This window comes from Meridianimarinicoccus roseus, from assembly GCF_003172915.1.
In the GTDB taxonomy this organism is placed as follows: Bacteria; Pseudomonadota; Alphaproteobacteria; order Rhodobacterales; family Rhodobacteraceae; genus Meridianimarinicoccus; species Meridianimarinicoccus roseus.
Genome location: NZ_QGKU01000038.1, coordinates 167754 through 210359 on the forward strand (window position 1 = coordinate 167754; position 42606 = coordinate 210359).

Annotated in this window: 38 protein-coding genes (1 of these 38 cut by a window edge); 22 read left to right on the forward strand and 16 right to left on the reverse strand. The window is 61.8% G+C overall.

The annotated features are described in order from the left end of the window. The 3 genes from DKT77_RS12590 to DKT77_RS12600 form a co-directional block, all read left to right on the forward strand. A protein-coding gene (locus DKT77_RS12590) for a DNA adenine methylase (RefSeq protein ID WP_109812037.1) crosses the window boundary here: on the forward strand, nt 1-279 show its 3' portion. Its footprint begins 765 nt before the window's first position; 279 of the gene's 1044 nt are visible here — the last part of the coding sequence; its start codon lies off the left edge, out of view; the stop codon is at nt 277-279. Then, nucleotides 279-2504 (forward strand): Eco57I restriction-modification methylase domain-containing protein, encoded by a 2226-nt coding sequence (locus tag DKT77_RS12595; RefSeq protein ID WP_109812038.1) that lies wholly within the window; start codon nt 279-281, stop codon nt 2502-2504. Before DKT77_RS12590 ends, DKT77_RS12595 begins: the two co-directional genes overlap by 1 nt. Nucleotides 2505-3026: 522 nt before the next feature. After that, entirely contained in the window at nt 3027-4145 is a 1119-nt protein-coding gene (locus DKT77_RS12600) for an AAA family ATPase (protein ID WP_109812039.1), read from the forward strand. Nucleotides 4146-4444: 299 nt separating this feature from the next. On the opposite strand, the gene tnpC is transcribed toward DKT77_RS12600, so the two are convergent. Genes tnpC through tnpA form a run of 3 tightly spaced genes read right to left on the reverse strand, consistent with a single transcriptional unit; the run spans nt 4445 to nt 6824 of the window. Continuing rightward, nucleotides 4445-6013: an IS66 family transposase gene (tnpC, locus tag DKT77_RS12605; RefSeq protein WP_420798314.1), complete on the reverse strand. Its 1569-nt coding sequence runs from the start codon at nt 6011-6013 to the stop codon at nt 4445-4447. 56 nt (nt 6014-6069) lie between these two features. After that, nucleotides 6070-6423 (reverse strand): IS66 family insertion sequence element accessory protein TnpB, encoded by a 354-nt coding sequence (gene tnpB, locus DKT77_RS12610; protein WP_109812040.1) that lies wholly within the window; start codon nt 6421-6423, stop codon nt 6070-6072. Next, nucleotides 6420-6824: an IS66-like element accessory protein TnpA gene (tnpA, locus tag DKT77_RS12615; protein ID WP_109812041.1), complete on the reverse strand. Its 405-nt coding sequence runs from the start codon at nt 6822-6824 to the stop codon at nt 6420-6422. The genes tnpB and tnpA overlap by 4 nt, the downstream gene beginning before the upstream one ends. Before the next feature lie 92 nt (nt 6825-6916). On the opposite strand from tnpA, the gene DKT77_RS12620 reads away from it, so the two are divergent. Beyond that, the gene (locus DKT77_RS12620; protein WP_146204996.1) at nt 6917-7942 is read left to right on the forward strand and encodes a 5-methylcytosine restriction system specificity protein McrC; all 1026 of its coding nucleotides are present in this window, start codon (nt 6917-6919) and stop codon (nt 7940-7942) included. A gap of 136 nt (nt 7943-8078) precedes the next feature. On the opposite strand, the gene DKT77_RS12625 is transcribed toward DKT77_RS12620, so the two are convergent. The 3 genes from DKT77_RS12625 to DKT77_RS12635 are packed head-to-tail and all read right to left on the reverse strand — an operon-like array spanning nt 8079 to nt 10221. Further along, nucleotides 8079-8462 (reverse strand): hypothetical protein, encoded by a 384-nt coding sequence (locus DKT77_RS12625; RefSeq protein ID WP_109812043.1) that lies wholly within the window; start codon nt 8460-8462, stop codon nt 8079-8081. Then, entirely contained in the window at nt 8459-9769 is a 1311-nt protein-coding gene (locus DKT77_RS12630; RefSeq protein ID WP_109812044.1) for a recombinase family protein, read from the reverse strand. Before DKT77_RS12630 ends, DKT77_RS12625 begins: the two co-directional genes overlap by 4 nt. Further along, nucleotides 9766-10221, reverse strand: coding sequence for a DUF2924 domain-containing protein (locus DKT77_RS12635; protein WP_109812045.1), 456 nt, complete (start codon nt 10219-10221; stop codon nt 9766-9768). Before DKT77_RS12635 ends, DKT77_RS12630 begins: the two co-directional genes overlap by 4 nt. Before the next feature lie 482 nt (nt 10222-10703). Between DKT77_RS12635 and DKT77_RS12645 the strand changes: the two genes are divergently transcribed. The 4 genes from DKT77_RS12645 (at nt 10704) to DKT77_RS12660 (ending at nt 15928) form a co-directional block, all read left to right on the forward strand. Continuing rightward, nucleotides 10704-11216 carry a hypothetical protein gene (locus tag DKT77_RS12645; protein ID WP_146204997.1) on the forward strand — a complete coding sequence of 171 codons (513 nt, stop codon included), beginning with the start codon at nt 10704-10706 and terminating at the stop codon, nt 11214-11216. 464 nt (nt 11217-11680) lie between these two features. Continuing rightward, nucleotides 11681-12484: a hypothetical protein gene (locus DKT77_RS20700; protein WP_146204998.1), complete on the forward strand. Its 804-nt coding sequence runs from the start codon at nt 11681-11683 to the stop codon at nt 12482-12484. Between the two features lie 179 nt (nt 12485-12663). Continuing rightward, the gene (locus DKT77_RS12655; protein ID WP_109812049.1) at nt 12664-12879 is read left to right on the forward strand and encodes a helix-turn-helix domain-containing protein; all 216 of its coding nucleotides are present in this window, start codon (nt 12664-12666) and stop codon (nt 12877-12879) included. Between the two features lie 13 nt (nt 12880-12892). Next, nucleotides 12893-15928 (forward strand): bifunctional DNA primase/polymerase, encoded by a 3036-nt coding sequence (locus DKT77_RS12660; RefSeq protein ID WP_238547862.1) that lies wholly within the window; start codon nt 12893-12895, stop codon nt 15926-15928. A gap of 84 nt (nt 15929-16012) precedes the next feature. Here the strand turns inward: DKT77_RS12660 and DKT77_RS12665 are convergent, their stop codons facing one another. Beyond that, the gene (locus DKT77_RS12665) at nt 16013-16630 is read right to left on the reverse strand and encodes an SH2 domain-containing protein (RefSeq protein ID WP_146204999.1); all 618 of its coding nucleotides are present in this window, start codon (nt 16628-16630) and stop codon (nt 16013-16015) included. 258 nt (nt 16631-16888) lie between these two features. Between DKT77_RS12665 and DKT77_RS12670 the strand changes: the two genes are divergently transcribed. From DKT77_RS12670 to DKT77_RS12695, 6 genes are all read left to right on the forward strand, one after another. After that, complete coding sequence (locus tag DKT77_RS12670) at nt 16889-17494, forward strand: thermonuclease family protein (RefSeq protein WP_238547863.1); 606 nt, start codon at nt 16889-16891, stop codon at nt 17492-17494. A gap of 427 nt (nt 17495-17921) precedes the next feature. Then, nucleotides 17922-19196, forward strand: a complete 1275-nt coding sequence (locus DKT77_RS12675; protein ID WP_109812052.1) for a site-specific DNA-methyltransferase — start codon at nt 17922-17924, stop codon at nt 19194-19196. After that, nucleotides 19193-19456, forward strand: coding sequence for a DUF7220 family protein (locus DKT77_RS12680; protein ID WP_109812053.1), 264 nt, complete (start codon nt 19193-19195; stop codon nt 19454-19456). The genes DKT77_RS12675 and DKT77_RS12680 overlap by 4 nt, the downstream gene beginning before the upstream one ends. Further along, nucleotides 19432-19893 carry a hypothetical protein gene (locus tag DKT77_RS12685; RefSeq protein WP_238547864.1) on the forward strand — a complete coding sequence of 154 codons (462 nt, stop codon included), beginning with the start codon at nt 19432-19434 and terminating at the stop codon, nt 19891-19893. Before DKT77_RS12680 ends, DKT77_RS12685 begins: the two co-directional genes overlap by 25 nt. A gap of 1 nt (nt 19894) precedes the next feature. Further along, complete coding sequence (locus tag DKT77_RS12690) at nt 19895-20440, forward strand: phage terminase small subunit P27 family (protein ID WP_109812092.1); 546 nt, start codon at nt 19895-19897, stop codon at nt 20438-20440. Between the two features lie 86 nt (nt 20441-20526). Beyond that, the gene (locus DKT77_RS12695; RefSeq protein WP_109812054.1) at nt 20527-21240 is read left to right on the forward strand and encodes a recombinase family protein; all 714 of its coding nucleotides are present in this window, start codon (nt 20527-20529) and stop codon (nt 21238-21240) included. An 81-nt stretch (nt 21241-21321) separates the two neighbouring features. Here the strand turns inward: DKT77_RS12695 and DKT77_RS12700 are convergent, their stop codons facing one another. Both DKT77_RS12700 and DKT77_RS12705 read right to left on the reverse strand, forming a co-directional pair. Beyond that, nucleotides 21322-21885 carry a DUF3489 domain-containing protein gene (locus DKT77_RS12700; protein WP_109812055.1) on the reverse strand — a complete coding sequence of 188 codons (564 nt, stop codon included), beginning with the start codon at nt 21883-21885 and terminating at the stop codon, nt 21322-21324. Nucleotides 21886-21979: 94 nt separating this feature from the next. After that, entirely contained in the window at nt 21980-22198 is a 219-nt protein-coding gene (locus DKT77_RS12705) for a hypothetical protein (protein ID WP_146205000.1), read from the reverse strand. A 642-nt stretch (nt 22199-22840) separates the two neighbouring features. Here DKT77_RS12705 and DKT77_RS12710 point away from each other — a divergent pair. From DKT77_RS12710 to DKT77_RS12730, 5 genes are all read left to right on the forward strand, one after another. After that, entirely contained in the window at nt 22841-23110 is a 270-nt protein-coding gene (locus DKT77_RS12710) for a hypothetical protein (RefSeq protein ID WP_109812057.1), read from the forward strand. A 148-nt stretch (nt 23111-23258) separates the two neighbouring features. Continuing rightward, nucleotides 23259-26573, forward strand: a complete 3315-nt coding sequence (locus tag DKT77_RS12715; RefSeq protein ID WP_109812058.1) for a TM0106 family RecB-like putative nuclease — start codon at nt 23259-23261, stop codon at nt 26571-26573. Continuing rightward, nucleotides 26570-26896, forward strand: coding sequence for a DUF4357 domain-containing protein (locus DKT77_RS21020; RefSeq protein WP_238547865.1), 327 nt, complete (start codon nt 26570-26572; stop codon nt 26894-26896). The genes DKT77_RS12715 and DKT77_RS21020 overlap by 4 nt, the downstream gene beginning before the upstream one ends. 22 nt (nt 26897-26918) lie before the next feature. Further along, a complete protein-coding gene (locus DKT77_RS12725; RefSeq protein WP_109812059.1) occupies nt 26919-32270 on the forward strand; it encodes a sacsin N-terminal ATP-binding-like domain-containing protein in 5352 nt (1783 codons plus the stop codon). A 515-nt stretch (nt 32271-32785) separates the two neighbouring features. Then, the gene (locus DKT77_RS12730) at nt 32786-33604 is read left to right on the forward strand and encodes a hypothetical protein (RefSeq protein WP_238547866.1); all 819 of its coding nucleotides are present in this window, start codon (nt 32786-32788) and stop codon (nt 33602-33604) included. Here DKT77_RS12730 and DKT77_RS12735 read toward each other — a convergent pair. The 6 genes from DKT77_RS12735 to DKT77_RS12760 form a co-directional block, all read right to left on the reverse strand. Further along, nucleotides 33554-34897: a DNA cytosine methyltransferase gene (locus DKT77_RS12735; RefSeq protein WP_109812060.1), complete on the reverse strand. Its 1344-nt coding sequence runs from the start codon at nt 34895-34897 to the stop codon at nt 33554-33556. The two genes, DKT77_RS12730 and DKT77_RS12735, sit on opposite strands and share 51 nt — an antisense overlap. A gap of 31 nt (nt 34898-34928) precedes the next feature. Next, complete coding sequence (locus tag DKT77_RS12740; RefSeq protein ID WP_109812061.1) at nt 34929-35336, reverse strand: very short patch repair endonuclease; 408 nt, start codon at nt 35334-35336, stop codon at nt 34929-34931. After that, entirely contained in the window at nt 35336-37432 is a 2097-nt protein-coding gene (locus tag DKT77_RS12745; protein ID WP_109812062.1) for a J domain-containing protein, read from the reverse strand. Before DKT77_RS12745 ends, DKT77_RS12740 begins: the two co-directional genes overlap by 1 nt. Nucleotides 37433-37525: 93 nt before the next feature. Continuing rightward, the gene (locus DKT77_RS12750) at nt 37526-37909 is read right to left on the reverse strand and encodes a hypothetical protein (RefSeq protein WP_109812063.1); all 384 of its coding nucleotides are present in this window, start codon (nt 37907-37909) and stop codon (nt 37526-37528) included. Next, the gene (locus tag DKT77_RS12755) at nt 37906-39231 is read right to left on the reverse strand and encodes a recombinase family protein (RefSeq protein ID WP_109812064.1); all 1326 of its coding nucleotides are present in this window, start codon (nt 39229-39231) and stop codon (nt 37906-37908) included. The genes DKT77_RS12750 and DKT77_RS12755 overlap by 4 nt, the downstream gene beginning before the upstream one ends. Then, the gene (locus tag DKT77_RS12760) at nt 39228-39662 is read right to left on the reverse strand and encodes a DUF2924 domain-containing protein (protein WP_238547872.1); all 435 of its coding nucleotides are present in this window, start codon (nt 39660-39662) and stop codon (nt 39228-39230) included. Before DKT77_RS12760 ends, DKT77_RS12755 begins: the two co-directional genes overlap by 4 nt. A gap of 459 nt (nt 39663-40121) precedes the next feature. Between DKT77_RS12760 and DKT77_RS12770 the strand changes: the two genes are divergently transcribed. Both DKT77_RS12770 and DKT77_RS12775 read left to right on the forward strand, forming a co-directional pair. Next, nucleotides 40122-40712, forward strand: a complete 591-nt coding sequence (locus DKT77_RS12770) for a hypothetical protein (RefSeq protein ID WP_109812066.1) — start codon at nt 40122-40124, stop codon at nt 40710-40712. Beyond that, on the forward strand, nt 40712-41782 hold the full coding sequence (locus DKT77_RS12775) for a helix-turn-helix domain-containing protein (protein WP_109812067.1): 1071 nt from the start codon (nt 40712-40714) through the stop codon (nt 41780-41782). The genes DKT77_RS12770 and DKT77_RS12775 overlap by 1 nt, the downstream gene beginning before the upstream one ends. A 41-nt stretch (nt 41783-41823) precedes the next feature. On the opposite strand, the gene DKT77_RS12780 is transcribed toward DKT77_RS12775, so the two are convergent. Next, nucleotides 41824-42180: a S24 family peptidase gene (locus DKT77_RS12780; protein WP_238547868.1), complete on the reverse strand. Its 357-nt coding sequence runs from the start codon at nt 42178-42180 to the stop codon at nt 41824-41826. Between the two features lie 38 nt (nt 42181-42218). On the opposite strand from DKT77_RS12780, the gene DKT77_RS12785 reads away from it, so the two are divergent. Continuing rightward, nucleotides 42219-42606, forward strand: a 388-nt coding sequence (locus DKT77_RS12785) for an IS5 family transposase (protein ID WP_109812095.1), incomplete at its 3' end; no start/stop codon positions are given.

The window sequence follows — 42606 nt, forward strand, 5'->3', positions numbered from 1 at the left end:
TCGGATTTTTGCTACAAGACTCGCGCAGCGACAGCTATCGAAAGCCTCATAGACGCACTCCCGGCTCGGCGCATCTTTCTGTCCTACAGCACCGAGGGACATGTTCCGATTTCGGTTCTCAGTGAAGCCTTGTCCAATTTAGGTGTGGTCGAGCTTCATCGTCTGCGGAATATCGGACGCTACCGCCCCAACCGGGCAGCCAGCGAAGCCGCATCGGATGTTGGAGAAATCTTGTTCTCAATCGAGAAGACCATTCAAAGAAGCGAAGTGGCCGCGTGATGCCTACTACCACTCTCGAAATCCAGCGTCTGAAAAAGGCTGAAGCCTACATCTCCGAGTGTCTAGCAGGCTTCGATACAGACACACACGAAATGAGATTTCAGCTACTGGAAGCGGCTTCATCTAGAATCGGCGGATTCGATTTTTGTGCTTTCCGTACGCATTGGAAAATCGAGGACATTTTACCTCCGGAGCATCTGCTCGACGCTGCCAAGACACTAGTGCAATTACTTGATGCGAGCGGCATCCATCCGGCTCTGTGCCTGAGCGCCCTTGCACGCGAAGCTCTTGATGATGCTTCGCAGCGACATAGCGGTGCTTACCATACCGATTTTCGGCTCGCCCTCCACCTTGCCCGCAGCTTGGAGCCGCATCTGTGCGAGGGTATCAAGGTTATCGATCCGGCCTGCGGTGCCGGAATGCTCCTGACAGCGGTTTCGATTGTTGCCTGCGGACCTGATCGAATTTTATCCAGCGAATGGCTCCGTCACTCGGTATTTGCGGCCGACCTGTCACCGCAGGCTTTGCGCGGTACGCGCATCGCCCTTGCGGCGCTAACGGATAACCTTGAGGCCATCATTGCCATGGATGCGCATTGGCGTGTTCATGACAGTCTTCTCGCACCCGATACGCGCTGGCAGGAGCTGTCCAAAGATGGCTTCGACGTCGTTGTCGCCAATCCTCCGTGGGAAAAGGTAAAGCTTACGCGGCATGAATACGCCAAGGCCAATGGCCAGGCCCGCGACTACGGTACCAGCTACCAGCTCGCCTCACTCGCAGGTTACGAAGCTGCCAAGAACCGGAGGTCTGCCCTCGCAGAATCGCTTGTCGAGCGATATCCCCTCTTGGCCAAAGGTGAGCCAGACCTCTACGTGGCTTTCACGGAATTGCTCTACAAGATTACGAGGCCCGGCGGGCATGGAGCGTTGCTAGTTCCGGCAGGATTGATCCGCTCTCTGAGTACTGAAGCACTGCGCCGAGCCCTCGTAGGCGGCACCGATGAACTTACCTTCACCGTCATGGAAAACCGGGCGCGCCACTTTGCCATAGATACGCGTTTCAAATTCCTCCATGTCAACTACACGCGAAAAGCCGAAGATTCGCATTCGCTTCGCACGATTAAGATAGCTCACGCGTGTGCGGACAATGCAGGCGTCATGGTTTCAGACCCGGTTCCCCTTGCGCTCAAGGACCTTTATCGGCTCCGACCCGATCTGACGCTGCCTGAAGTCCGTTCGGACAAGGAATGGCAGCTCTTCAAGAAGATGCAGGCCAAAGGAGTCGCACCCGATAAGGACGACTCACCGTGGCGTGCCGTGTTCTGCCGCGAAGTAGATATGACGCATGGTCGCCGCCACTTTGTGAAGAAGGCCGAAGAAGGCTGCCTGCCAGTCATTGAAGGAAGGATGGTCCAGCCTCACCGTCTTGGGTGTAAAGCCTACGTCTCTGGTGAGGGCCGCAGCGCGCAGTGGCGAACTCTTGCGCCAGGCCTGAGCCGCATCACACCGCAGTTTTGGCTCCCCACAAAAGCCGCTTCTTCGGAGGCTCGGCGGCGTTCCGGCATGGTGCGCGCCGGGTTTTGCGACATAACCGGCCAGACAAACGAACGCTCCATGATGGCGACCATCGTTCCTTCCGGTGTGATCTGCGGCAACAAGGTTCCGACAATCACCTTCCCGAATGATCCATCAGAAGATCGGCTATACCTCTGGCTTGCCATCGTTAATTCTCTACCCTTTGACTGGCTGATGAGACGGGTCGTTACAACGACTGTGAACTATTTTGTATTGCTGTCCTTGCGCTTGCCCGATCTCGATAAGGACTCGCTCCCGGGGCGTAGACTGATTGCGTTAGCCCGCAAGCTTCGTGATCTAGATACGGCCGGAAACACGGGGATCGATCAGGCATGGCGAATCGCGAGCCTTAGGGCTGAGGCGGATTTTCTCGTGGCAAGGGCCTATGGTTGCTCAAAAGACGACGTGAAGCTGATGCTACAGGATTTCCCGCTTCTTGATCGCGGACAACCGGCTCTTGCCAGGGATGAAGCTTCTACCATCACCGCTGATCTTCTCCTGTCCATGTGGGCGAGAGCAAATGACAGCGACGTTTCGGCCTTTAAGCGTGTTGAGCAAGCACGCGCGAGCGGAGCGGTTGCATATGTCAGCTCCGAGTTCTCACAGTGCATCACGACTGATCGACAGGAGGTCAGAAGTGAGTGGAAGTGAGAATAGGATTGTTCGTATAGTTATGCAGCGGGTTGACGCGGGAGATCTGAGAAAAGCGAAAGCCGAATCGAATGATGCAACGACGGGCGGTGGCGCAAGGGATCTTCGCTTCAATCCGCAAGAGAAATTCTTTCCGTTTTTTCAACGTATGTTCAAAGGCAGAAGCATTCAGCGGCACAAGACAGTTTGCACCGGTATCGTGAATTGGAGCGACGGAAATTCCGACAGGAGTGCGGAGTTGGCAGTCTGGCCGCCATATCCATCTCGTCCCTTCGAGTGCAAAATAGGCCGTGTAGCGAGTCTCAATATTGACGGACTCATAAGAAGCGATCCCAAGGGGGGACGATCCGTTATCCTGATATTCGAGCAAGCTGATGGGACAATAAGGATGTATTTCACAACGGAAACAAGCCTACGAGAGGATGGTTGGGATCCCAGAGTCGAATCATTTGCAAGGCACTGGCTCGACAGTGGGCGCAAGTCCGCATTTCTTGATCTCGAAATCGGAGAGCAGTATCCATAATGGGCGATCCAAAGGATATCCTGAGGCTCTTGGAGGCGAGACGCAATGTGTTGTTGGCCGGACCTCCTGGAACAGGGAAGTCAGTGTTGTTAAGCAGAGTTGCCAAGCTGTTCGAAGAGCGCGGACATGCAAGTGTGCCAGCCTATAATCCTAAAGCACCCGTACCCATACCACCGTCGCCAATTTCCAGCCTTCCTGGTGACATGGGTAAAGCCTCAAAGCGCAAGGTCTTCCGGTGCGTCCTTCACCAGTCAAGCAAGCATCGTGATTTCCTCACCGGGATGATGCCCGATGTTCGCTCGGGTAAGCTGCCAGGATCATTCAGGATTACAGAGGGTATTCTGTATCGCGCGAGCGAATTCGCGCGGAAGGATGATCATGCTGCGCTTCTTATCATCGATGAAATCAACCGGGGTCCAACCGTCCAGGTATTTGGTGGTGCCATTGTCGCCATGGAAGCCGACAAACGCCTTGGCGCTGATGGGAAGCCAACCGATGAGACACAGTACTTCGATCTTATCGATCCTGCCAATGGCGAGCTAATCGAGTATGCGTTCCCATCGCGTCTCTACATCCTGGCCGCCATGAATCAGGCAGACGTCTCAGTTGAGCCTCTCGACGTGGCCTTTCTTCGTCGTTGGGCGCCCTACAATCTGGAACCCGATACTTCTATCTTGCGTGATTACTTTGGCCTTGCGACCACGCCTGCTACCGCGCTTCCGGCTTCTCCAAGCACGGCAGATGACGTCAGCGAGGCGGCTATCCAGGCCTTCGAAGCCATTAATGCGCGTATCGCGCTTGGGCGGGGGCCAGAATTCAGGATTGGACACGGTGTGCTCATGGCAGGTGAGACAAAGCCAAAGGACGTGCCTGAAGCGCTCGATCACTTCGCTACAGCGTGGCGCACGATCAAGAACCACATTGACGAAGCGTTTTTTGGTGACGTTCGCGGCACCGCCATTATCCTGAATGCGGATCGCGGTATTGCCGAAAATCCCTACAGCCTTGAAGAAACCTCTTTCGGTGAGGCTCCCCGCGCCATGATCAAAGGGCCCGTGACCATCGACGCTTCGCAAATCTACGATCTCTTTCTGGCGCTTGCCAAGCAAGCGGACTAGGCAAGGATGCGTCCATGGCAGCGGTTCACGGCTATTGAATACGGCAAGCCAGCGTCCCTGCACGAAGAGATTGCGCGCAGCACCGATCTGTCTCCCACAAGAGCACAAGACCTTTTGCTCAGAGCAGGAGATCGTGTCCGGGCCATACTCGGCCTCGAGAGCGTACCTCTCGCGCTGAACGGCGAAAAGGTCCAGTTTCAGAACGTTGCCGGTCTCCTGGTCCTCGCATCAGGACTTGAGCTTGAAATCGCACCGAAATTTCTGGGTAACGGTAAGCGGCGGCTGAGGCCCACGGGAATTCAGCTTGACGGCTTGACGTTCCAGGGGAGCAGCTCGTCGATCCGGTTCTGGGGGTGGGCGTTCGCGATCGCCTCGAGGGTTGCCTTGAGATAGGCGAAAGGCTCGACGCCGTTGATCTTCGCGGTCTCGATCAGCGACGCGATGCGGCCCCATGCCTTGCCGCCTTCGTCATGCCCGGCGAACAATGCGTTTTTCCTGTTCAGGGCAATCGGGCGCACGAGATTTTCGACCGGGTTGGAGTCGATCTCGACGCGGCCATCATGAAGGAAGGTCTGCAGCCCGTCCCAGTGGCGATGGATGTAAGCGAGCTTTTCGCCGAGGCGCGACTTTGCCGAGACGCGCTTACGTTGCGCTTGCAGCCAGTCGCCGAAGGCCGCGACGAGGGGCGCAGTGCGCGCCTTTCGTGCTGACAGGCGCTGGCCCGGCGCGATGCCCCGAATGTCGGCCTCCACGGCGTAGAACTCGGCGATGCGCAGCAGGCCCTCTGCCGCGATCTCGGAGCCATCGCGGTCGAACACTTCCTTCAGCTTGCGCCGGGCATGCGCCCAGCAATGCGCGACGAGGATCGGATCGCCGCCCTTGCGGTCCGGGCGCGTCAGCCGGTTGTAGCCCTGGTAGCCGTCGAGTTGCAGGATGCCGTTGAACCCCTTGAGGAACTTCTCGGCGTTTTCGCCGCGGCGATCGGGAGCGTAGAAATAGACGACCCCGGGTGGGTCATCGCCGCCCCATGCCCTGTCGTCCCGCGCCAAGGCCCAAAGGTAGCCAGTTTTTGTTTGGCCGCGGCCGGGATCGAGGACCGGGGCCGTAGTCTCGTCCATGAAGAGCTTGGTGGACGTCTTGAGGTGCTCGGCCAGCCGATCGACCACCGGCCCCAAGTGGAAGGCCGCCACACCGACCCAGTCGGCTAGCGTGGAACGGTGGATGTCGATGCCGGAGCGGGCCAGGATCTGGCTTTGGCGATATACCGGAAGGTGGTCTGCATACTTGCTGACCAGCACATGCGCGATGGCGCCTTCGGTGGGCAGCCCACCCTCGATCAGCCAGGGCGGCGTCGGCGCCTGGGTGACCCCATCCGTGCAGGTGCGGCAGGCGTATTTGGGGCGGACCGTCACGATCACGCGGCACTGGGCCGGCACGATATCGAGCCGCTCGCTGCGGTCCTCGCCGATCTTGTGCATCTGCCCGCAACCGCATGGGCAGTCCAGGCTGTCAGGCTCGATCACACGCTCGATGCGCGGCAGCCCCTCTGGCAGGTTGCCACGATTGCGCCTGGCGATCCTTTTGCGCTTGGGCGTGTCATCGCCGGGAGCCTCAGTCTGCTTTTGCTCGCGGGCCTCGGCGACGGCGGTCTCGAGATCCTCGAAGGCCAGCTGACGATCGTCTTCACTGAGCTTCTCGGACTTCTTGCCGTGGACCACCTGGTTCAGCTCGGCCACCAGATGCTCGAGGCGCTTGACGATCTCCTCCAGCTCCGCGGCTCGCGCGGCCGTCGCCTGCAAGGCCTCGAAGGCCGCGCGATAATCCGGTGGCAGGACGGACAGATCGAGGTCTTCGGCCGCGGCGGTCATGGCCGAAATCATACCCCCGGATCAAACCCATGACCGCTGCATTCCACCGCCTTGAGTCACTCCGCCGCAGCCGGCGGCCGCGCTTCCAGAGCCTTGACCTTGCGCCAGTCCAGCCCGGAAAACAGCGCCTCGAACTGCGCGTGGTTCAGCGCCATCATCCCGTCCGTGATCGCGGGCCAGGTGAAGGTCGTGTCCTCGAGGCGCTTGTAGGCCATCACGAGACCTGACCCGTCCCAGTAAAGCAGCTTCAGGCGATCCATGCGCTTGGCACGAAACACGAACACCGTCCCGGTGAACGGATCCTTGCGCAGCACGGTCTGTACCATGGCGGTCAGCCCGTCGTGACCCTTGCGAAAATCCACGGGCTGCGTCGCCACCAGAATGCGCACCCGGTTCGATGGAAAGATCATGTGCCGCCGCCGAGCGCGCGCACGATCTCGGCAATCCGGCCCGCAGGCGTGGCACCGTCCAGCCGGACAGCCACCGACCCGGCCATGATCTCGATCGCCGAGGGCGCCGGCTCCGCATCTTCCGCCGTCGGCCGGTTCTCGGCATCGAACACCACCAGCGGCGCGAACTCCGCCTCACCCTTCGGCGCCGGCAGAACGAGATCCCCGTCCTTGGCCATCCGCCGCCATGCCGAAAGCTGGTTCGGGCGCAGGTCATACTTGCGCGCCACGTCATTCACCGTCGTTCCAGGCACCAGCGTTTCCGCCACGACGCGCGCCTTCACACGATCCGGCCATCGACGGCTCCCGGTCTGCGAGACCTCGACGCCCAGACGCGTGAGAAACTCGTTCGTAGTCTCCATTGAGAAACTCACCTCCTGCTATCCAACAGGACGTGAGTCCCAGATCGCGGCCCTCAGCAGAAGGTGCCTGCCAGACGCCGCTTACGGGTAACGTGCCTGGGTGGCGCGAAGATTTTTTCCTGCTGGCCACCCTGTCTCATCACGGCCGGCTACTTGATAGCGAAAATCTGAAGTCTTCAGCGCATACGAGCTCTGATCTGGCAACTCTGATTGGCCGGTCTTTGATCGAAATGTATTGGAGAAACCAGCGCAGGCCGCTAAGAACCTATCGCCGCCTGAAAATGCGAGAATTTGCAATTGAAGGCGATTTCGATCCGGAGGACCTATCCCATCCCGCAGAGGAGGGGTTTCCGCAAGAAGTTACATCTTTCACGCGCCTCAACCCCTACAACGCCGTCATCCGTTCCGCAGCATTGCAACTTGCGCCCATCGTGCCGGACGTCGAAACGCGCGTTCGACTGGAGCGCCTTGCCCAGCATCTGCCTTACCAGCCAAGACCTCCACGTTTACATGATCGGCGATTGCCGAGTAGATCCCGATCCTGGCAACCCACATTTGACCTTTCGCTCGATATTCTCCGTGGTCTGGGAGGGGCCTATGACCCGAAAAATGCACTCGCCCCGGGCTACATCATGCAGACTTGGCAGGTCTGGGAACAGCTTATCTCTCTTTCCCTGCGGAGTGTTTTTTCACCAAAGAGCGTCGTGCTCCAGGCTCAGCACAAGCTAGGGACTCGCCGCGTTGGTCGTGCAGTTAAGGATCTTCATGTTTATCCCGATGCAATCGTCTCCGTAGGCACGGAAGGAGACCTACGCAAGATCATTGTCGATGCGAAATACAAGGGTCATGTTGAGCGGGGAACCACTGGAATTTCCAATGCGGACATATATGAAGCCCTTGCCTTTTCTCGGGCGACTGGAATTTCTGATGCCGTTCTGGTCTATCCAAGGCCGGTTGATGGTGTGCCATCCGCGCTGGATGAAGTTGGTCACGCAAAGGAATTCGCAAGAGTAGTGGCAGATGGGGTCACCCTTCGTGCCGTCGAACTGGGTGTCTGTGGTATTTCTCGGCGTGGCGGCCTTAAACGATTTTCGGAAGCTTTTGCCGGTGCTCTTTAAGCGAGTCGATTCGCATACAGTCTCCGTTTCAATTGCTCCGGCCGTCGTCGGAACAGGAAGTACGAATGATTGTGGTTGGCTCGCTTCAGGCAGTTGCGCTGAGTAACCTGTAGTTGGGCGGTGTCTGCCCTGCACGTCAATTAAAGTGTAAAAACTGCGTTTCCCACTGCACAGGAAACGGCTCAAGTACCCTTGCCAGCGTCACCTCCGTGCCCTGCTCCCCGTCCAGGATCGCGTTGACGATGCCGGGGGCGAGAAGGGTGAGGCGCAAGACCCGGGTCATGTACGATGGCGCGATCCCTTCACGCTCGGCCAGTTCGGCGATGGTAGCGGACTCACCTGCCTCCAGCATCCGCTTCCAGCGGAACGCGCGGGCCAGCGCCTTGACCAGTGTGTTGTCCGTCCGCCGCGGCTGCGCGACGCCTTCCGGGAGCCGCATCTCCTTCCGCCCGCCGCGCTTCACGATACGGAACGGAACGTGGAGCGTCACCGTGTCGGGGGCCGGGGTCCCGCGGGTCATGCCGCTGCTCCGAAGCTGCCAGACAGCATCTCGCGCGCGAGGCCGTCGAGCCCGTCCACCCTGAGCCGGACGTTCAATCCGCCTGTGCCGACGTCGACGCGCTCGACCAGCAGCGCCACGATGCGGGCCTGCTCTGCGGGGAAGAGTTCGTCCCACAGCCGGTCGAGCTCTTGCAGGGACGCCCGCGCGTCGGCCTCGGAGATGTCGTCGGAATTGGCGCGTGCCGCCTTCCAGGTCCCCGCAACAATCTCCGGCTGGCGGAACACGGCGCGGAGTTGGTCTATGACGGCGCCCTCGATCTCGCCCGCGGGCACGCGGCCGACCGAGCAAGATCCGGCGCCATGCTTCAGCACGGTCTGGCTGACATAGTAGCGGTACAGCCGCCCGCCCTTGCGGGTGTGGGTCGGCGAGAACGCCGCGCCGTCGGGCCCGAACAGCAATCCCTTCAGCAGTGCGGGCGTCTCGGCCCGGGTGCGCGCGGCGCGCTTTCGCGGGCTCTCCTGCAGGATGGCGTGCACGCGATCCCACGTTTCGCGGTCGATGATCGCGTCGTGCTCGCCGGGATAGCTCTCGCCCTTGTGGACCGCCTCGCCGATGTAGGCGCGATTGTTCAGCACGCGGTAGAGGTACTTCTTGTCGATCCGGTTGCCGCGGGGCGTGCGGATGCCGCGCTTCGCGACCTCGCGCGCCAGTTCCGTGCCCGAGCCGATTTCGAGGAAGCGGGCGAAGATCCAGCGGACATGCGCGGCGGATTCTTCATCCACCACCAGCTTGCGGTTCTCGACGCGGTAGCCGTAGGGCGGCACACCGCCCATCCAAATGCCCTTTCTGCGGCTGGCGGCGACCTTGTCGCGAATCCTCTCCGCCGTCACCTCGCGCTCGAACTGGGCAAACGAGAGCAGGATGTTCAGCGTTAGCCGCCCCATGGAGGTGGTGGTATTGAACGACTGCGTGACTGAGACGAACGTCACACCGTTGCGGTCGAACACCTCGACCAGCTTGGCGAAATCGGCGAGCGAACGGCTCAACCGGTCGATCTTGTAGACCACCACCACGTCGACCAGCCCGTCCTCGATGTCCTCCAGCAGCCGCTGCAGGCCGGGCCGTTCCAGCGTGCCACCGGAGATGCCACCGTCGTCGTATTGGTCGCGGACCAGTACCCAGCCCTCGGAGCGCTGGCTGGCGATGAACGCCTCGCAAGCCTCCCGCTGGGCGTGGAGGCTATTGAACTCCTGCTCCAGCCCTTCCTCGGAGGACTTCCGGGTGTAGATGGCGCAGCGCTGCTTGCGCACGATGGGCTTGGTCATGTCCGCGCCCTCCGGTTCTTCAGCCCGAAGAATACCCACCCATTCCACCGGGTGCCGGTGATGGCGCGGGCGATGGCGGACAGCGACTTGTAGGGCCTTCCCTGCCACTCGAAACCGTCTGCGGTGACGGTGACGGCGTACTCGACGCCCTGCCATTCGCGCAGGAGGCGCGTGCCGGTGATCGGGCGGTCGCGATCGGCGCGGAGGCCGCGCTTCCTCTTGTCGCCGCCATCCAGTTCCTCGCCCAGCCGTTCGAGGCGCCGGACGGTCTCGGGCTTCAGCCCGCCATAGGCGAGTTCTTGAATTCGGTATGCGAGGCGGCTTTCAAGATAACGGCGGTTGAACGGCGGCGGTTCGTTGTCGAACAGATCGCGCCATTGCTGCTTCAGGTCTGGCGTCGATGTCGTCTTGAGCGCGGCTAGGCGCGCGGGGATCGGATCGTGGGTCGTCATGCGGTTCTCCTGTGTGTCGGAGTTGTATGACGGCATTGGCCGGGCGGAGAGTGTAGGGAACTTTCTCCAGTTTCGTCAGATACTTCGCTTGCATCATCCCGCAGCCTGAGCCGCACGAGGCCGAGCGCCAGCAGGCCGCACATCTCGGCCCGCCGTTCTGCGGGCGTCATTCGATCCGGGTGCAGGGCGTTCGGGCGTTTCATCAGAGACCACAATATTGCTGCATCTGGCTGTAAAATGCCGATGACGTCGTTCGGTTGGGACGTCCCGCTGCAACTTTTCCCCTTTGCACTCCGAGGCGCCCAAATCCACGATGCACAACGGAGTGATGTGGCCTTTGCCGAGCATTTGCATGTGTGACAAAATCGGCGATCCTCGCTTGCACCGCCAGTTCTGCAAGCGTATCTTGTGAGTGTGTCGCTGGAGATTCTCCTCAAACGAGCGGCACCTCACACTTTTTTTGCAAATGGAGGGCGGGTAGCGTGAAGGAAATCATTGATGATCTCATGGCCGAGCGCGAGGCTTTGCAAGCGAGACTGCAAAAGATCGATACAGCTATCGCAGATTACCAGCGTTGGGTTAGCTCGGTTGCTGACCTGGTCGGGGCCGACAAGGTGCCAGCGAGCGGCGAGCGCTTCAATGTAACTGCGACAGAGCAGCAAGCCACAATCTCGGAGTTCGAAGATGCCGTTATCGCGCTTTTCGATACAGCGCAAAAACCGCTCAAGAGAACAGAGGTTTTCGAGGAGCTCACGAAAGCCGGTTTGGTGGTTGGGGGCAAGGACCCGCTAAATACCGTCGCTTCGCGGCTCAGTCGCATGCAGGGGATCACGAATGTCAGGGGGCACGGCTACTGGGCAGCACACCGACCGTATCTGCCTGCGGGCCATGAGGGTGAGAGAGGTGATCCATCGGGAGGCACCGAGACCGCAGACCAAGGTCAAGCTAGCGGGCTGTTTCCTGTTTCAGTCGACACCACAGGTGTCAACTCGTGAATGATTGCCAGAAAAATCTGACGAGCAGTGCGGTGACGCCTGATGGAAGCAAGCAAGGGACCGAGTGGAACTGCTCTCAATGCGGCAAGCCCATCGGCGAACTGTACAGAAAGAAGGTGCACCTGCGTCCGCCTCGGAGCCACACGTACTACGCTGCGTATCCTGTTTCCGCGACCTGTTGCAGATGCGGCCAGCGCAACACGGTTGCGCGCTGCCAATCCTTTTAATGTGCCGGAGACGATACCTCTCCGACCACATTTTCAAGGCGTCTGACGCCAGCTAGGCCCATTTGGAGGCGCGCGACGCCCGGGCGAATAGAAACAAGGTCTCTGCGCTTGTCCGGATCATGGAACGCACTTCGAAAGCAACTTATTCATCAAGTCAGATCATCGGGGTTCCAACAGTGGTACTGGGAAATGCGCAGGTTGAATGGCGTGTTGGAGCCCTTCCCCGACCCCATGTGCATGTTTGATTACCTGCGTGGGCCAAACGGAACACCCGCGGCAAAGAACCGTATCCTTCGATCCGTCATGGCTTGCCGGAAAAGCTACCCGGAGACGGCGGGTGTCTTGCTGACGCTCGCGCTTTGGCCTGCACTTGAGAATGGCTACCGAAAATTGTGCAGAGGCTTCCCAGGTGACCCCGATGGCGTGGCAGCCGAGTTGTTGGGGGCTTTTTGCAAGACTGCGATGGAAGCGGATCTGCAGAAAGTCCACGTCGTCGCAGCTACGTTGACACGCAATGCGAAACGCGATGCGACGGTGGCGCTGTTAGCTCAAAAACATTCTGTTGCGAGCCTTGATCCGAAAATCGAGGGGCACGCCGATAGTTTTGATGGACCCTCCGCCGTCAAGCCGGGTTCCTCGGAAATGACAGATGCTGGCGAGCTAAGGGATCTCCTTTTGCGGGACTTCGGCTCCGACGGTGCGCTGGCGTTTGACGTGATTGTCAACAATGTCTCACAGCGTGACGCGGCAAGACGTAGAGCTGAGTCGTACGACGTGACGCGCAAACGCTATCAGCGGACTGTCAAACGCATTCGGGAGCAGCGCCCGGATTATCTTGTGCCTCGTGTCCCAATGCGAGCGCCCGATTGGCATTTATCTCAAGACGGCACCGGACAGGCCGGTGCCAAAGGAGATACTGCTATCGATGGCACGCAAGGATCAACACGAACGTCTGCCGGGGTATTACCTGGCGTGGGAACTTCCCGACATATTGCAGATCGGCGGCGAGTACCGGATCGAACCCGGGGCCGAAACAAGTGACGGCTCGACGCTTGTTGCAGTTTTTCGGCGGGTCGCTGATCACGATAATCGGTCAAGCGAATGATGTTCGTTGCGCACAGCGCCAATGGCATGATGCCTTGGCTGACGTTTCGGCGTTTACACCGACACACTAGTGTGCGGCCGACAGCCAAGCGGTCTCAATACAGCAGGGCCGGTTCATGACCGGAGAAGCTCCGGCCGGAAACTGTTCGCGGCGAGGTGATTGCGTTCTCACGCAGCGCGAGCTGGCGGCGCGTTGGCGGGTGAGCCCGCGGACGCTGGAGCGCTGGCGTGCGGAGGGGTACGGGCCTGCGTGGCTGACCATCGGCGGCTCGATCCGCTACCGGCTTGCGGACGTTCTGACGTTCGAGCGCGCCCAGCGGCGCGACCCCTGAGTAAGGGGCGGTGGTGCCGAAGGATCAGGCGCCGCCGGACAATCAGACAAACGCGCGGGGGGCTTCAGGCCGCCCCGTCGGTGCTGGGCATCCCATATTTGCGGATATCGCCGAGCAGCTGCACGACAATGGCTACGCCCCGCTTCCGATCCGGCCGGGCACGAAGGCCCCCGCGCCAAGCCGGTGGAGCAGCGTGACCATCGACCCGGCACAGGTCGCGCGCTGGTGCGAGGCGTATCCGCGGCTCGGTGTCGGCATGCGCACGGGCGAACTGGTCGGGCTGGACATCGACATTCTTGACCCGGACCAAGCCCACCACGTGCAGGCCGCGGCCCTCGCGCGTTTCGGCGAGACGCTGATCCGGGTGGGGCAATGGCCCAAGCGGTTGCTCCTGTACCGCACGGCCGAGCCCTTCGCGAAGATGTCCGTGCCCGGCATCGAGGTGCTGGGCGCGGGGCAGCAACTCGTGGCCTTTGGCATCCATCCCCGGACTTGCGCGCCCTATGCCTGGGTCACGGGAGAAACCCCGCTGGAGGTGCCGCTGGACGACCTGCCGGTCGTAGATGCAACGGCGATGGCGGCATTCCTCGGCGAGATGGGCGCTGTGCAGCCGCCGCAGTTGTCGGGGTCCAAGCAGCGTCGCTCCGGTGACACGCTTGCGCAGAACCGGCCGACCAGAGACTCCGAAGGGCGCGTAATCGACGGACGCGACGGGTGGTTGTCGACGATCGCCTTCCACGCGGTGCACGATGCGGTGGACCGGAACGACCCGCTCCAGCCCGACATTCTCGCATATGCCGTCTGGGCGCGCTTCGCGGCCACTGCTGATCTGGACCGTTCCCGCGACAACGGCCGCCCTTACACCCTGCAGGACGCCGCCCGGAAAGTGACAGACAAGCTGCGGCTGTTTGACGAGAGGCGCTTGCCGGACAGGGAGGCGCAGGTATCGCCCCCGAATCATACGCCTGCGACCGACAGCGTGGAGGCCGCACGGCTCAAGCTCGATGCCGCCATCGCGGATGCTTGCGACCGGATCTTGAACTGGCACGAAAGCGAGAAGACGGGTCCAGCACCGCGCATCGGGCTCAGGGCCACGGTGGGGCTGGGCAAGACGGCGGTGTCGCGCCGTCATGTTCTGGCCCTGCAGCGGGGCTTGCGGGAGAAGTGCCTTCCGGACAGGGTTATCGTGTTCACGCCGTCCCATGCTCTGGCCGAGGAAGCCGCGGCTGACTGGCAGGTGGACGGGGCGAAGGTTGCCGTGCTGCGCGGCTACGAGCGGGCGCATCCGGTCCACCAAACGCCCATGTGCAGCGACCTGCCAGCCGTGCGCGCCGCAGTGGCAGCGAAACTCCGTATTCACGAAACGGCCTGTCAGGACAAGCATGGCAACACGTGCCCTTATTTCCAAGGTTGCCTGAAGCAGGAGAACCGCAAGGAGGTCGCGGGAGCCGAGGTCGTCGTGGCGCCCTATGACGTACTTTTCACCGGGCTCGGCATTCCGCCCGACACGATCGCGCTCATTCTGGTGGACGAGGCCTGTTGGGCGCGGGCGGTGGGTCAGACCAAAGGCCTCCATGTGGAAACTCTCGACAGCGAGCCGCTTTCCGGGCTGGGCGGGGGCATGTTCCGGGCGGCGGATGCCGGACGGATGGCGGACCTGCAGGCATTGCGCGTCCTGCTGCGCGATGCACTTGTGGCGAATGGTCCCGGTCCGGTGCATGGTCACGTTCTGCGCGCGGTCGGACTCGACGCCGAGGCCTGCCGCAATGCTGCAGACTTGGAGCAGCGACGTTGTCAGGACCCCGGACTGCGCCCCGGCCTGTCTCCGCAGGACCGCAAACGCGCCACAGCGGTCGCGCATGGAAATGCGCGGTCCGCGCTGAACCAGGAACTCTGGTCTGTGCTGGCGGTGCTGCTGGAGGCGGGGGTTGAATGCGACGGGCGGGTCCGGGTCGGGGCGCGCGATCCCGGGACCGGCCAGTCAGCTATCGTCATCAACAAGCTCGCAGCACTGCACCCAAACCTCGTGGGCAAACCGATCCTGCATCTCGACGCCACGATGGTGCCGAGGATCGCCGGAACCGTCTTGCCCGGGATCAGGGTGACCCAGATTGATGCCGCGGCCCCGCACATGCACATTACGCTGGTCGCGGGGCAGTTCGGCAAGTCGGCCCTCTGCAATGGTCCTCGCGCATCACCCGTCGAGCGTGCTCGACGCGAACGCAACCTGTCCGCTTGTGTCGATCATGTCTGCTGGCATGCCGCCCGCGTGATCCCGGGACGCACGCTGGTGGTCACCTACAAGGCAATAGAGGCCGCCTTCGGGGGCATCCCCGGCGTGGAGGTCGCGCATTTCAATGGGGTCGCGGGGCTCGATGGCTGGCGCAACGTGGCACAGATCATCGTGATCGGACGCCCGCTTCCGTGCGACACCGATTTGAATGACCTTGCTGCAGCGCTGTTCGGGCACGACGCGTCGGCTGACCGCTATGCAAAGGATGCCGTCGGCGTCTGGATGCGCAATGGCTCACATCGCGGTGTGCAGGTGCTGCGCCATGGCGACCCGCTGGCCGAAGACATCCGTGCGGCCATCTGCGACGCCGAACTGATCCAGGCCATCGGCCGCGGGCGCGGCGTGAACCGCACGGCGGACAATCCGCTGGAGGTGCAGGTCTTGGCTGATGTCGCCCTACCGCTGGTGCATGACCGGATCACGACCTGGGACATGGAGGCACCCGACCTGATGCAGCGCATGCTGCTGGAGGGCATCGCCACCGACAGCCCCGGCGATGCGGCCGTGTTGCATCCGGGAATGTTCTCGTCCGCCAACCAAGCGAAGCTCGCGCTCCAGCGATCGCTATTTAAGGGTCAAATCCCTATAAGAGATACCTATAAGGGTTTGACCCTTAAATCAGCCCGCTACCGACGCGCCGGCCGGGGGCGCGGTTGGCAGACTGCCTGGTGGATCGATGGCAACGCCGACGAGGTGCGTGCAACGCTGGAGAGCAAGCTGGGAGCGTTGGCGGGGTGGAAGCCAGGCGACGGGTAACAGATGCGTAGAGTTGGTTGTTGCCAATCATGCGAAGGGCGGCAGAACGTGTAGCCCTTCGATCGTGAAACCGGTGAAAGATCCTCAACCAGCGAAGCGGGACAGCTCGTTCGTGCGCGCGTGAAAAGTTCCGTATACCCACCGCGCGCAATTCTCGCAGGGTGGGTTGTAGCTCACGCCGCCGACATCCTTCCGGAAAGGGATCAGAACATAGTTTCGCGGATCCGCGTTCTTGATGTGTTTGATATGAAAATAGACCTTGGGCTCGGCGCAGTTGACTGCGCCGCGCTGGTGTTTTGCGACGCCACGCTTCGTGATCTGGGACATCGTGAAGCCTCCGCCCTCGGTGGACGCGAGAAACCTGTTCAGTTGGCCATTGATGATGTCGCGCGCGGCATTCGCGCTGCCGCCGACCCGTTTGATCAGTGTTTCGTAGCCAACCTTGCCGGAGAAATACACAACGCTCGGATCGCCACTGATATGGATCGCTACCGCGCAAGTGGTATCCGGGCCGATGCCCTCCATGCTGTACATCGTTTCCGCAAGGTCTTGTGCCTGGGCCAATAGATGTGCCCCCGATCCGTTCGCCATTGAAGCTCCCATCCCCGCGCTTTTTCGACGAGCAGAGTATTGCTGACCAAGGCCCGCACCAACTCCGGATTTCCAGTCTGGTTCGGCGAAAGGCTTGATGATCCGCGTCACTCTTCTGCACAAAGCGAACACGGGCGGTACAGGTGGCCTTGTGCTGCCACCGCCAGCCGCGCCTTGCTTCGCGACCAATTGCAGTCGAGCTCAAAGTGAGCGTGGGACAGGATGCTTCTCGCGTGCATTTTTAGGGTGCGAGACACGCTTGTTGAGGGCGCGATGGACCATTGCCCGACCAAACTTGCAAGCAATTGCAAAAAGGGCAATAAATGATCGAGAAAGCGAATTGCAGTTGTAGATTTTGAGGCGCGCGTTTTGGATGTTGTAGTACTGCTCATCTTGGTGGGCGCAGTTCTGGCCGCATTCGGAATGCGGCGAAAGGTTGATGAACCAAGAGGATCGGATCCAGCCCGAACGATCCTGCAGACATCTGGCAAGACCACGACGCCAGAGAGAACATACGATGCGCCCTCGACGTTCGACGCCCAAACCGCCGAGAGTTTGAACGAACCGCGTGTTCTGACAGGGGCTGCCTACATCACAGACGGTGACACGATAACGATTCAGAAAACCCAGATCAGATTGTTTGGAATAGACGCGCCTGAGTTGAACCATCCCTATGGATCAAAGGCCAAATGGGCGTTGCACAAGCTGTGCAAAGGTCAGACCGTGCGCGCTGTGGTCATTGATGAAGATGATCACGGGCGAACGGTGGCACACTGCTACCTGCCAGACGGGCGCGACTTGTCGGCCGAGATGGTGCGGCAGGGTTTGGCGATCGATTGGCCAAAATTCTCCGGCGGCAAATACCGGCAGATGGAAACTCCCGACGCTCGCAAGAAGCTTTTTCTGGCCGACGCGCGACAAAAAGGGCGGATGCATGTCTGGGAGAAGTTCGAGGCGCGACAGCGCGAGCGCTGAGACCGTTGGCTGTATTGTGCGCTCAGATCGCTTTGGAAGTGGCTCCGCGATAGCAGATCGGTCGCCCCGAATAGCTCTCAACCCAGACAGCCTGCTGAACGAGGCCCTGAGCAGCCGACCCTTGGCATTTCGAAGACAATGATGCGGATGTTGCTGTTTCGGCGATCCGGTCCACGCGTCGACCTTTGCGTACGTAGCCCGAATTTGAACCGGGTATCGCAATCAACTGCGAGCAGCTTTAGCGCCCATTGTGGAATTGCACGCGAAGGCGGGGAATTGCCGCTGTAAGCTGCGCCAGCGTCTTGTCTTGCTGTTGTCGTCAATTGCGTATTGCTGCGTATTCGTGTCGATAAATGTCATTCTTACAATGATTTAGGCGCTCCTGTATGCTTCGGGGAGAGGCAGCTACAGGGACGGGAATTGTCGGATGGGGGCACAGCGCTGCGGGGCGGTGGGGCAGACGGACATCGAAGGCGCGCGGGCGATCGACCACCGGCCCGTGGCGGATCTGATCCCGTATGCGCGCAACGCCCGGACGCATTCCGAGCGCCAGGTCGCGCTGATCGCGGGGTCCATCCGGGAGTTCGGGTTCAACAACCCGGTGCTGGTGGACGGCGGAAACGGCATCATCGCGGGGCACGGCCGGGTGCTGGCGGCGCGGCAACTGGGGATGACCACGGTGCCGGTGATCGAACTGGCGCATCTGTCGGAGGCGGCGAAGCGGGCCTACGTGCTCGCGGACAACAAGCTGGCGGAGGCGGCGGGCTGGGATCGCGACCTGCTGGCGCTGGAGGTGGCGGACCTGTCGGCGCTCGGCATCGACTTGGCGGAGCTCGGCTTTGCGGGCGCGGAGCTGGACGCGCTGCTGGCCCATGACGCCCGGGATGCGAAGGAAGAGGAGACGCCAGAGCCGCCCGCCGACCCGGTGTCACGCCATGGCGATCTGTGGCGGCTTGGGAACCACCGGCTGATCTGCGGCAGCGCGACGGACGAGGCGGTGGTCGCGCGTGTGCTGGAGGGCGTGCGCCCGCACCTGATGGTGACCGATCCGCCCTACGGCGTGAACTACGACCCCGCCTGGCGCAACGAAACGGGCGCGGCGAAGACGAAGCGCACGGGCAAGGTGTTGAACGACGACCGGGCCGACTGGCGCGAGGCGTGGGACCTGTTTCCTGGCGATGTCGCCTATGTCTGGCACGGGGCGCTGCATGCGGGCACGGTGGCGGACAGCCTCAAGGCGTCGGGCTTCGCGATCCGGTCGCAGATCGTCTGGGCCAAGGACCGGCTGGTGCTCTCGCGCGGGCATTACCACTGGCAGCACGAACCGGCCTGGTACTGCGTGCGCGGCAAGGGGCACTGGTCGGGGGACCGGACGCAATCGACGCTGTGGCAGATCCCGAACCGGGACCAGGACGCCGCCACGGTTCACGGCACGCAGAAGCCGGTGGAGTGCATGCGCCGCCCGATCCTTAACAACTCGGCGCCGGGGCAGGCGGTGTACGAGCCGTTCAGCGGATCGGGCACCACGGTGATCGCGGCGCAGACGACCGGGCGGGCGTGCCACGCGGTGGAGCTCGACCCGGCCTATGTCGACGTCGCGGTGCAGCGCTGGCAGGCCTTCAGCGGCGAGGAGGCGGTGCTCGACGGCTGGGATCGCAGTTTCGCCGAGATGGCCGAGACGCGTCAGGGGGCACCCGCATGAGCCGGTCGCGCGCCCTGTCGGCCATCGAGGCGGTCACCAATGTCGTCGTCGGTTACGGCGTTGCCGTGGCGGCGCAGCTGGTGTTTTTCCCGGCCATCGGGATCAGCGTGGCGCTGGCCGACAACCTGCGGCTGGGCGCGCTCTTCACCGGGTTGTCGCTGGTGCGCAGCTATGTGCTGCGGCGGCTCTTTGCGCGGATCGGCCGGAGGGCGCCGGGCGGAACAGGAGGCGGTCCATGCCGCGCAAGCCGATCGAGCTGACCGAGGCGCAGCGGGCGGAGGTGGAGACCCTCGCGGCGCTGCTGAACCAGGACCAGATCGCGGATTACCTTGGCGTGTCGCGGCGGACCTTCCATGCAATTTGCGGCCGGGACGAAGACGTCGCCGCCCGGTATAAAAGGGGCAAGGCGAAGGCCATCGCCCATGTCGCCAACGGGCTGCTGCAGAAGGCCCGCGGCGGCGACACCACGTCGATGATCTTCTATCTGAAGACCCAGGCGGGCTGGCGCGAGACCGACCGGCTGGAGCACACCGGGGCCGAAGGCGGGCCGATCGCGTTGACGGACGGCCGTTCGAAGCTCGTGCAGTATCTCGATGCGGTGGCCGAGCGCATCGCGGCAGGACCGGACCCGGCGATGCGCGCGCCAGCGCTGTCGACCGGGTCCTCGCCCGCAGCGCTGGCCGATGGGCGGGGCTGACATGAGAGGCCGCAAGCCCCCCGCGCGCGCGCGCGACCACCCGGACGCCCCGGTGCTGGCCGAGGTGCTGCCGCGTTGCCCGCCGCATCTGTCCGCCGTCGCCCGCAAGGAGTGGCGGCGCCTGGCCACGCCGCTCTTCGAGGCCGGGGTTCTGACGCTCGCCGACCGCGCCGCGCTGGCGGCCTATTGCCAGGCCTGGGGCCGCTGGGTCGAGGCGGAGGGAAAGCTGGCGGAGACCCCGGCGTTGCTGAAAACGCCGTCGGGTTATGTGCAGCAATCACCGTGGCTGTCGATCGCCAACAAGCAGCTGGAGATCATGGGCCGCTACATGGCCGAGCTGGGCCTGACGCCGGTCTCGCGCAGCAGGGTCGCTGTGACGGACGGTCATGGGGCGCCGCCACTGATCGACAAGATCCAGTTCGTCGTCGCGTATCAGGACGCGGACGGCACGATCCGGGAGGAACCGATGCCGGGCATCGCACGCGAGGAGGAAGGCAGCGGCCGGGCACCCGGCACCACGCGCATCGATCTCGATCCGCGCCTGTAAGCCACAGAAACCGCTACGCGATCCGCCGGAAGCCACGGTACAGACCTGCGCAACGAAGGTTTGGCAGGTGTGTACGGGGGCGGGGCATGGCGATCGGGACGGCAGCACAGCGCTTCATCGCCTACGAGCGCGTCTCGACTGCGCGGCAGGGTGCCAGCGGCCTCGGGCTCGCCGCGCAGCGATCCGCCATCGACGCCTTCGCCCGATCCCGCGGCGCCGAGGTCACCGCCCGGTTCACCGAGGTCGAGAGCGGCAAGCTGGCCTCGCGCCCGGAACTGGACAAGGCGCTGAACCTCGCCCGTCTGACCGGCGCCACGCTTGTGATCGCCCGGCTGGACCGGCTGTCGCGCAACGCGGCCTTCCTGCTGACGCTCCGCGACAGCGGCGCGCGGTTCCTGGCCTGCGACATGCCCGAGGCGAACGACCTGACCGTCGGCATCATGGCGCTGGTGGCGCAGGCCGAACGCGAGGCGATCTCGCGCCGCACGAAGGAAGCGCTGGCCACTGCGAAGGCCCGCGGCGTGCGGCTGGGTAACCCGAACGGCGCCGCGGCGCTGCGCCGGGCCGGGCAGGGTGGCACGGCCCTGCGCGCCACCGTCACCGCCAATGCGGACGCGCATGCAGCGGCCCTCGCACCCGTCATCGCCGCGCTGCAGGCGCAGGGCCACACGTCGCTCCGGGCCCTCGCAACCGCTCTCGCCGCCGCGGGCATGCAGACCCGCCGCGGCGGCCGCTGGCACGTCTCCACCGTCAGGAACCTGCTCGCGCGGATCGAAAGGCAGGATGGTGCGGAGGAGTGAACCTCAGACACCGCCCGTGGGCAGGGCGATGCCGCGGCTCGCCGCCGCCCGACCGAAGCCGGGCAAGCTGTCATGGGGTGTTCAGTCCACGATATGGTAGCAGCGCCCGCGCGCTTCGTCCTTGCGCGACGTGATGGTCAGCCCGAGGCGCTTCTTCAGCGCGCCCGACATGGCGCCGCGGACCGTGTGCGGCTGCCAGCCGGTTGCCGCCACGATCTCGGCGATGGTGGCGCCGCCCTCGGTGCGGAGCATTCCGATCAGCCGCGCCTGCTTGGTGCCCGCGCGCGGTGTGCGGGCTGTGGGGGTTGCGCTGTCTGTGGTGGGCGCGTTGCTCTCTGCGGTCACGCTCGGCGCCGTGTCTGCTTCCTTGAACGCGCTGTCGCCAACCTCCGGTGCGATGCCGATGGCGGCCAGCCCCGCGGCGGTGGCGACCAGCGTGACGCCATGCCCGTCGCCGGTCTCGCGCCAGACGGGCTCGCCCTCGCGCATGTCGACCTCATCGAGGAAGCCTTTGGCGCGCATCGCGCCGACCACCTTGGCGGCGGCGCCGCCCCGCAGCATCTCGGGCAGCGGCAGGGCGATGTGGTCCGCGCGCCGTGCTGCGGCACTCAGGATAATGGCTTGGGTGTCGGAAAGCCTGGTCATGGGGTCGTCTCCCGTGATCGGACCGCGACCGTCGCGGCCCTCGTACGAGCCCGACCGCGCAGGGCGCGGCCAGAGTGCGGACGTTGGCGCAGGATCAGATCAGCCCGAGATCCCGCAGCAGCGCCGCGGCGTCGGGCAGTCGGTCGGTGGCGACGTCGATTGCGATGGTCATGCTGTCGGCGGTGAGACGCGCGGGAATGTCGGCCTCCTCGCGGAGCGACGCTGCGATCTCTTCAATTACGGCCAGAATGCGGCTGGAGTCCCAAGGTTCGTTCAGGCCGCGAATTGCGATGCGGATGGTGCTGGTGTCCATGGCGGTGGCTCCGGTCAACAGTGTCTGCGTGGCGTTCTGCATCGTTCTGGTGCCTCCACGTTCGCTCCACCTGGCTCCGTCCATCCAGTGTAATCGCAGCAATTTCCGTGCGTTGATCGGGCGGGCATGATCATTATCGTCGGCGGTTCGGCTGCGCGTGGCGAGGATGCCGGTTGCCAATGGCGGATCTGGCTAGGACATCAATTGAAAACCCGATATCTCTGTTGATTAGTTTATTATCAGGCGCCACCGTCCGCTTTTTATTCCATTGGCAGCGGAACTCCGATGTTTTGCTATTGGTGTCTTGCTACGACCCGTTGGCTGCCCCAGGCGGGGTCGATCAGCCGTCGGCCTTGTTTGTGCTTTTCACATAGGAGGGTCAGAAGGTCCCTTCCTAGGTAAGGATCATGCCATGCGCTGCGCTGTGCGCTGCTGGCCTTCATGACCTGCGGCGCGGGCCCTGCCAAAGCCCGCAACGCTAGGCCAAATATCAGGAGTAAGAGAGGGACATTGTGGGTTTCGAGGTGCGGCAGTTTTTGTCACCCACGGCGCTTATAGAGAGGATTGTGTTGGCACGAATCTCCCGGTGATGCTGGAGGAGGGGACCGGCGCGGGCGAGTTCTGAAAAGGAGACAGTTGAACATGGGCGGGCTTGTAGGCAGGATCGAACGAGTGTCCCCACGCGAAGACTTGGTGGAAGAACCGGAACTGACGGCGAAGGGGTACCGACTGGGCGATCCGGCGCATGGCGGGGTCAAACATCATTCTAAGCATGCGGTCTATGTTAAGACCCTCGATGAGGCTGCGGACCTGATCGAGCGAGGTTTTTCGCTCTGGATGGTGGCCAAGGGGAAGCGGGCTTCGCTCATCTCGCCCCAAAGCCTACGGATCGTCCGCGGAACCCCAGGCTAGGGGAGCTTCGAGCCTAGCGATATGCGTTCTGGAGTGGTTCGGCTTTAAGCGCGCCCGATCGTCATTGATGTCTTTTCGGATGACCAATAGCGTTTGGATCGCGGCGTTTTTTTTGTTTGGATTGAAGTTTTGATGACCGAAGGAACAGATGCAGATAATCGGTGACAGCATCCTCTTCTCGGCCAGCGACCTGATGCGCTTCACGGGGTGTGCGCACGCAACGACTCTTGATCTGGCACATATGCGCGGTACCGGACCGAAGCCGCGCGAAGACAGCGAAGACGCGTCGCTGCTGCAAAAGCAGGGTGACGCCCACGAGGCCGCCCATCTGGCCCGGCTCAAAGCGGCGGGCAGAAACGTGGTGGAGATCACAAGGGGCAACCTTGCCCGCGACGCCGAGGCCACGCGTGGGGCGCTGGCTGCTGGTCCGGACGTTGTCTTTCAGGGCGCTTTCCTGGCCGGCAACTGGGGCGGCTGGTCGGATTTCCTGGAGCGCGTCGAGCGACCCTCCGCGCTTGGACCTTTCAGTTACGAGGTGACCGATACCAAGCTCAAGCGTCGGCCACACCCGAAGCACGTCCTGCAACTTGTGCTCTACTCCGACCTTCTAGCCGAGCTTCAGGACGTTGCGCCCGAGTTCGCCCATGTCGAATTGGGGGACGGCACCCGTGCGACCCTTCGGCTGTCGGACTACGCCGCCTATTCGCGCATGGCGCGGGCGCGGCTTGAGGGGTTCGTGGCCGTTCCACCGGCAACCCGTCCGATCCCCTGCGCGGACTGTGGTCTTTGCCGCTGGGGCGACCATTGCGCCGATGTCTGGCAGGCCGAGGACAGCCTGTTCAATGTCGCGGGCGTCAGCCGTGGACAGGTGAAGAAGCTGGAAGCAGCGGGTATCCAGACCATGGAAGCCCTCGCCAGCCTCGATCATCCGATCCGCGGCATGGCGGAAAACACACGCCTCCGGCTGGTGACGCAGGCCCGCCTCCAACACGCCCGAAAGCGAGGGGCGCCCGCGTTTGAGCTGCGCGCACCGGAACCCGGCAAGGGGTTCGACCTGTTGCCCGCGCCGCAGGCGAGCGACCTGTTCTACGACATCGAAGGCGATCCACATTTCGAGGGCGGTCTCGAATACCTCCACGGCGTCTGGTTCGACGGCCAGTTCCGGGCGTTCTGGGCGCATGACCATGCCGCCGAAGCGCGCGCGCTCGCGGATCTGCTGGAGTTCTTCCGTGCGCGTCTCGCGGCTTATCCGGACGCGCGCATCTATCACTATGCGCCCTACGAGATCACCGCCCTGCGCAGACTGACCACGAAATACGGGATCGGCGAGGCATTCCTCGACCGGCTCCTGCGCGAGCGCCGGTTCGTGGATCTGTTCGCCGTCGTGCGCGGTGCGCTGATCGGATCCGAGCCCAATTACTCCATCAAGTCGATGGAGGCCTTCTATGGCCGCAAGCGCGATGGCGAGGTGAAGACTGCGGGCGGCTCGGTCGTCGCCTATGAGCGGTGGCGTGAGACTGCCGAGCAGCACATTCTCGACGAGATCGAGGATTACAACCGCGTCGACTGCATTTCGACCGAGGAGCTGAGGGATTGGCTGGTCGGCATTCGACCCAGCGGCCCCTGGCCGTCGCTCGGTCAGGATGCGGGCATGAAGGAGGCGGAGGAGGACGCCGACACGCAAGAGCTGCGTTCGGCTTTGGCAGCCTCCGAACTACCCGAGGACCGGCAGGAGATGCTGTTCAACCTCGGGCTTTTCCACAAGCGCGAGGCGAAGCCCGCGCAATGGGCGGTGTTCGATAGCGTTGGCAAGGACGAGGACGATCTGATCGACGATCTCGACGCGCTTGCCGGGCTCGAGGCCGTGGGCGCGGCTGAGCCCGTGAAACGCTCGATGGCGCGCACCTATCGCTTCCCGCCGCAGGAGACGAAATTGCGGGGTGGCAGGTCGGCGACGGTGCCGGTCTATGACGGACCGCCCGCCACGATCAGCATCGCCGCTCTGGACCGGACCGCGCGAGAGATCACCCTCAAGGCCGGGGCAGCGAAGGCGCATCTTCTCTCAGACCGCCTGACGCTTCACCCGGACTGGCCGCTCAACACCGATGTCATCGCCGCTGCCCTGCGCGATGTGATTGCCGACCAATGCGGGCCGCGCCGATTCACGGCCGTAGACGATCTGTTGTCTCGCGCGGCGCCGCGCCTGACGACTGGCACGAAGCCTGACCTGTTGGATGGCGCCGATCCGGTCGCAGGCGCGATTGCGGCCGTGGGCGCGATGGACGGTACCGTTCTGCCGATTCAGGGGCCGCCGGGCACGGGCAAGACCTATGTCACCGCGCGTGCGATCTTGTCTCTGGTGCGCAAGGGTTATCGGGTCGGCGTCGCATCGAACAGCCACGAGGTCATCCGGAACGTGCTGATGGGTTGTCTCGCCACGTTGGAAGACGACGATCCGGACATCACTCTGGAAGACGCCGAACTGGCCCACAAGGTGAGCGGCGACGAGGATGGCTATCCCGAAGGCTTCACCGGCATCACGCGGGTCACGTCCAACGACGACCCTGCGTTGACGGAGGCCCATGTCGTTGGTGGCACCGCATTCTTCTTCTCGCGCCCGGAGTTCGAGCAGACTCTCGACTGGCTCTTCGTCGACGAGGCAGGACAGGTCGGTCTCGCCAACATGGTCGCCATGGGGCGTGCTGCGCGGAACATCGTGCTGGTCGGCGACCCGCGCCAGCTACCGCAGGTGATCCAGGGGGCGCATCCGGACCCCGCGAACCTCTCCTGCCTCGACTGGATGCTTGGCGATCACGCGACGGTGCCGCCGGACCGCGGCATCTTCCTGCTTGTCTCGCGCCGGATGCATCCAGACGTCTGCCGCTTCATTTCCGATCAGGTTTATGAGGGACGGCTGACCAGCCACCCCGACACCGCGCGCCAGGCCGTGGCCGGGGCCGCGTTTCCCCCAGCGGGTGCGTTCTGGGTGCCGGTCCCGCATGAGGGCAATGCCCAGATCGCGCTAGAGGAAGTCGCGGCCATCCAGGCTGCCGCTCGTGAACTGCTGACGGGCGCCTGGACGGAGAAGGACGGCACGACGCGGCCCATGCGTCAGTCCGACATCATCGTGGTCGCGCCCTACAACGCACAGGTGAACGCCCTGCGCGAGGCGCTGCCCGAGGGCATTCGCGTCGGCACCGTGGACAAGTTCCAAGGACAGGAAGCGCCCGTCTGCCTGGTTTCGATGACAGCGTCATCGGCCGAGGAAACGCCGCGTGGGATGGACTTCCTGTTCTCCCTCAACCGGATCAACGTGGCGGTCTCGCGCGCCAAGGGACTGGCGCTGGTCTTCGGCGCGCCGCGTCTACGCGAGGCGAAATGCGAGACGGTCGAGCAGATGCGGCTGGTGAACACGCTCTGTGCTCTGCCAGTATTCAAACAGAACGAAAGAGGAAATGCATGAGCGAGAACGAGTGGTTTGTAATGCGTCCGCAGAAGGCTCAGGCCTATGGCCGTCCCGAGGCCGGTGGCTTCCTTGTCCGCAAGGGCTCGACGGCGATGCGGGAAGGCTCCCCTCGTGTGAAGCGGGATCGCGAGGAGCGTGACCGCTTAATCAAAACGGGCGTACTCGTCCCCGACCGAGATCCTGATCTCCTGCGTTTTGAGCGCGACCATCTTTTCCACAGTGCAAGCTTGGCGGGTGGCGTTGTCAAGGACGGCAACTGCAGCGGCCCGCAAAGCTGGCGACGAGAAAACGACGGAAAAACGCTCAAGGAAGTCACTTGAGCACTATCATCTCCCTTGTTCCATGAAAAACGAGGCCGAAAAATTGAATCTTGCTGCTGATTTGACTTCTCTCAGCCCTGCTGAGGCGCTCCGGATAAAGGCGCGGAAAGCTCTTTCGAATGCAGTCGATGCACATCGAAAGGGCTTGCAAGTTTATGAAAGCCTAAAGAATCTCGGAGAAGTCATTGGAACCGAGTACGGTGATCGCGTCCTTTTCGAGCTCATACAAAACGCTCACGACGCTCACGAGATCGGTGAAGACGGTGGAATTGCAATCAAGCTAATTGTGACATCGGAGGCTGAGGGTTGCCTTTATGTGGCAAACCGCGGGCGAGGCTTCCGTGATCGTGACATAAATGCAATTATTAACCTTGCAACCAGCGGCAAAGAGATCGGTGAGGGGATAGGAAACAAGGGGCTTGGATTTCGGAGCATTGAGGCTATCACGGACGACGTGCACATCTACTCGACGTCGCCGAGCCAAGATTCAAAATCATTCGACGGATATTGTCTCAGATTCGCGAAGGCTGACGAAATCCGAGAAATTCTTATTTCGGAGCTGCCCGACGAAGATGTCGAAACTGATGAAGCACGCCGAATCTCTGAAACAATTCCGCGGTATTTGGTTCCTCAGCCGTTAGATGAGATTCCCCCCGAGATTGAGCGCTTCGCCACCATTGGCTACGCTACCGTGATCTCTGCGCCTCTTCGGTCCTCTGCAGCCGTCGCTCTTGTGCGAAAGCAAGTCGAAGCGATTGCAAATTTGGAGCACCCACTTCTCCTCTTCCTCGATCGCATCGCGGAGGTTCGTATCGACCTTGAAATAGAGGGAAAGCGAACGGGGAGCCGTCGATTGACCAGACGCCGGACAATCCTGCGAGAGGGGGGTGGCCCAGGGAACCCGCGGATATCCGAGATTGACGTTGGTGAGCGGCGTCGGTTCCTTCTAGTACAGCAGGAGATCGACAAGGAGCGGATCCTTGCAGCAGTCAGAGAAAGCATTGATCGAGCGCCAGCTCTAAAACGTTGGTTGGACTGGAAAGGACAGCCAAGTGTCTCGGTTGCTGTGGGGTTGTCGACAGCAGCAGTTCTAGACGGGCAACTCTACAACTTCTTGCCAATGGGGAGTGAAGCCGGTTCGCCCCTATTGGGGCACATAGATGCACCTTTTTTCGCTGACATCGACAGGCGCAATACTGATCTAGACCTGCCGTTAAACAGTCGTCTAATGGAAGCCGTAGCCGAGACGTGTCTTTCCGGCGCTCTGACCGCAGTGCAGGAGCGGTTGGATGTTCCGGGTCGCAGCGTGTTTGACTTGCTTGCATGGACCGGGAATGCCGCTCGGAAGTTGGACACCGCAGTCAAGGCCGCGGGCTTGGCTTTGAAGGACCTTTGCCTAATTCCAATCATCCCGATGGAAGACGGCGAGAAATGGTCAACAATCCATGAAGTTACCATTTGGCCCGACGCCAATTTCTCACTGTTGAAGCCGCGAGAAGTAGTAAAGCAAGTTGGCGTGCATCTGACGTCCATCGAGTTGGACAATGATCGCCTAGGCCGTTTGCGCGAGATGGCCGGGCGATGTTTTGGACGGTATGGTTATAAATTTACGCGCCTGCCTTCGCCAAATGAGATTCCCGAGTGGTCGGCAATTTATGCAAGATCGCTCGTCGACCGGGCCTCAAGCCCGACAACATGGGCCCGATTCTACAAGGATTTGGTCACTCTGTGTGTGGCCTCAGAGGTGAGCCTGGATTGTCTCGACGGCACTGAGATCCTTGTCGACCGGGCGGGGAAGCTGCGTTCGGCGGGTGGACATGACGTGGATGATCGGCGCGGTCTCTACGTTCGTAGTGAAAGTGAGATCGGCAAGCGCAAGAAAGGCGACGTTCCGCTACCGCCGTCCTCCCTTACAAGAGGTTATCGATTTTTCGATGAGAAGATCGCTCTGTCCGATGATGTTCTGAAGGCGCTATCCGACGCAGGGCTTGTTCGGCAGTTTGATCCGCTAGAGGCGCTTGCCGGTCTCGGCTCTGCGCTGGGCAAGACGCCCAGTGACCAGAGGCGGATGGACGCCCTCGATTGGGCGTTTCGTGTGTGGGATGCAGCAGGAAAGAGCGCTGAACCAGCAATCAAGGCTGCCGACTTGCACGTCCCCACACGCGAAGGTTGGACGCCAGCGGAACATGCCGTTTTTTCCGGCACTTGGACAGAAACTGGAAGACGTCTGGAAGCGTTCCTGAGCGAAGCCTCGCTGCACTCGCAGGACTGTGAGCGTGCGACGAACCAGCTTCTTAAGCCACTCAACGATTGGGGTCTGCAGAGCGCGGAGAATAGCCGAAAGTGGGGAAGTTTTCTGGAACTCCTGGGCGTCACCGATGGCCTGAAAGAAATTGCATCTGGAGTTCAGCAAAAGGGCTCGCCCTCGTACCATTGGAACAACCTTTTGAGAAATGGAGATGCCGGCGGAGGGCTCACCCAAATATGGACAAAGCTGGCGAAGCAGATTTCATTCCACCACCCATACACTGAAGATTACACGCTCAAGGGCGAGTTCTGGCGACTGCCGGGTCAGATTGAATACGATGAGTTCCCAGATCATCTGCGCGAAGCATTCTATGAGTTGCTCGTCCACCACATCACTCGTCACGGTGACAAATTCTTGCTCGCCAGGATCGGACGCTACGGCCGTTCAGAACGTGAATGGGACGAGCGCCGCGTCGTCACGCCTCTAGGTGCCTTCCTGCGGTCCGAAGAGTGGTTGCAGGGAGACCTGCGCGGAGAGCGGATATTTCTGCCTCCGAGTCAGTGCTGGGCATCAAGAACCAAGAGACCGGGAGTTCCGGCCTTCATACCGCGTCTTTCCGACGACGCGAGGGCACTCGTAGACAGGGAGGACGGCGCCAAGATCGCTTTCGGCCAGGGGCTTGGACTTCTCGATTGGGCCAGCCCGGAGACAGCAGCGCTTCGCCTAGGTGCTTTGGCGAACTGTGTCGAGAATCTTCAGTCTGGAGATATGGCGACCTTTCGACGCCAATACATCCGGGCTTGGGGAGAACTCGCGGAGAGCCAGGCTGCGCTTCCATCTGACCTCCCTCTTGCCGTTCATCGCTCGGGTAACTTGACTCGCATCGAGGGCGACGAAGCTTCGCAGATCATTGTGATCCTTGTGGAAAACGCACAGAGCTTCGAGGCTCGAGCGCTTTCCTCAGCCGGTCTGGCGGTGCTCGAGGTAGGTGAAGTGGACCTCGGGAACGTCGAGAAAAGCCTCCGGCATATCGAGGGATATTCCCCGAGGAAATTGGACCGCGACTCTGTTCGACTGCTAGTGGACGGTTCGATTTTCGTACCTACAGCCGATGACGAATATCTCCTGTCGCATGGCCTTGATTGGCTTCCCGAGGTTGCAGTGATCGCCAACGAAGTGATCGGAGAGAACCTTGAACGGGGCATCCAGCATACGACGCTAGACAAGCGGATTCGGTCGATCAGAGTTCGGATGTGCAGGTCGATCTCTCTGACAGTCGTCGGCCAGGAAGTGGCGGCTGGCAGCCGCATGGAGTGGTACGCCTATCGAGACGAGTCCAGCCCGACGCTCATTCTGACGGACGGTTTCACGATTGACTGGCCGCGAATTGCCAAGGGGCTTGCGGCCGAGCTCTCCAAGCTCGTCGACGCTCGGCTGCGCTCCCTTGAGTTGGTCCTTCTTCGGCTGGCGGCTGGACGCCCCGATGGCGCTTCCGAACGCCCCACCGATACCGAACTCGCTGTTGCGCTTGGGTGTGATATCAGAATTGTCGAAGACATGCGCGCCGGGATGCGGACCGACCTAGCCCACGTCCTTCACCTTATTATTCCAGTCGTCGCATACTTTGAAGATCTCAACCTGGCTCGAGACCTCGCTGATGCCGCCAAGGATCAGGGGGCCGAATTCAGCCTTCGGGTTTGGCTGGAGACTCATCTTTCGGCGAGCTCTCCTACTGTCGGCGATCTGCTCGCCGTATGTGAGGAAAGCCCTGATCGACGCTCGATTGCGACGGCGCTGGACCTTCATTACGGACAGTTCAACCGAGTGCTCCAGTCGCTCGGGGAAGAAATCTTATCTAGCGAAGCAGAGTTGCGGGCCACGTTCGAGGCGTATCTACATGAAATGGCGCCCGAACTCAGAGACCGGTTAAGGCGCCTGCATGTTGCCGATTATCGGCTTGGAAATGATCTTTCAACTTACCTTTCAAGACGCGAACTGAAATTCATCCCGTTCGTCCCAGCTTGGGTCCTCGACTGCGATACACTCGACCGACAGACGGTCGTCGAGCATGTGGAGACGTCCTTTTCTGAGGCGCTCGGAGAGGTTCCGGAAGTAGATATTCCGCCCTTCGAGAAGATGATCAGCGAGAACCGCAAAGTAGCTCGCGCCTTCGCGAGCGAAGCAAAGCCCTTACTGGGGGCGTGGTGCCGCCAGAACCATGTAGACGTTCCAGACGTGTGGGAGCGAGGAGAAGCTCAAGACATTGTGCGCGTGGTCGAGAATGCTGGCTTACTTGATTTCGATCTGATCAACTCAGACCTCATGCCAGCCCTCTGCGAGCGCGCGGCCGTCTGGCCTAAGGAAATGCCTGCACGGATTGATCCGGAAAGCCTCGGCCTCGACGAAAGCGCCGTGCGCGAGGAGCAGGAGCGGAAAGCCAGAGAGCAGCAAGAACGAGATCGTCGAAAACGGATCATCCAATTCGCCGGACAGGATCTTGATCCAGGTGATCCCTCATTTGCCGCAGCCATGCAAAACATAGCCGAGGCCGCGCTCGCATCCGACGATAGCTGGTTTTCGCGGAGTCGTCAGCGTACCAGGTTGGTGCAGGTTGATGGGTCAGGAAGATCAGCCTCCGACGGCGGTAACGGCGGAAGTGGCAAGCGGGGGCAGCGCGTTACGCGACTGACGGACTCGCAGAAGGTCGCGATGGGCGTCGCAAGTGAGTGGCTGGCCTATAAGTACCTCAAGAGACGGTTTCCCGAGTCCGTCGACGAAGACTCCTGGATATCGGAGAATAGAACGAAGTTCTTTGGCGGCGGCGAAGGTGACGATGCAGCTGGCTACGATTTTCTAGTCCAGACGCCAGCAGTCGACTGGATGTTTGAGGTCAAGTCCACCTTGGAAGACGGATGCGAGTTTGAGCTGACCTCGAACGAACTCCGCGTCGCTAGTTCTGTCTCTCGCACCGGCCGCAGACGATATCGCATACTCTACGTTCCCTACGTCTTTTCGCCCGAGAGGTGGTGTGTTTTCGAATTACCTAACCCGATGGACAAGGAGACACAGTCTCATTTTTCCGTAGTCGGGCGCGGCTCGCTCAGGCTGCGCTTTGAGCGCCGGTAGGTTCGTCAGAAGTGGAGAAGGTTGGATATCAGGCCCATCCCCTCCGCCACTTGCCCCCGCGAAAGCGTTCTCCCGATCCGGCTGCGGCCGGATTTTTCCGTTTCTTTCGAGGGTTATGCGGGTGAGGCTGAGCACTGAACCAGCCGCCAGAATGCTCGGGAGGGGTCTCTCAGGGCCGATATTCTCCGGACCTCTCGACTGATCGGATCTGGTGTAGAGCCTGTAAGCTATTAAAATTGCAGCGAGAAATAGCGGCTTGACCTGAACACTTCGAAGTCAGTCGCATCCGGGAGACGGAGCAGAAGTCGAACCGAACCGCGGACGTTGGTCCGGTGGCCGAGCTACAGACTTCATTTCTTGCTCCGTTTGCCGGCCGAGCGTCTGCTGTCCCCTTTCCGATGGCTGCTCGTTCGACGACCTGACGCACTCTTGTGAACTGGCGTCCGTTCGAAATACTATCGTAAAATGATTGGCATGCCGGATCGGACAAAGTGGCGAAATCGCAGAAGACACAGGTGATCGAGCACTTGTTCGAAAAGCACTGGGACGCGACGAACGGCGCCCTCGACAAAACGCTCATGAGCCTCGACGATGTGGCTCAGGCAATCCGCGAATGCAACAAGCTGTACGGCTCGACCCTAAGCGACCGGAACCCAGCCAACTTCATGAAGGATTTGCTCCGCGGAGCGAACGCATCGAAGAACTGGCCTGCCTCTGTTGCGGCACGACGGTTCACAGGTATCCAGCGCACGGGCGACGGGGAGTGCTTCGAATTCATCCCCTACCGTCCCGGTCAGACGGAGCCGTTCCCAGATGCTTTCAAGGTTCGCGAGGACGCACCGCGTTTCCTCGTGCAATCGATCAGTCTGCCGCTGGCCACAAAGTCGCTCGGTCGATCCGATGAAACCTGGCTTATCCAGACGGCCATCAATCTCCGGGTGGTCGAGACGCACTTCGCAGTCGCCCCAGCGTTTCCTCTCCTCGAGCTTACGCACCTGCAGATGGGCATCAAGCTCCGCTCGACTGAGATCGATGCTCTGTTTCTTGGGAAGGCCGGCGACCCCAAGAATCCAGATTCTGTGCTGGTCACCTGTGAGGCGAAGCAGGCCAAGGACCCATTGATCCCCAGCCAGATCATCAACCAGGTTCAGGCCGCTTTCGCGGAAGCGGAAGTCGACACGGTAGTCCCGATCGGCCTCCGGACCGTCAGAGGCGTCGGGTTCTATCTCACGGAATTCGAGGCCGTCAGGAGAGACGACGCTGAGGCGCTCGATGAGCTTACGCTAGCCAGCGACGCCATCTATGAACTCCGGCCTCCCGTTAAGGGAATATGAGGCCTCAATTTCTTCCTGCTTTCGCTTCTTGGCACCGCTCTTTTTATCCCGTCGACCTATTGGATTCTCGACCTGGAAGTGCGCAGCCGCCTCGGTATTGCCCATGGTCAGAAGCCGCTCGTCGCCGAGGGCGATTGCCTCTGTCGGGCGAGTGGCTTCAACGCCCAAGGCTCGAATGACGGCTGCCGCGACGGCGCGCGCTAGTGGCGGCGGCACGGCGTTACCGATCTGGCGGGCCCCGTGCCATTTGGTGGCATTGAAACGGAACCAGTCAGGGAAGCCGTGAAGACGCGCCATCTCTCGTACGGTCACGCAGCGTGCGTAGGCATAGTGGATCGGCCTCGGGCTCGTGAACGCCCCTCGTGCCGAGTCGGTCCCAGCGCGAAGAGTATTGGATACGCCGTCCGCCGGGAGCTTGAAGAACCGGGAAATCGGTTCGACCCGTCCCTGATCGGTTTCTCGGAAACGGCGCCGCGAAATCTCGGTGTGCTCGGTGCGCGCGCTCGAAGTGAGCAGGCTCGGATCCCACTTTCTCGGATGTCCGAAGGCCCAGGCATCGTTTCCAAGCCCTCGCAGCGGCTCGGCATATTTGCTCGGCTTTCCAAAGTCAGACGTCTCGACGTAATCCGACGACCTAAGCTCTTCGAAGAGTTCGGCGTCGGGCAGATCGGTGAGCGCGGCTTGGCACGTCGGCCTCTCGGCAATCGTTGTCGGGTAGGCCGGCACCTCTTCGCCTCTCTTGGCGCCCATGAGGATCAACCTCTGGCGATCCTGCGGCACGCCATAGTCGGCCGCATTCAGCACACGCCAATCCTTCTGCACCTCGTAACCGGCAGCCTCGAACTCTTCGATCAATTCGAACAGGAATTTCCGGTGCTTTCCGACCGTGAGCCCTTTTACGTTCTCGAAGACAAAATACGCGGCATCGAGTTCTCTGACGATGCGCACGAAGTCCTTGACGAGTCCGTTTCTCGGGTCGTCCAAGGCCCGCTGGCCAATCAGCGAGAAGCCTTGGCAAGGAGCGCCACCGAAAACGACGTCCACACGACGGTTGCCGATCCCGGCTGCCGCACTGATGTCGTCGCCTGAGACGTCCGTGACAGATCTTGGGAGAACGGCGCACCGCGGGAAATTGTACTTGTGCACCGCAGCGTGGACAGGGTCGAGTTCGACGGCCGCGACCACATCGAAGCCGGCTTGCTCGAAGCCGAGGCTCATCCCCCCGGCCCCCGCGAACAGGTCGACTCCTATCGGTCTTGCCATGCCTTGCTCCCTGTCGTTTTCACTCAACATATCGGTGTGGCGTCGGATTGACCAGCGAAACCTAGCTTCTCAGGAAGGCTTCGACACGGCCGACGGCTCCTTCGAGGTCCCTCAGTTCGCACTGCCAGACAACGAGCGGCTCCCATCCAGCTTCTAGCAACTCGGTTGAGGCTCTCTTATCACGTTCTCTGTTTGTTTCAATCTTCGGCTTCCAGTACTCCGGCCTGGACTTCGGCAGTTGGCCCCACTTGCAGCCATGGCCATGCCAGAAGCAGCCGTGCACGAACACGACCTTCTTCCGCGACGGGAACACGATGTCGGGGCTGCCCGGAAGATCGCGACGATGGAGCCTGAAGCGATATCCGAGCCGGTGAAGGGCGCGGCGCAGGGCGAGTTCAGGCTTCGTGTCCTTCTGGCGGACCATCGACATTATGTACGAGCGGCGGTCCGCAGTTACATGGTCAGCCATCACGATGGACGCATGCGACTTGCCTGGAACGGATCGCCGGGTCTCTTCGTAGCCGCGCGGATTCCACGGAAGCTCCCCCGTTGCGTCCGCGTTTCGACAACGACCGCGCCATTGTGGACATACGCCCGCCGGATGGGTGCCTTGGTCAGGGCGATCCCCAGCGGCTGGCCATCTTCCGTGAAGACGCGAACGCCCTTGCCTTCAACCAGGAGGACCATGCCTCCGCTGACGAGCAGATCGCATTTTGACGAACAGTCATGCAAGGCGATCAGGCGGTCGCCATCCAGCACATAGAGACGGGTCGTGGTCATCACATAGAGGAAGGATTCGGTCTCAACGATGCGGACAGGCACGGAGCCCACGTCGTAGATCGTGGTCGGCGAGCCGCTGCGGTCTACACGCACCACCCGCCCGGCATAGGTGCCGAGCAGAGCGGTTTTTCCCGTCCCGGAGAAGGCTGCGGCATAAATCCAGTCCGCCTCGGCCGCGGGGCCAAAGCTGATCAAGATTTCAAAGCCGTCTTCGCCTCCTCCACTCCCGTCCAGCTGCTCAGGGTCGAGGCCGGTCAGCCGCTCCGATGCGACATTCACGGCCTTCATCCTCTCCTCGTTTCCCGGATTTACGTCTGGGTGCAGTTCACGCGCGAGCTGCCGATATCGCCTTCGGATCTCGTCGGGCGTGACCGGCATCTGAAGACCCATGACCTCCAAGGCTTGATCGATTTCCGCCGCGGTCCCGAAGCTGGACCCGCCAACCCTGATGCGGGTGGGCTCTTTCGCCGGCATCTTGAGCCCCCATAGGCGCTCTCCTTCCCGGTTAACGCACCACGCTTCATCGACGTGGGTGAAGAGGTAGCGGTTCCGATCCGGTGTCAGCGCTATACAGCGCAGAGCGCGATGTGCCTCGCTCTCTGACAAGCCGAGTCGTTCGCGGTTGGCGACGACTTCCGGGGCGGCCTCTAGATCTGTCTCGAAATCGATGCCGAGGTCGCCACGATAGACAGTCATCACACCGCTCTTCGAGCGCAGCGCGAAGCCCTCGCCCTCTGGATGAACGGAGATGTGGTAGGCATCGCGGTGTAGGGGCACCGGTGTCCCAGGTCGTCCGCTCGCGTCGCTGAAGATCACCGCTCCAGGAGCGCCAAGGCTCGCTTCTGACTTCGCAAGATCGTCGAACGACAGTGCGCCGCCACGCGTACTGTAGTGCCTGCGAAAGGCCGGATCCGGTCGATCCGATTTCGCAATTGGCTCGACGACGATTTCGCTCCAGCCTCCCTGAGGGTCTGCGAAGGCTTCCTCTGCGGCAGGCATCTCGACGGGTCGCTCCCACGCATTCGGCGAAGGCGGAAGAGGCACGATTTTCACACGCTTTGGGTCGAGTTCGTGCGGACGCCCGGCACCTCGGTCGCGTCGGAGCGATCCCGGCCTTGCTGGCTCATTGTATATCGTCGCGGCCGAGGCCTTGGGCATCTCGGCATCGGCGAGATAGAGCTCATAGGTCTTTCCGCTCTTCGCGCGACGGACTTCTCCCGACTTCTCGAGGTAGGAGATGAGCCGACTGGCACGGCGCGCGTCATCGACGCCCAGCACGGTTTTGATCCGGCTTTGCAGGATGCCGGGATTTGCGCGGATCGCTTCCCGGAGCCGGTCGAAAAGGTCGAGGTCGACGAAGTGTTCCTCCGCCTCGTCTCGGTAAGCTTGCAGATGGTCGAAACTCTGCACCAGGTCCCGCAACTCGCAGAGTCCGTCCCGATCTCCGACGATGGCCATCGTCATTCCGCCTTGCGACAGGGCCGGAATCCGAATGTCGAGCCGCTGCCCGTCGCCTTGAGGATCTTTCAGCCAGTCGCGCAGCAGCGGTAGACTTGCACGCGCGGCTGCGGCCGCGGTCACATAGTCCTTTGCGGAAACCGAGGAGGTGAAACGTTCGAGCTGCGCGAAATAGAGCTGCCCGGGCAGAGAAGGGTCCGCCATCCGGAGGATCTCAGGCTGCGGCTCGGCAGCGGCCTTACTGCAAGGCTCATCTCGCGCAGTATCCAGTGCCTTGGACTCGCGGGCAGAAGATCCGCCAAATAACCATCTGAAAATGCCCGACATGATACGCCCCAATATCCCCAATTTGTCTCAGGGTCATCTGAAACCCAAGCTGCCGCAATCCCCGTATCGAGGGGAATTTCATTTGGCGGGCACTCAGGAAAGCAGCGCCATCTGTGATCGCCATTCCAACGGAAATGGCTCCATGAGCCCCTTCAGCGTGACGTCCGACCTCTGGTTCCCATCCAGGATAGCTTCGACGATGTTGGGCGCAAGCAGCGTAAGGCGCAATACACGGGCCATGTAGGTGAAGGCGATCCCCTCACGCTCGGCCAGTTCGGCGATGGTGGCGAACTCACCCGACTCCAGCATGCGCTTCCAGCGGAACGCGCGGGCCAACGCCTTGACCAGCGTGCTGTCTGTCCGCCGCGGTTGCATGGCGCCGTCGGGCATCTGCATCTCCCTCCGCCCGCCACGCTTCACGGTTCGGAATGGTACGTGGAGCGTCACCGTGTCGGGGATCGGTGTGCCGCGGGTCATGCGGCTTCTCCGATCCCGCCGGCCAGCATCTCGCGCGCGAGGCCGCCGAGGCCGTCCATGCGAAGTCGGACGCCGAGACCGTCCGTGCCGATATCCACGCGCTCGACCAGCAGCGCTACGATGCGGGCCTGCTCGGCGGGGAATAGTTCGTCCCATAGCGGATCGAGCTGCTGCAGGGCCGCGCGGGCATCGGCCTCGGTGATGTCGTCGGCATGGGTGCGCGCCGCCTTACACGTCCCCGCGATAATCTCGGGCTGGCGAAAAACGGCGCGGAGCTGGTCGATGACGGTCGCCTCGATCTCGCCAGCGGGCACCCGGCCAACCGGGCACGATCCCGCGCCGTGCTTCAGCACCGTCTGGCTGACATAGTAGCGGTATAGCCTGTCGCCCTTGCGGGTATGCGTCGGCGAGAACGCGGCGCCATCGGGCCCGAACAGCAGCCCTTTCAGCAGCGCCGGCGTCTCGGCGCGGGTGCGCGCCGCCCGCTTCCGGGGGCTCTCCTGCAGGATGGCGTGAACGCGGTCCCATGTCTTGCGGTCGATGATGGCATCATGCTCGCCGGGATAGCTTTCGCCCTTGTGAACCGCCTCGCCGATATAGGCGCGGTTGTTCAGCATCCGATACAGGTACTTCTTGTCGATCCGGTTGCCGCGCGGCGTGCGGATGCCACGTTTCGCGACGTCCCGCGCCAGTTCCGTGCCTGACCCGATCTCGAGGAAGCGGGCGAAGATCCAGCGAACGTGCTCAGCGGCTTCGTCATCGATCACCAGCTTCCGGTTCTCGACGCGGTAGCCGTAGGGCGGCACCCCGCCCATCCACATGCCCTTGCGCCGAGAGGCCGCGACCTTGTCGCGGATGCGCTCGGCCGTAACCTCCCGCTCGAACTGCGCGAAGGACAGCAGGATGTTCAGCGTCAGCCGACCCATCGACGTGGTCGTGTTGAAGCTCTGCGTGACCGAGACGAAGGTCACCCCGTTGCGGTCGAACACCTCGACCAGTTTGGCGAAGTCTGCGAGCGAGCGACTGAGGCGGTCGATCTTGTAGACCACGACCACGTCGACGAGCCCGTCCTCGATGTCCTCCAAGAGCCGCCGCAAGCCCGGGCGTTCCAGCGTGCCGCCCGAGATGCCGCCGTCGTCGTACTGATCGCGGACCAGCACCCAGCCCTCGGACCGCTGGCTGGCGATGAAGGCCTCGCAGGCCTCTCGCTGGGCGTGGAGCGAGTTGAACTCCTGCTCCAGCCCTTCCTCGGAGGATTTCCGTGTGTAGATCGCGCAACGCTGCTTCCGGATCATTCCTGATTTTGCCGGCGCCTTCGTCATGTCCGCGCCCTCCGGTTCTTGAGCCCGAAGAACACCCAGCCGTTCCAGCGCGTGCCGGTGATGGCACGAGCGATGGCGGACAGCGACTTGTAGGGTCGCCCCTGCCATTCGAAGCCGTCCGCGGTGACCGTGACGACATGCTCCATACCCTGCCACTCGCGGATCAGCCGGGTCCCGGCGATGGGCATGGTGTCGGCGCGCATCCGGCTCTTCTTCCGGTCGCCGCCGTCGAGCTTTTCGCCCAGCCGTTCAAGCCGCCGGATCGTCTCGGGCTTCAGGCCACCATAGGCGAGTTCCTGGATGCGGTATGCCAGCCGGCTTTCCAGGTAGCGGCGGTTGAACGGCGGCGACTCGCTGTCGAACAGGTCGCGCCACTGCGCCTTCAGTTCGGGCGTTGTCGCGGTCTTGAGCCCGGCCAGTCGCGCGGGGATGGGATCGGGCTAGTTCATGCATTCCTCCGGTGAGTTGGAGTTGCATGACGGCATGCGCTCGCCGGAGAGTGTAGGCGAAATTCTCCAGTATCGTCGGAAGGATCGCTGCGCTCGCGCAGCCGCAACCGGACCAGCCCCAGCGCCAGCAGGCCGCACAGCTCGGCTCGACGCTCGGCGGGGGTGATCTGGTCGGGAGGCAGTGGGTTCGAGCCCAGCCGCGGATATGTCGGCGCGTTTCTCATGGGAGAAACGCTATCCGCGTGACCCCGAAAAACAATCGGAATCAATAGGTTAAGGGGATCCTGCGTAAGTCTGCGCAGTCAGTGGGAGTCAGTTGTGCGCGTTGCAGTGCCGCGCCGATGGCCGGCGTCGGCGGGTTTGAATGATAGTGTGAATAATTTGGGGTTGTTTATGTAAATCAGCCCCGCTAACCTCCATCAAAACAAGCGAGGCCCGAGCATGCCGATTCCCAGTGAAACCACCGTGCGTCCGACCCTGGACGAGATCCGCGGGCAGGTCGTATCCGCGATCCGTGGGGCATGGGAGGACTGGCTTGCCAGCGATTTCAATGGCGTCTGGCGTTGCAAACGCAGCCGGGCAAATTTCGTCTGGGAGCAGATCATCGAACGCGCGAACAATGCGCTCCTGGATCACGATGCCGTCCATGTGATCGACGGCCACGAAACGATGAAGTTCCTTGTTCGTGATATCGTTCTGTTTCGGTTCAAGAAGGCGGATGAGACGGGCCGCTCGTCGAATGACGCTACACAACTTGCGCTTGCTTTTCACGACCATGAACAGGACTTGTTTGGCTTGCCGGAGGTCCAGCGCGTCGAGGTCGTTTACAAACTGAATCGTCTTGAAACGCAGATCGACGATATCTGCGTGGTCGCCCGCAACGGCGATCAGATCGCGTGGGAATACAGCCTGCTGGATGCGGGCGAGGCCGCGGTTCCGTTGCCGTTGCCCGAGGCGAAACCCGAACGTCCCGCCGCGTCCATCGTCAAGCTCAAGGGCGCCGCGGACGACCGCAAGAAGCGTCAAGACTGATGCCCGCCGAATTCAATCAGGACCTGCTGCGGATAGCGCGGCAGGCGCGGAGATGGAGTCAGACAGAGCTTTCTGCGCGCTCAGGGGTGTCACAGGCAAACCTTTCGAAACTTGAAAACGGACTGATCGGGCCGACCGAAGACGTGTTGCAGAGCGTCAGCGAAGCCTTGGGTTTTCCTGTCGATTTCTTCTTCCAGAACGACCGGGTCATTGGCCTGCCGATGAGCGTGCAATACCGGAAGCGGGCGAGCGTTGGACAGAAGGCGATCGAGCGCCTGGAAGCCGAACTCAACATCAGGATTCTGCATATCCGAAGACTGCTCGATGCAGCCGAGCTGGAGCCGGAGTTGTCCCTTCCGCGTCTGGATGTCGACGAATACGGTGGCGACCCCGAACGTATCGCGGATCTCATCAGGCGCACCTGGCTCGTACCTTCGGGACCGATCCGTGAACTTGTCGCATGGGTGGAACGAGCAGGCTGCATCGTCGTCCATTGCGACTTTGCCGCGCTCAAGGTGGATGGCTTCACGGTTCAGATACCGGACATGCCACCGTGCATCTTCCTCAACCGCAACATGCCGGCTGATCGGCAGCGGTTCAGCCTCGCGCACGAGCTTGGGCATGTTGTCATGCATCAGGTGCCGTCGCCGGAAATGGAAGACGAGGCGAACGAGTTCGCGTCGGCGCTACTCATGCCGGCGCGCGATATTCGTCCCCACCTTTCCGGCCGGCGCCTTACGATCCAGCGGCTCGCCGCATTGAAGCCGGTTTGGCGCGTGTCCATGGCAGCGCTTCTCTATCGGGCAAAAAAGATTGGCGCGATTACCGACAACCAGAGCCAGTATCTCTGGCGGCAGATGAGCTCGATGGGCTACCGCAGAACGGAGCCGCCCGAGCTCGATCTCAAGGTCGAAATTCCCACCGTCCTTCCGGAGATTGTAAGGCTGCATCTCGAGGAACTCGGCTACGGCGTGTCCGATCTCGCACAAGCGCTCCGCTCAAGCGTAGAAGACCTGCGAGCGCTTCATCCGCTTCCGGGAGCCACAACCCGACTACGAGTGGTGAAGTAGGCCCTATGGAACGGTCGCAGACTTACAGCGCTATGATCGCGTCAAATCTCCCGCGCGAACCAGCGGATACGACCGACGATGTGGATTTCTTCGGCGCTCCGTTCGTATGGGCTGTAGAGCCTGTTGTCGGATATGATGCGCACGGCTGGTGGATCGCTGTTGGCAATATGCTCGAGCCGCTTCGCCACAAGCCCCATGCCGTCATCGAGCACGAAGATGCCCGGCGGGTTCGGAGCGCGGCGCGTCATGTCCACGAGGACCGTGTCGCCGTCGAGCAGCGTCGGCGCCATGCTGTCGCCCTCGACATGCATGATGCGCAGCTGGGACGGGCTGGCTTTCAGGCTGTTCCGGATCCAGGAACGCCGGAAGCGGCGTTGTTGCAAAAGTCTGACGACCAAGGATTCACTTCGCGAATCCATCGCGTTAGACGCGGTGCATGAGCAAGCCATCACCCGCCCGCTATCGCACGACGAACTGGTCCAGCTACAACGCATCGTTGCGGAAGCGAGGATCGCTGCTGATCCGGGTTGACAAGGACATGACCTGGCGTGCGCCGCGTGACGGTCGACCCGGACGTCCCGCGGTGTTTTCCGACGCGGCCATACAGTTCTGTCTGTCGATCAAAGTGCTGTTCAAGTTGCCGCTCAGACAGACCGCCGGGATGGTCGCGAGCCTGCTGAAGCTGGCAGGGCTGGACTGGCCCGTCCCGGACTTCTCGACGCTGTGCCGCAGGCAGAAGACCCTGGCCGTCCAGGTCCCCTATCGCCGCGCCGACGGGCCGTTGAACCTGCTCGTGGACAGCACCGGGATCAAGTTCCTGGGCG

Excerpts from the sequence above, each read along its gene's own strand:
- DKT77_RS12595 (WP_109812038.1), top strand. The coding sequence starts at position 279 with ATGCCTACTACCACTCTCGAAATCCAGCGTCTGAAAAAGGCTGAAGCC.
- DKT77_RS12600 (WP_109812039.1), top strand. The coding sequence starts at position 3,027 with ATGGGCGATCCAAAGGATATCCTGAGGCTCTTGGAGGCGAGACGCAAT.
- tnpC (WP_420798314.1), bottom strand. The coding sequence starts at position 6,013 with ATGACCGCCGCGGCCGAAGACCTCGATCTGTCCGTCCTGCCACCGGAT.
- tnpB (WP_109812040.1), bottom strand. The coding sequence starts at position 6,423 with ATGATCTTTCCATCGAACCGGGTGCGCATTCTGGTGGCGACGCAGCCC.
- tnpA (WP_109812041.1), bottom strand. The coding sequence starts at position 6,824 with ATGGAGACTACGAACGAGTTTCTCACGCGTCTGGGCGTCGAGGTCTCG.
- DKT77_RS12625 (WP_109812043.1), bottom strand. The coding sequence starts at position 8,462 with ATGACCCGCGGGACCCCGGCCCCCGACACGGTGACGCTCCACGTTCCG.
- DKT77_RS12630 (WP_109812044.1), bottom strand. The coding sequence starts at position 9,769 with ATGACCAAGCCCATCGTGCGCAAGCAGCGCTGCGCCATCTACACCCGG.
- DKT77_RS12635 (WP_109812045.1), bottom strand. The coding sequence starts at position 10,221 with ATGACGACCCACGATCCGATCCCCGCGCGCCTAGCCGCGCTCAAGACG.
- DKT77_RS20700 (WP_146204998.1), top strand. The coding sequence starts at position 11,681 with ATGTTTGATTACCTGCGTGGGCCAAACGGAACACCCGCGGCAAAGAAC.
- DKT77_RS12655 (WP_109812049.1), top strand. The coding sequence starts at position 12,664 with ATGACCGGAGAAGCTCCGGCCGGAAACTGTTCGCGGCGAGGTGATTGC.
- DKT77_RS12675 (WP_109812052.1), top strand. The coding sequence starts at position 17,922 with ATGGGGGCACAGCGCTGCGGGGCGGTGGGGCAGACGGACATCGAAGGC.
- DKT77_RS12680 (WP_109812053.1), top strand. The coding sequence starts at position 19,193 with ATGAGCCGGTCGCGCGCCCTGTCGGCCATCGAGGCGGTCACCAATGTC.
- DKT77_RS12685 (WP_238547864.1), top strand. The coding sequence starts at position 19,432 with ATGCCGCGCAAGCCGATCGAGCTGACCGAGGCGCAGCGGGCGGAGGTG.
- DKT77_RS12690 (WP_109812092.1), top strand. The coding sequence starts at position 19,895 with ATGAGAGGCCGCAAGCCCCCCGCGCGCGCGCGCGACCACCCGGACGCC.
- DKT77_RS12695 (WP_109812054.1), top strand. The coding sequence starts at position 20,527 with ATGGCGATCGGGACGGCAGCACAGCGCTTCATCGCCTACGAGCGCGTC.
- DKT77_RS12700 (WP_109812055.1), bottom strand. The coding sequence starts at position 21,885 with ATGACCAGGCTTTCCGACACCCAAGCCATTATCCTGAGTGCCGCAGCA.
- DKT77_RS12705 (WP_146205000.1), bottom strand. The coding sequence starts at position 22,198 with ATGGACACCAGCACCATCCGCATCGCAATTCGCGGCCTGAACGAACCT.
- DKT77_RS12710 (WP_109812057.1), top strand. The coding sequence starts at position 22,841 with ATGGGCGGGCTTGTAGGCAGGATCGAACGAGTGTCCCCACGCGAAGAC.
- DKT77_RS12715 (WP_109812058.1), top strand. The coding sequence starts at position 23,259 with ATGCAGATAATCGGTGACAGCATCCTCTTCTCGGCCAGCGACCTGATG.
- DKT77_RS21020 (WP_238547865.1), top strand. The coding sequence starts at position 26,570 with ATGAGCGAGAACGAGTGGTTTGTAATGCGTCCGCAGAAGGCTCAGGCC.
- DKT77_RS12725 (WP_109812059.1), top strand. The coding sequence starts at position 26,919 with ATGAAAAACGAGGCCGAAAAATTGAATCTTGCTGCTGATTTGACTTCT.
- DKT77_RS12735 (WP_109812060.1), bottom strand. The coding sequence starts at position 34,897 with ATGTTGAGTGAAAACGACAGGGAGCAAGGCATGGCAAGACCGATAGGA.
- DKT77_RS12740 (WP_109812061.1), bottom strand. The coding sequence starts at position 35,336 with ATGGCTGACCATGTAACTGCGGACCGCCGCTCGTACATAATGTCGATG.
- DKT77_RS12745 (WP_109812062.1), bottom strand. The coding sequence starts at position 37,432 with ATGTCGGGCATTTTCAGATGGTTATTTGGCGGATCTTCTGCCCGCGAG.
- DKT77_RS12750 (WP_109812063.1), bottom strand. The coding sequence starts at position 37,909 with ATGACCCGCGGCACACCGATCCCCGACACGGTGACGCTCCACGTACCA.
- DKT77_RS12755 (WP_109812064.1), bottom strand. The coding sequence starts at position 39,231 with ATGACGAAGGCGCCGGCAAAATCAGGAATGATCCGGAAGCAGCGTTGC.
- DKT77_RS12770 (WP_109812066.1), top strand. The coding sequence starts at position 40,122 with ATGCCGATTCCCAGTGAAACCACCGTGCGTCCGACCCTGGACGAGATC.
- DKT77_RS12775 (WP_109812067.1), top strand. The coding sequence starts at position 40,712 with ATGCCCGCCGAATTCAATCAGGACCTGCTGCGGATAGCGCGGCAGGCG.